This window comes from Gordonia alkanivorans (assembly GCF_004011905.1).
GTDB classification, from domain to species: domain Bacteria; phylum Actinomycetota; class Actinomycetes; order Mycobacteriales; family Mycobacteriaceae; genus Gordonia; species Gordonia alkanivorans.
Window position 1 is genome coordinate 4713527 of record NZ_CP027114.1, and the last position, 57026, is coordinate 4770552.

Below are 57026 nucleotides of genomic sequence, written 5' to 3' on the forward strand. Positions count from 1 at the left end.
GTCGATGTTCAGCAACCGATCCTCGATCGGCGGCCGGTTGCGCGCGAACCCGAATTTGAGTCCCTGCATCAGTGCGTAACCGAGGAGGGTTCCGACGCCGACGTACACGGCGTCGACGCGCCGACCGGCGGCCGCCAGGCCGATCACCGCCAGGACGGTGAGTGTGGTCAGGATCAGGGTGTTGCCGAGAAGCGTGACGAACTCGGCGATCGTGTTCCACGGCTCGGCGCGATTCCGGACGACCCAGTCCCACACGTTCTCGTCGATCGTCGTCGGCGACAGGAACATCGGTCCGACCTTCCTCTCCTCCGGCGTGCCGGCAGCACGGCCGACCCTGACTGCACCGACCCTAACCCGACGCCGCGATCGTTCGACCGACCGACGCCGCGCACCTCGTGCCCTCGCGAAACCCGACGCTCAAGCCGTCTTCAAGTGCGCCACAAGAGGCGAGACCGACAGTGGTCACCGTCAGCCCGAACCCCACACACCAGATGAGGACCCACCCGATGACGACCCACCCCGCCGCCGCCACGTTCCCGATCCAGCTCCGCCTCCCCGGTCAGGCCGCCGCGCCCGACGGGCCGATCGACCCGTTCATGATGTACGTCCTCCACCACGCGTTCCGCCGCGACCTCGCCGACTTCGCCGCGGCCGTGCCCCGCACCAAGCTCGACGACGCCGGTACCTGGCGCGCTCTCGCCGACCGTTGGACGATGTTCGCCACGGCACTTCATCACCATCACAACGGCGAGGACGTCGAGCTGTGGCCGCTGCTCGAGGAGCGCTGCGACGACGCCGAGAAGCGCGTCCTCGAGGCGATGGATGCCGAACACGACCAGATCGACCCGATCCTCGAGGAGTGCCACGCCGGGTTCACGACAATGGCCGCCCACGCCGACGAGCAGACCCGTTCCGAGTTGGTCGACGCACTCGTCCGCGCCCAGCCGATCCTCGGCGATCATCTCGCCCACGAGGAGACCGACGCGATCGCCATCGTGCAGCGCCGGATGACGATGCACGACTGGGAGGAGTTCGAGGCCAAGATGGGCAAGCAGTCGGGCCTGGGCGAGATGCTGAGGATGAGCCCGATGATGGTCAAAGGTCTGTCCGACGCCGACCGCCAGGCGGTGTTCGCCCGCCTCCCCGGCATCCTCAAGCTGCTCATCAAGCTCGGTGGATCGCGCTTCCGCCGGCTCGACAGCCGCGCGTTCTACTACCTGAACCGATGAGCGCGTGCTGGTCGGGCGGTCCCGGCCGCCCGCGGGATCGCTACCTCACCCCGGAGGCGCAGGCTGCGAACAGCGCTTCCGAGCGGAGGGCGCGATCCTGCAGCGGGTCCGGGCCACGCCGAGACGTCACTTCGCGAGCGCGCGCCCGATCACGAGACGCTGGATCTGGTTGGTCCCCTCGAAGATCTGCGTGATCTTGGCCTCGCGCATGTAGCGCTCGACCGGGAAGTCGCGGGTGTAACCGTAGCCGCCGAAGACCTGCACCGCATCGGTGGTGACCTTCATGGCGGCGTCGGTCGCGACGAGCTTCGCGGTCGCCGCGGCCCGCGAGTACTCCATGCCCGCATCACGACGACGCGCCGCGTCGAGGTAGGTGGCGCGCGCCGAGTCGACGGCGGCGGCCATGTCGGCCAGCACGAACGACAAACCCTGATGGTCGATGATCTTGCGGCCGAACGCGGCTCGCTCCTGCGCGTAATCCACCGCCGCATCGAGAGCCGCCTGCGCCAGCCCGGTCGCCACGGCCGCGATGCCGAGCCGCCCGGAGTCCAACGCGGAGAACGCGATCTGCAGGCCCTGTCCCTCGGCACCGAGACGACGATCCTCGTCGATGAAGGCGTTGTCGTACGACGCCCCGGTGGTCGGGACCGCGTGCAGACCCATCTTGTCCTCGGGCTTGCCGAAGGTCAGACCCTCGGTGTCGCGGGCGACGAAGAGGCAGGAGATGCCCTTCGATCCTTCGCCGGTCCGCGCGAAGACGTTGTAGACGTCGGCGATACCGCCGTGGGTGATCCATGCCTTGGAGCCGGTCATGGTGTAACCACCCTCGGTGGGGGTGGCGCGGCACGCGAGCGCCGCGGCGTCGGACCCGGCCTGCGGCTCACTCAGGCTGTAGGCGCCGATCAGCTTGCCGTTCAACAGGTCCGGGAGCCAGCGCTGCTTCTGCTCCTCGGTGCCGAAGTTGAACAGCGGGTGACACGCGAGTCCGTGAACGCTGACCGCGACCGCGACCGACGCCCAGCGTGCGCCGAGCTCTTCGAGCACCTGCAGGTACACCTCGTACGGCTGTCCGCCGCCGTCCCACTCGGTCGGGTACGGCAGGCCGAGGAGGCCGGCCTCACCCAGTTCGGCGAACAGCCCCTCCGGATACTGCCGATCCTTCTCGTGCTGGTCGACGATCGGCTTCATCCGCTTGTCGGCGATGTCGCGGACCAGCGCGATCAGGTCGCGAGCCTCGTCGTTGGGGAGCAGACGGTCAACCGGCATCGGTACCTCCATGTCAGAGAGCTCAGGTAATCAAACTAGTACTCAAGTCCTCTGCACAGTACTATTCCGGGAGCGGTCAGTACAGCCGACGTAGTCGGGAGGAGTCGTATGCCACGCGAGGGGTTCGCGACGCGGCGTCGTGCCGCCCTGTTCGACGCCCTGCTCGAGCTGATCCTGCGCGACGGTTTCGCCCACCTGTCGATCGCCGACATCGCCTCCGAGCTCCGGTGCTCCAAGTCGACGCTCTACACCCTCGCGGCGAGCAAGGAACAGCTGGTCACGGCCACCGTCACCCACTTCTTCCGCACCGCGACCGAGCAGGTCGAAGCGCGGGTCGCGGCGTCGAACAGCCCACGCGAGCGGGTCATCGCATACCTGGTCGCCGTCGGTGAGGCGCTGTCACCGGCGTCGGAGGCGTTCATGCGCGACCTCGACGCCTTCACCCCGACCCGCTCGCTCTACGAACTCAACACCGCCGCCGCCGCGACCCGGGTACAGAAGCTGATCGCCGACGGTGTCGCCGCGGGCGACTTCCGCAACATCGACGCCGCCTTCGCCGCCGACCTCGCCGCCTCGATGATGAGTCGCATCCAACGCCGCGAGGTGTGGGCCGCCACCGGCCTCGACGACGCCGCCGCATACCGCCAGCTCGCGAGCATCCTCACCGCGGGGATCGACGCGGGCCGGCAATAGGTTTCGCTGACCGAAACCTACTGCTGGCTGCCAGATCCGAACGCGCGCTTACCCCATCGCTGCCTGAGGTGTGAGGAGCGTAAGCGACGAGCCTCGAAGGCCTGGTGAGTGGTTGTCGAAAACTCTGATGTCGCAATAGGTATCGCTGATCGATACGAATGGCTACATCTGGTGCGTTGGTGAGTCGCCAGCCCTTCGAGGCTCGTCGCTATCGCTCCTCGCACCTCAGGGAGCAGGAGTTGCGGGCGACATCGGTCCGGCTTCAGGACGTAGGAGCCGCACGCCGCTCGAGATGCGTGACCCCGTCCTCCACCCACCAGCGCACGCGGATGTCTCGCTGGGAATCCGCAGAGCGCAACGAGATCCACAACTCGTCATGCAACCGCACCTGGCCACGCGGTACCTCGACCCCGCGTTCGGCACCGAAACGCACCGCCTCGGGGTGGGCCCAGGTCGCGGCGTCGCCGGGGTCGCGGACGGTCGCGGTGTACTCCTCGGAGCCGAGCGGCAGGTCGAGCAGCGTCGCCAGGACCTCGGCGTCGGCGGGAGTGATCACCGGTCCGGCGAGAACCGCCTCCAGGTCCGGCACGGCCTGCAGCAACCACGGCTGGTCGACGACGACCGCGCGTTCGGTGACGGTGCCGGCGATCGTCCGAACCCGTTCGGGCACCTCGACATCCGCAGGATCGATGACGCCGCGACGGCACGCCGCGACCACGGCGGCGTGCACCATCACCGCGGCACCGGCGGAGATGTCCCGCTCCGGATCTCCGAGGCGAATCAGCAGGAGGTCGGCATCGACGGCGGTGTCGGGTTCCAGGCGTGCGAGCGCACCGACCAGCGCGTCGGCGTACGGATGGTCGAGGGGGTCGATGATCCCGGCGAGGATCTCGTCCGACGGTGCGCGGTACTCCCCCAGCAGCAACCCGTCGACCTCGGCGTGCCGACGCAACCACCAGGAGGTGTACCCGTCCCGGTCGGCGAGCAGCGGCGCGATGTCCTCGTCGGTCGCCATCATGGTCAGCGCCTCGGACCAGGACCGGTCGTCGATCAGGTCGAGATCGCGTACCGCGGTGAGCCTTTCGGGCGCGTCGGGCAGCGTGTCCCACCAGTCCTCCTCATCGGGGAGGTCGTGGTCGGGAGCGACCGGCAGCTCGTCGTCGACCGTGAGGAAACCCCACCCGACGCCCAGCCGCCGCAGTTCGCCTGCGCCACACTCGGAGACGACCTCGTCGTCGACGACGCAGAACGGATGATCGTCGACGAGGACCGAGCGGAGCGGACTGTCGGGAAGCAGGAGCTCATCGGCGGGACGGAGTTCGCCGTCGGTGTCGAGCAGCGGCAGGGTGGCCAGCCACGTCGGTACCGCCGCGTCCGGGTCGGCGCGCAGTACCGCACAGATCTCGGCGGCCAACCCGTCGTCACCGGCGCCCTCGGGGTCGATGTCCTCGATCAGCACCCGCAGCGCCGGGTCGGCCAGCGCATCGGTGACGGAAAGTTCTTGCACGCCCAGACGTTCCAGCAGCGAGTGGCGGGCGTCGGTGTGGACGGTGGGAATCCACCGTATCGGGGTCGCGATGCGATCGCTGACGAAAAGGCCGCGAACCCCGACCGACATCCGGCCGTCCGACCGTGGAATCGGCAGCGCACCCAGTTCCTCGACCTCGCGTCCCGTGGACACGAGCGGCGTGAGCGCCTCGTACAGGTCGTGCCACCAGGACGGTTCATGCTGCAGTCCGCCGAGTCGCTCGGCAAGCGCCGCCAGCCCCAACTCCTCGACCCCCAGCCGACCCATCGTCGGAAGGTGTTGCGCGAGAGAGATGTCGGGATGCACGAGGTCGGCGAAGTGTTCGGCGAGGATCTCGGCCAGGCGATCGGTGAGTCCGATGAGGACGACGGCCCGCGACGGCAACAACGCCTCACCGTCGGCACCCGGCAACCACGCCGTGTCGCGGAGCTGCTCGCGCACCGCCTCGATCAGCCTGACGTCGTCGCGATTTCGCGCGAGGTGCAGTTCCGGGACGAGCTGTAGTCGACGCACCGGGTCGAGGAGGAGCAGCAGGTCGACGTAACCGACTGCGGCGTCGCGGATCTCGGCCCGGGGGTGCAGGTGCCGACGATCCGGGGTGAGCGCGAGGTCGGTGATACACCGGCACGGCAGGCTCAGTTCGATCTCGGTGGGCGTGGGTGCGCGCAGGACATCGTGATCGGGTGTGCGACCACCGTCGGCATCGACGAGCCAGCGTGTACCGCCACGGGTGACCTCCAGCCAGCGCTGCGTCGACGACGCCCCGGCGCCGTCCACGGACACCGTGACGATCGCCGACGAGGCCTCGTCGTCGTCGACCTCCGGCCCGGCGGACCGCTCGGCCTCGATCTTCACACCGTCGACGGTGATCCGTTGCAGTGCAGCAAGTTCGACCACGAGATCGGGAGCCTGGGCGAGCATCGCCTCGATCAGCGGACCGGAAGGCTCACGCAGGCTCAGGACCACCTCGGTGTCGAAACCGTCGGTGTTTGAACCCGCCCCCGCCCCCGGCCTGACCTCCGACGGCCACACGAGCCGCAGGACCGGAACCGTGTCACCCGAAAGCCCGGCGTCCCGAACGGCTTCCACGGTCTGGGCACGGTCGAAGACGATCGATCCGGTGCGCGAACGGACCTCCACACGGTCCGCGACCGTTGCGGTGGCGGTGAATCCGACGCCGAACCGTCCGATCTGACCGCCGGTGGGTGTCTTCGCCGACACCCGCAGCGCGGCGAGCGACCGGACGCCCTCGACAGTCAGCGGCTCACCGGTGTTCGCGACATGCAGCTCGTCACCATCCACCCAGATCGAGAGCTCGCCGGCGACCCCCGCCGCAGCCGCGGCGTCGGCGGCGTTGGCCGCCAGTTCGGTGAGCAGACGGTCGCGGTATCCGACCGTCACCAGATCGGACTCGGCGGCGGCATCCTCGGCGAGACGTGTCGGCGAGGCCACCCAACCGTCGAGCGTCGACGACCGCAGTGCGGCGGTGTCAAACGGGTCCGGGCCGAACGGATCGGCGCTCATGGATGGTGGCGAGTCGTTCAGGAGCGGGCCGGTTCGGCGTCCCGGGTGACCGAGATGACCTCGAGGGCGCCGTCGTCGTAGGCGTCGTACGCGGGTGAGCCCTCACCCTTGGGCGCCTGGACATCGGAGTGCGCACCGCAGCCGTACTCGGCGGAGACCACCCGGCCGTCGGCTGCGTATTCGTTGGTGCAGGCACCGAATCCGGCGCGCAGCGCACCCGCGAGAGGCACGTAGAAACCACAGGTGCAGCACGAGAACGGGGCCGCCTGAGCCATCTCCGACGACGGACCGAAGTCGCCGTCGTACCAGCGCTGCGCGGCGTCGGCGCGACCGTCGTAGCTCAGCAATCGGCGACGGCCGAGGCCGATCTCGCCGGCGATCTGACCGATGTCATCCGGGTCCTCGGACTCGGAGTCGAAGCGGAACTCGTCGCCGGTGTCGATCTGATTGGGCACCAGACGCGGATCGTCGGGCTCGGCGGCCAGCAGGTCACCGGGCGCGAGATCGCCGGAGGAGACGCGCTCGGCCCACGGCACCCACGGAGGCGCAAGGAGCGAACCGTCGCCCGGCAGCAGCACGACCTCACTGAGGGTGATCTCGTCGCTGCCCGGGGAACCGGCCAGCACGACACACCACTGCCAGCCGCGATAGCCTGCGAGCTCGGCGTCGAAGTAATGCGCAGCGGCCCACTCGCCCTCGGCGACGCTGCGCCGATGCGCGCCGGGCTGCTGTCCTTCGTCGACCAGCGCGGCTCGTGCGATGTCGACGGCCGCCAGCAGTCGTCCGCCCTCACTTACGTCAGTCACGCTTCCAGTGTGCAATATCGCCGACGTGTGCCACACAACGACCCGCTTCAAGCGGCACCGGCACGAGATGAGGAACAATCGGGGGCGTGATCCCACGGAGTTCCCGACACGACGATGGGCGCGGGGCCCCCAGGGGTCCGGCGAGCCAGCATTCTCGACCGCCGACAGACGATCGCGGCCGTCGCGCCGCGCAGCACCCCGGGTCGGCCAACTACCCGGCCGACGAGACCCGCCAGATGCGCGGCCGCCGGCCCGCACCCGGCTGGGGACCGCCACCCGGACCGGGTCCCGGCCGCAATGCCTACCTGCCCCCGCCCACCCACAATCCGCATCTGCCGCCGCTCGACGAGCGAGGTCAGCCGCAGTACGACGAGTCGGCGACCCGGGCGATGCCCGCCGACCACGGGCCGCGAACGCCCAAGAAGCTGACCGTGATGCGCGTCGCCGCGATGCGCAGCCGCGAGCTGACGGGCAAGGGCATCGGCAAGATCCACCGGGCCGCGACCGCCGACGGCGCCGACCAGTCCGGCCTCACTGCGCTCACCCTGCCGGTGATCGCGAACTTCGCCGCCGACGCCGCGATGGCCGTCGCGCTGGCCAACACCCTGTTCTTCGCCGCCGCGTCGGGTGAATCCAAGACCAACGTCGCGCTGTATCTGGCGCTGACGATCGCGCCGTTCGCACTCATCGCTCCCCTGATCGGTCCGCTGCTCGACCGACTCCAGCGCGGGCGTCGTATCGCGATGGCCACGACCTTCGGTCTGCGCGTCATCCTGGCGCTGCTGATCATGTCGAACGTCCAGTGGAACGACGCCACCCAGCAACTCGAGTACGACCCGTGGGTGCTCTATCCCTGCGCGCTGGGCCTGCTGGTGCTGTCGAAATCTTTCGGCGTGCTCAAATCGGCGGTCACCCCACGTGTGGTGCCCCCGACCATCGACCTGCCGCGGGTGAACTCCCGCCTGACCACCTTCGGCCTGATCGGCGGCACGATCGTCGGCGGTGCGGTGGCCGCGCTGATCGAGATGCTGCTCGGCAAACTGCTGCCGCTGCATCTGCCGGGAGCCATGGTGTGGCTGGCGATCGTCGCCGCGGCCGGCGCCTACCTGTGCATGCGCATCCCGTCGTGGGTCGAGTCGACCGAGGGTGAGATCCCCACGACCCTGACCTATCACGGCGAACCGGCCCGCTCGGCGATGCCCGAACACGAGCCGACCAGCGCTCGCGAGGGTGCCAAGATGCTCGCCGCGAAGATGCGTCAGCCGCTGGGCCGCACGGTGGTGGCCGGTCTGTGGGGCAACGGCACCATCCGCATCCTGACCGGCTTCCTGACGCTGTTCGTGGCCTTCTACGCCAAGGCCCAGCAGGGCGACGCATCGGACTGGACGCAGCTGCTGCTGCTCGGCGCCGTCGGTGCCGCCGCCGGCGTCGGCAACATGATCGGCAACGGCGTCGGCACCCGGCTGGAGCTGAAGAACCCGCCGGGCATCATCGTCTGGGCCACCGTGGCCTGCTTCGTCGTCGCGGTCCTCGCGGCGATCTTCGGCAACATCCTCTTCGCGGCGGTCGCCGCGCTGGTCGCCTCGGGCGCCAGCGCGATCGGCAAGGTGTGCCTCGACTCGTCGATCCAGGACGACCTGCCCGACGAGTCGCGCGCCTCGGCCTTCGGCCGTTCGGAGACGGTCCTGCAGTTGTCGTGGGTGTTCGGCGCCTCACTCGGGGTGCTGCTGCCCCCGACCCTGTGGATCGGCTTCACCGTCGTCGCCGTGCTGCTCGGGCTGGGCCTGCTCCAGACCGTGATGACGACCCGCGGCACATCGCTGGTGCCGGGTCTGGGCGGTCGACGCCCCGACCACGCCGCACCGACTGTCGCCTTCCGGGCCGCCGGTTCGGACGATTCCGCACGCCGGACCGGACCGGGGTCGGCACCGACCCGGGCGCATTCCCAGCGGCCGACGACCACGCGGATGCCGTCGACGGCACCGTTCCCGAACTCCGGTCACCGGCCACCCGGTGACCGCTCCACCCCCGACGAGACAGGACAACGCCGACCGTGATCAGCAGTGGTGAGAAGAAGGCACTTTCGATCATCGCGATCGTCGTGGTGGCGTTCGTCGCAGTCGTCGGCGTCTCGGTGTTCCTGCTGACCCGCAACTCCACGCACGACGACCGGCCGTACGTGCACATCGCCGTCGGCAAGAACCTCTACACCGTCGAACCGGTGCGGTGGTGCGACCTGATGCTCGACGAGTGCGACCCGCCGCTCGGCACGTCGCAGCGCGAGGCGCCCCGGGTTCCGGTGGCGGTCGGCGACACGGTGATGCTGTCGGTCTCCGGCGACATCGCGAAGGGACCCTGGAACCTCGCGGCCGTCTACTGGACGCCGAAGGGGCTCGTCGAGGACGAGCAGCCCCAGGCGTCGGGTGAGACGTACACGGTCACGCTGAAGACGGCACCCGAATTCGTCCTGCTGGGGGTCACCGTCTACCCGGCGTCGGCCCGGTTGACGCAGAACGACGAGATCATCCCGCGCGGAGTGCTGGCAGCACAGACCGCACCGGAGAATTTCCTGCAGTACCTCGGCTGACGCCGCGGCGTCGAGGTCAGCGCTCGACGACCGGGCTTCAGCTCTCGAGTTCGCGGGCGACCGCGCGCACGACCTCGGAGATCCGCTGCGCGGTCTTGCGGTCGGGGTAGCGCCCCTTGCGCAGGTCCGGCTGCACCTTGCCCTCGAGCAGCGTGATCAGATCGGCGACCATGCCGTGCAGTTCGTCGGGGGTGTGCCGCTTGGTGTCCTTGCGGGCGGCCTCGCGCACGTTCTTGGACACGCTCGGCGCGGGTTCGAGAACCTTGACGCTCAGTGCCTGCGGCCCGCGGCGACCGGCGGCCATGCCGAACTCCACGCGCTGCCCCGGCTTGAGGGCCTCCACCCCTTCGGGCAGGGCGGACGAACGGACGTAGACGTCCTCACCGCTCTCCTGAGCGAGGAAGCCGAAGCCCTTGTCCGCGTCGTACCACTTCACCTTGCCGGTCGGCACTGTGCTCACCCTCATCTGTACGTCGTAGATCTCTTGCGGATCTGCCTGTCACAACAAAAGACGCCGTCACCCATCACACGACCCACGGCGGAAAGTCCGTATGGGCCCAGACGGATGCAAGGCGCCTGCTGCGCCCCATGGTAGCCAACACCCCACCCCGCGGTCACACCATTACCTCAGCCCAACCCGTCACACCCTTGCGCGACGTCGCCCTCCCGGAGAGTGCACTACCGTAGACGGCATGCAGAAGACGACGTCCCCGCGGCTGCTGCAGGTCGCCATGGTGATCTTCGCGATCGGACTCATCGCCCTCGTGGCCTTGTTCGTGACCCCGCTGGTCACCGACGGCGACACGGCACCGACCTTCGTCTACCTGCTGACCATGTGCGCACCCCTGGGTTTTCTCCTCGGCCTGGTGTACGCACTCCGTGCCGGACGCCGAGCCAGGTGAGGACCCCGTGACAGCGACCATCGACACCACCCCAGACCTCGCCCCCGTCTCCGACGCCAAGGCTCTCCGGGCAGCGTTCAGCTGCTTCCCCAGCGGCGTCGTCGCGGTGTGTTGCCTACAGGGTGAGGGAGATTCGACCACGCTGATCGGAATGGCGGCGAGTTCCTTCACCACCGTCTCCCTCGACCCTCCGCTGGTGTCGGTGTGCGTTCAGAACACGTCGACGACGTGGCCGCAGATCCGTACCGCGCCGGCCATCGGGGTCAGCGTCTTCGCCGGCGACCAGACCGACGTCTGCAAACAGCTCGCCGGTCCGTCGGTGCGCCGGTTCGACGGCATCACACCGCTGCGTACCGACGCCGGGGCCGTCTTCGTCCCGGACGCCGCCGCCCATCTGTCGTGCACCATCCACAACGAGATCCAGGCCGGCGACCACACCGTCGTGCTGCTGGAGATCAGCACCCTGCGCGCCGATCCCGGCGTCGAGCCGCTCGTGTTCCACGCCAGCACCTTCCGTGCCCTCGAGGCCCGCAAGAACCCGAACGCCACGTGATCTGCAGGACAGCATGAGCACGGTCGGCCTCGGGATCCCCACGCCACGGCCGTTGACGGCCGGGGCGCCTTCCGACGTGCCCACGCAGGGACCCCTGCGCGACACGTTCGGGCGGGTCGCGAAGGACCTGCGGGTCTCGGTGACCGACCGGTGCAATCTGCGCTGTACCTACTGCATGCCGGCCGAGGGACTCGACTGGATGCCGAACGACGCGGTGCTGAGCGCCGACGAGCTGATCCGTGTGCTGACGGTCGCGGTCCGCGATCTGGGGATCGAACGCATCCGCTTCACCGGCGGGGAGCCCCTGCTTCGCCGCGACCTCGAGCAGGTCATCGGCGCCGTCGCCGCCCTGCCCCGGCGGCCCGAGATCGCGATGACCACCAACGGCCTGGGCCTCACGCGGCGGATCGACGGTCTCGTCACCGCCGGCCTCGACCGCATCAACATCTCCCTCGATACCGTCGACCGCGAACGATTCGCCGAGATCACCCGGCGCGACCGGCTCGACGACGTGCTGGCCGGTCTCGCCGCCGCCACACGCGCGGGCCTCGACCCCGTCAAGGTCAACGCCGTGATCCCCGACCGCGCCGACCTCGACGCCGTCCCCGATCTACTCGCCTACTGCCTGGAACACGGCTACGAGCTGCGGATCATCGAGCAGATGCCGCTCGACGCCGACCACGCCTGGCAACGGACCCGGATGGTGACCGCCGACGAGATCCTCGCGACGCTTCGCACACGGTTCGATCTGCTGCCCGATCCGGCACCGCGCGGCAGCGCCCCGGCGGCCACCTGGATCGTCGACGGCCATCGGACTTCGCGGGGCCCGGCCAAGGTCGGGGTGATCGCCTCGGTCACCCGCCCGTTCTGCGGCGACTGCGACCGCACCCGGCTCACCGCCGACGGATCGCTGCGCAACTGCCTGTTCGCGTCGTCGGAGACCGATCTGCGCGCCGTGCTGCGCACGCTGCCCGACGACGAGATCGACGCCGCCATCGCGGCGCTGTGGCGCACCGACATGTGGCAGAAGGCTCCCGGACACGAGGTGAACGCGGCCGGCTTCGTGCAGCCGACCCGGCCCATGTCCGCCATCGGCGGATAGGCTCTGCCCCGATGAACCTCACCGTCCGCTTCTTCGCCGCGGCTCGCGCCGCCGCCGGCACCGAGGCGCGCGTCGTCGACATCGACCCCGCGACCACCCTCGGCGACCTGGAGTCGACGCTGTCGGCCGGCAACCCCGAACTGGCGAAGGTCCTGAAGCGCTGCTCTTATCTCCGCGACGAAACGACCTTCACCGACCGTTCACAACAGCTCGGCATCTGCTCGACACTCGACGTCCTCCCCCCGTTCGCCGGTGGCTGACACCACAGTCGCCTTGTGACCTTTATCACATCACGGCCCGATAACGAGATGGCCACGGGAGCGCATCCGGCCCGATGAACTGCGGTGACGCCGAATGTTGATCGGGAGACCAGGTTCTGGCGAAAAAATCAGTTGCGTTCAAGCAGGTGAATCGGCCGATCGAACGACGTAATGTACGAAGCGACCTTCCCGAAGGTCACGGTAAGGAAACAGAACATACGTCCCGCCGGCCGCGCCGAGCCTCGCTCCGCCGGAGGGTACGACCGCACGAAATCTAGGAGCGAGGACGGGGGACCCAACCTCATCCCCTGAGACCGGGCACCAAACACGGTGTCCTCGGGGTTAAGTCCCAGGCGCAGAACCATGATTAACAATTCATGGTGACGCACTGGGGCCGAGCAACCTCTCGCTCGAACCCGACAGCTGACTTCGTAGGCGCGTGGAGAGAGGAATTCGATCTATGTCCGGACGTCACCGCAAGCAGACGACCAGCTCGACCACCAAGACCATCACCAAGGTCGCCCTCACCGGCGCCGTCCTCGGTGGCGGAGCCGCCCTCCTGGGCACCGGTACCGCGAACGCCGCAACCGACGCCGAATGGAACAAGGTCGCCCAGTGCGAGTCCGGTGGTAACTGGGCCATCAACACCGGCAACGGCTACCACGGCGGCCTGCAGTTCTCACCGAGCACCTGGAGCGGCCACGGCGGCGGCGAGTTCGCCCCGACCGCCGAGCAGGCCACCCGCGAGGAGCAGATCGTCGTCGCCGAGCGCGTGCTCGCCTCGCAGGGCAAGGGCGCATGGCCCACCTGTGGCGTCGGCCTGTCGGGCCACACCCCGCGCACCGCGCCGAGCGATGTCCCGGCACCGATCGTCAAGAAGCTCCAGGACGGCAACGGCAGCTTCAGCCTCGTCAAGGCTCCTGAGGCCAAGAACACCGACGACGTCGCCAAGCAGGTCACCTCGGTTCTCACCGACGCCGGTGTGAGCCCCGAGGTCAAGAACCTCTGGAACGCCGCCAAGAACAGTGGTGTCTCGCTGAGCCCCGATCAGATCAAGCTGTTCAACGACAACAAGCACCTGCTGCCCAACCCCTGACGAGTAGCAGCCCTACCTGTAGCAGCTCGGACACAATCCGCGGCGCACAGAGGGACCAAGACGAAGGGCCCCGCACGATGACTGATCCGTGCGGGGCCCTTTTCCAATTCTCAGGTGTTTTCCGACAGCCCAACGGCGTCGGAACCCAGAACCTGCAGTAGAGCGAGTGCCTCGGCGTCTGCCGAACCCGCCGGCGCACTGTAGAGAACCAGATGCTGGTCCCGTTCGGCGAGCTCCAGCGAATCGCAGTCGACCGTGATCTTCCCGACGACCGGATGCTGCAGACTCTTCCGGAGCGTCGGCGCGGCCGCGACGTCGTGTTGGTCCCACAGCCGCGCGAACTGTTCGCTGCCCGCCCGGAGGTCCTCGACGAGACCGACGACCGCCGGGTCCGACGGATAGCGGGTCGACGCGAGCCGCAACCTGGCGACGACGTGATGCCGGAACTCCGCGCCGTCGGAGATGCCGTACAGCACTGCCGATGCGCCGTCCCCGAGGAACGCGCGACGCGCGAGATTCCGTCCGTCCGGGCCGAGTTCGGCGAAATCCTCCATGAGCGCGGCGGCCAGGTCGTTCCACGCGAGAACCTCGAAGATCGCCGACATCACGAATCCCGCGGTCTGCGGCATGCGGTCCAGCAGTGCGACGATGCTCGGACGCACATCACGCCGGTGGAGGGCGGTCCGGGGTGGGGCTGTCCCGGCGAGCATGTGCAGGTGATCGGACTCCTCATCGGTGAGCAGCAGCGCACCGGCGATGCCGACGAGTACCTTCGCCGACGGCCGGGGCGCGCGGCCCTGCTCGAGCCGCACGTAGTACTCGGTCGAGATGTGCGCGAGCACCGCGACCTCCTCCCGCCTCAGCCCGGGAGTCCGACGCCGGGTACCGGCCGGAAGACCGACGTCCTCCGGCTGCAAACGCTCACGTCGACTCCGCAGAAACGAGGCGAGTCCGTGCTTGTCCATACTTCGAGTGTGCGTGCAATCGGCCGGCGGAGAGTAGTACAGCCTGTGCCTGAATGAGCTCGGCGGCCGCAGCAACGCTGGGGTCATGATCCACAACACCGACACCCGGTCCACCCCGTCCACCGGCCTGCTCACCGGCAAGGTCATCTTCATCAGCGGCGCCAGCCGCGGGATCGGCGCCGCTGCCGCGCATCTTTTCGCCGATGAAGGCGCCTCGGTCGTGCTCGGTGCACGCGGCGTCGACGCCCTCGATCGAATCGTCGACGACATCCGGCAGACGGGCGGCACCGCTCACGCGGTCGCCCTCGACCTGGCCGACGACGCGAGTGTGCACGCCGCGGTCGCCCGCGCCGGGGAGCTCCACGGCCGCCTCGACGGCGCGTTCAACAACGGCGCCGTCGTCCAGGAGGAACCCGGTCCGCTGCAGAACACCACGGAAACCGACATCGAGCGGCAGTTCACGGTGAACTTCCGCGCGCACTGGATCGCGATGAACGCCCAGGCGGCGCTGATGCGGCGCAACGGCGGCGGCGCGATCGTGAACACCTCGAGCATCGGGGCACGACGCGCCAACCCCGACCTTCCTGCCTACGGCGCGATGAAGCGCGCGCTGAACAGCATCACCGAGACCGCGGCCGTCAGCTGGGCCCGCGACGGTATCCGCGTCAACGGACTCACGCCCGGCGGCACCGCCACCGAGATGATCGACGAGTGGGAGGCGGCCAGCCCGGGCGTCACCCGATGGATCAGCGACACCACCCCGCTCGGCCGGATGGCCGCTCCGCGGGAGATCGCCGAGGTGGCCGCATTCCTGCTCAGCGACCGCGCCTCGTTCGTCACCGGCGCGATCGTGCCCGTCGACGGTGGCGCCGGGGCCTAAGCCGAGTTGATCCACTCCTCGGTGCCGTCGTCGTAGTACTGGTGCTTCCAGACCGGCAGGCGCGCCTTCACCTCGTCGACGAGCCGCGCGCACGTCTCGAAGGCCGCGCGACGATGGTCGGCGGCGACGGCGACCACGAAGGCGACATCACCGATCTCGAGCTCTCCGACGCGATGCGAGACGGCGACCGCGCGGACTCCGTCGACCGCCGACACCTCTTCGACGACCTCGGCGAGCACCTTCGGCGCCGTCGGATGGGCGGAGTAGTCCAGTTCGGCGACGGTCCGGCCGCCGTCGTGATCGCGGACCGCCCCGACGAAACCGACGATCGCGCCGGCCTTGCCGTCCGAGGCGTCGGCGACCATCGCCTCGTGGTCGGCGAGCCCGATGGGCTTATCCGACACCGCGGTGTGTACGACTACGGTCATTCGTCGATCCTGTCTTGTCGCGGTGATCGGGGGACGATCAGTGATCCCCGCCGCGGATCTGATCGAGGGCGTGGTGCACGACGCCGGAGAGGACGCTCAGGCCGTCCCGCACGCCGCCGGTCGAGCCGGGCAGGTTGACCACCAGTGTGGTCCCGGCGACGCCGGCGAGGCCACGCGAGAGCACGGCGGTCGGCACGTTGGGCAGTCCGGCGGAGCGGATGGCGTCGGCCAGGCCGGGGATCTCGACGTCGAGCAGCGGCCGCGTCTCCTCGGGCGTGCGGTCGGTGGGTGACAGACCCGTTCCGCCGGTGGTGAGCACCAGGTCGACGCCGGCGTACACAGCGGCGCGGATCGCGGCGCCCACCGGTGGACCGTCGGCCACCACATCGCGTTCGGCGACGCGGAAACCCTGCTCGGCGAGCCAGTCCTCGATGATCGGGCCGGTGCGGTCGGGATAGACCCCGGTGCTCGCCCGCGTCGAGGCCACGACGATCTGCGCGACGCGTTGCCGCGCGGGGTCGGGCGAGGGGTTCTCAGCCATCGGCCGGGTCGTCCCGCAGCCAATCGCCGGATTTGCCGCCGGTCTTCTCGAGCAGACGGATGCCGTCCATGTGCGCACGCTTGTCCACGGCCTTGACCATGTCGTGCAGCGTCAGCCCGGCGACGGCGACCGCGGTCAGTGCCTCCATCTCGACGCCCGTCTGGCCGGAGGTGGCTACGGTCGCGGTCACGTCGATGGAGTCGGTGCCGATGGTGAAGTCGACCTCCACCGACGACAACGCCAGCTGATGGCACAGCGGGATCAACTCATCGGTGCGCTTGGCCGCCATGATCCCGGCGATGCGGGCGGTCGCCAGCACATCGCCTTTGGGCAGCTTCGACTCACTGAGGAGACCGATCACCTCGGTCGTGGTGTGAAAGGTGCCGCCGGCGATCGCGCGACGCTTCGTCGGCGCCTTGTGCCCGACGTCGACCATGCGCGCCGTGCCGCTGCTGTCGATGTGCGACAGGCGGCCGGCACCTTCCCTCGGAGATACCGACCCGCCGCTGTTGGTTCCGGTGGTCGGCATCGGCGTCAGCGGTTGACGACCGTCTTCGACTGCACGAACGGCAGGTCGTCGACCGGGAGCGGGAACTGGGTGTCACCGAACGGGGACAGCGCACCCGAGATGTGCGTCGCGAGCTCGGAGACCGCGTGGTCGGGATGGTTGCCGTCCTCGTCCTTCGGCCAGCCGTTGTCGACGTAGTGCTTCTTGTCGGCTTTGTCACCACTGTTGTTTGCCACGGGAGCATTGTGCCACGCCATTCGAATGAAAGAGTTGCGGTGTCCGGGCATGGCGGCCGGACCGGGGCTATCGTCGTCGCATCACAGGTCACGCCACCAGGAGGCGCTGATGGCCCACCACCCGGAAGAGGTCGCCGGCTACCGCGTGATCAGCCGCCTGGGCACGGGCGGCATGGGCACGGTCTACCTGGTGGAGAACCCGCAACTCCGACGCCGCGAGGCACTGAAGGTCATCTCGGTCGCCGAGACCGTCGACGAGGAGTTCGTCCGCCGGTTCAGCCGGGAGGCACAGACCGCGGCATCCCTCGACCACCCGAACATCGTCACGATCTATCACTACGGCGTCACCGACGACGACCCGTGGTTCACCATGGCCTACCTCGACGGACGCGACCTGCGGAGCAGCTCGTTCCGGCCGGACGAGATCCTGACGATCGTCGACCGCGTCGCCGACGCCCTCGACTACGCGCACGCCCACGGCGTCGTGCACCGCGACATCAAGCCGGGCAACATCCTCGTCACCCGGCGGGCGATGGACGACGCTCTCGACCGGGTCGTGGTCCTCGACTTCGGGATCGCGAAACTGGCCACCGCCACCACGCTCACCGCACCGTCGTCGTTCGTGGGCACGCTGGTCTACGCCGCGCCGGAGATCCTCGACGGCAAACCGGCCGGTCCGGCGTCAGATCAGTACGCGCTCGCCTGCACCGCCTACGAGCTGTTGTCCGGCACGACGCCGTTCGAGGCCGACACCCAGACCCGGCACATCGTCGCGAAGCTGACGTCACCGCCGGAGCGGATCAGCCGGTACCGGCCCGACCTCGCCGCACTCGATCCCGTCTTCGACCGCGCCCTGGCCCGCGGGCCGCTGGACCGCTACCCCACGTGCACCGACTTCGCCGTGGAACTGCGGCGGGCACTCACCGCGGCCGGCGTCGGCACCGCGGCGACGCAGATCGTCCCACCGCCCTCCGGTACGGAGACCCTGCCACCGGAGACCCAGCAGCGGCGGCCGTATCCCGGTCCGCCGCCGCCTCTGTACGCGCAGGGCCCGCCGCCGGATACCCATCACCTCTCCGCACCGGGCTTCACTCCCCCGCTGCCCGCCCACTCCGCACCCACCCGGGCCGCGACGCCGGGCCGCCGACGCCGCCTGCCGTTGCTCGCCGGCGCGATCGGCGTGGTCGCGCTGCTGGCGGTGGTCGCGGCCGTCGTCCTGCTCACCCGCGGCGACGACAAAGGCGGCGACGGTGGTTCGAGCCCGCAGGCAGCCGCGACCGAGGAGGTGCGACTCAGTGCCGGTCTCGGTGCCACCTGTTCGATCCGGGACGGCACCGCCTGGTGCTGGGGTGACAACCAGGCCGGACAACTCGGCGACGGCACCACGACGAACCGCTGGACACCCACCCGCGTCGCCGACCTCACCGGCGTCACCTCGATCACCACCGGCGGCCCCAACACCTGCGCCATCGCCGAGAGCGTCGCCTACTGCTGGGGCAACAACGACTACGGACAGATCGGCGACGGCACGACGACCAGCCGCTGGAAGCCGGCCCGGGTGGCCGACCTCGCCGACGTCACCGCGATCTCCACCGCGAACTGGGCCACGTGCGCCATCGCTGCCGGAACCGCCTACTGTTGGGGCACAAACGATTTCGATCAGCTGGGCGATGGATCGACGGCCAACCAGTACCGTCCGGTGCGCGTCGCCGGGCTGGCGGACGTGACCTCGATCAGCGTCGGCGTCAACTTCGCGTGTGCGGTCGCCGGCGGCGACGCGTACTGCTGGGGACTCAACGACAACGGGCAGGTCGGTGACGGCACCACCTACAACCAGTCCAAGCCCACCCGCGTGGCCGACCTCGACGCCGCGACCTCGGTGTCGGCGGGCGATCAGGCTGCCTGCGCCGTCGCCGGCGGTAGCGCGTATTGCTGGGGCAACAACGCTTTCGGGCAACTCGGTGACGGCACCAAGGACTCCCGCACCTCCGCGACGCTCGTGTCCGGCGTCGACGACGTGACCGCGATCAGCACCGGAACCGGGCACACCACCTGCGCGATCGCCGGCGGCGTCGGCTGGTGCTGGGGCGCGAACGCCTGGGGGTCGGTCGGAGACGGCACCCTGGAGGATCGCCCGAATCCCACGCGGCTCAACGGGTTGTCCGATGTCACCGCGATCTCGACGGGTGAACGGACGACGTGCGCACTCGCGTCGTCGAACGTCTGGTGCTGGGGCTTCAACGCGACCGGTCAGCTCGGCATCGGCACCACCGACGACAAGCTCACACCCACGCAGATCGGGTACTAGACATGGCCGTCATCGGATCGGCAGTCATCCGGTTGAAGGGTGCCCCGCACCAACGCCGCTTGGGTATCGTCCCAGCGTACGTCCGCCAGGAGTCCGAGTTCTCCCCGTAAGTGATTCTCACCGTAAGAAAGAGGTGTCGCCGTGCCACTGAGTCCGGGCACCCACATCGCCGGCTACCGCGTGATCTCCCAGCTGGGTGCCGGTGGCATGGGCGAGGTGTATCTCGTCGAGAACCTGCAACTCGAACGGCGAGAGGCGTTGAAGGTCATCTCGACCGCCGTCAGCGCCCAGCCCGGGTTCAACCAGCGCTTCACCAACGAGGCGAAGACCACCGCGAAACTCGACCACCGCAGCATCATCACGATCCACCAGTACGGCATCGAGGACGGTTCGCCGTGGTTCTCGATGAGCTACGTGGAGGGCAAGGACCTCACCGAGGAGCGCCTGAAGCCGGCCGAGGTCTCGACGGTCGTCACCCAGGTCGCCGACGCCCTCGACTACGCGCACCGTCATCAGGTGGTGCACCGGGACATCAAGCCCGCCAACATCCTCGTCACCCGCGACCCCGCCTCCGGCACGATCGACCGTGCCCTGGTGCTCGACTTCGGCATCGCGAAACTCGCCGGCTCGGCCAACCTGACCGGCACCCACTCGTTCATCGGGACCGTCGCGTTCTCCGCACCGGAAACCCTCGAAGGTGCGGACGCCACAGCACGTTCCGACCAGTACTCGCTGGCGTGCACAGCCTATGCACTGCTCGCCGGACAACCGCCGTTCGTCGGGCAGTCCGAACCGTCGGTGATGCTCGGCCACATCCAGCGGCCGGTCCCCCACATCGGCCAGTTGCGCGGCGACCTCGCGCACCTCGACCCGGTCTTCCAGCGCGCACTCGCCAAGGACCCGGCGGCCCGCTACCCCGACTGCCGCAGCTTCGCCGCCGCCCTGAAGTCGGCGATCGAATCGCCGTCGGCACAGGGCAACACGATCGCGGCCGCACCGGTTCCCCCACCCACGCTCGTCGGCGGCAGCACCGGCGCACCGTCGGCACCGCAACCGCCGTACGGCCGGCCCTACGGGCAGTACACCCCGCCGCCGCAGCCGACGATGACCGGACCGTCCGGCCCACAGCCGCTGATGAACCACCCCTCGGGGCCCGGCGCGACCGCGAACATCTCCGGGCCGCAGCCGCTTTACAGCTCACAGCCGCACGGCGCGATGCCACACGCGCCGGCCGGCCATCCGGGCGCACCGGGTACACCGCCGAAGAAGAAGCGCACCGGCCTGATCATCGCCGGCGTCCTGGGCGCCGTGCTGATCGTCGTCATCGGTGCGATCGCCGGGCTGGTCCTCCTGAGCAGCACCGCCGACGATCCCGAAAAGGCCACCGTCGCACAGCCGTTGGTCAGCACCAACTTCGGCACCAGCTGCGCGATCGTCAACGAGGCCGTGAACTGCTGGGGCGACAACACGACCGGCCAGCTCGGCGACGGGACGACCACTCCGCACAGTCGTCCGGCCACGGTCGGCGGCGTCACCGACGCGACGTCGGTCTCCGTCGGCGGCTACCTCACCGGTGAGAACAAGTACGTCGGCACGGCGTGCGCGGTCGCCGCCGGCGAGGCGTGGTGCTGGGGCAACAACCACTACGGCGAGGTCGGCAACGGCTCCGACGGCAACACCGTCGAGACCGCGACCAAGGTCGGCACCCTCTCCGACGTCAAGGCGATCACCACCGGCTGGGGCACCAGCTGTGCGGTCGCCGGGACCGACGCCTACTGCTGGGGCAACAACGAATACGGACAGCTGGGCACCGGCGGCACCGAGGCCGTCTCGGTCCCCGCCAAGGTCCCGGGCCTCGGAGTCGTCACCGAGATCACCACCGCCTACGGCACCACCTGCGCGGTGTCCGACGGTTCGGCGTTCTGCTGGGGCAACAACGACAGCGGCCAGATCGGCGACGGCAGCACCACCGAACGGTCGGCGCCGGTGAAGGTCGGCGGGCTGGGCGAGGTCACCGACATCTCCCTCGGCGGTTACCACGAGTCGGCCCCCGACGACGACAACGACCCGAGCACCAACACCAGCACGTACTTCCAGACGGCCTGCGCGATCGCCGGCGGAGACGCGTACTGCTGGGGCGCCAACGCCTACGGCCAGATCGGCAACGGCACCGCCGAACCGCGCAAGACACCCACCAAGGTGAACGACATCTCCAAGGCCTCGGCCATCTCCACCGACTGGGGGACCACCTGTGCGGTCGCCGACGGAAAGGCCTGGTGCTGGGGCGACAACGACCGCAGCCAGCTCGGCTCCAGCGGCGGCTCGGTGAAGATCCCCCGCGAGGTCAGCAGCCTGACCGACGTCACCTCGATCTCGACCGGCAACGGCACGTCGTGCGCGATGGCTTCCGGGTCGGTCTGGTGCTGGGGCTTCAACAACGACGGCCAGATCGGTGACGGCTCGAGCGGCGACTCGGCCAATCGCACGACGCCGACGAAGCTCACCATCTGACACCACCGCGCGATTCTGCGTCGGCTACGACTCCTTCGCGCCGACGAGGGCTTCGGAGATGGTCTCGGCCGCTGCTCGCAGGGCGCCGACCGCCCGCGTACGCAGGTCCTCGTCGAACCGGGCGACCGGCCCCGAGATGCCGACCGCCATGGGCGTCGGCGCACCGGGCACCGCGACGGCCATACCGCAGACCCCGACCTCGTACTCCTGTTCGTCGGTGGCGACACCCTCTGCGCGCACCTGTTCGACGGCCGCGAAGACGCCGGACAGCGAGGTGACGCTCCACTCGGTGGCGGGCGTGAGGCCGGCCTGGGTGACGTGCTTGAGGATTCGCGCGTCGTCGAGTTCGGCGAGGACCGCCTTGCCGACCGCGGTGTTGTGCATCGTCACCCGACGCCCGACCTCGTTGTTGGTGCGCATGCTGTGTGGCGACGGGACCTGCGCCACGTAGATGACCATGTCGCCGTCGAGCACGGCGAGACTCGCGGTTTCACTGAGTTCGGCGACGAGCGAGCCGAGTACGGGCGCGGCCACCGCGCCGAGTTGCCGGTTGGCCACCTCGCCGAGTCGGATGAGGCGCGGGCCCAGCGCATACGACCGGTTCGGCAGTTGCCGGACGTATCCGATGCCCACGAGAGTGCGCAGCAATCGGTGGATGGTCGGTGGCGGCAGCGGCGACTCCGACGACAGATGGCTCAGGGAGCACTCACCACCGGCGCGTCCGATGAGTTCGAGCAGCTCGAAAGCCCGCTCGACCGACTGGACACCACCCGAGTTCCCCGCCATTGCCACCTCCACAGTTCGGCGCAAGATTACGTTCCATGATGTGAACCCACAATCGGAGTCCATGTCCACCTGCGACTGGCGACGTGGACTCATTCAGGTAAACTCCACTCTGCGGAATTATTTTTCCATCAGATCGACGGAGGACTCCTCATGAGCGTGCAGCCCGGCCGCCTCGGTGCGGCCTTCCTGGCCGAGGTCGAGGCAGCCCTCGCCCCGGCGGACGCCCTCCTGTCCGCGAGGTATCCCGGCGACGACGGGAGCCGGCAGCCGGTCCACACCGTCTACGTCCCTGCCGACCGCTATTCCGCGGACCTCGCCCGGTCGTGGGGTCGCACGGCGCTGGATGCCGCCGCCGACCACGGCGGCCTCGACGCGATCGCCCGCGCGACCGTCGCCCGGACCGATTCGACCGCAACCGAACTCGCGACCCTCGTCGAGGCGAAGCTGCGCACCGAGCCCATCGAGGATCTGCGCGTCGACTTCGAGGACGGTTACGGCGTCCGCGCCGACGACGAGGAGGACGCAGCCGCGGCGGCTGCCGTCGCCGCGATCCGCGACTCCGGCGACAGCTCGCCGCCGTTCCTCGGTATCCGCTTCAAGTGCTTCGAGGAAGATGTGCGAGCTCGTGGCCTGCGCACCCTCGACCTGTTCATCTCCGGACTCGCCGACACCGGCGACCTCCCGGCCGGCCTGACGCTGACACTGCCGAAGGTGACCTCGACCGATCAGGTGGCCGCGATGGTCACCGTCGCCCGCGAGCTCGAGCGCGTCCATGGACTGCCGGACGGACGGATCGGGTTCGAGATCCAGGTGGAGACCCCGCAATCGGTGATGGGCATCGACGGTTCGGCGCCGGTCGCGAAGATGATCCACGCCGGCGAGGGTCGAGTGACCGCGCTGCACTACGGAACCTACGACTACTCCGCGTCCCTCGGCATCGCCGCCGCCTACCAGTCGATGGAACATCCGGCCGCCGATCACGCGAAAGCCGTGATGCAGCTGGCCGCAGCCGGCACCGGTGTGCGCCTGTCGGACGGATCGACCAACATCCTCCCGGTCGGCGACCGCGAGGCCGTCGAAGCCGGTTGGGCATTGCACTCGCGACTGGTCCGCCGCCACCTCGAACGCGGTTTCTATCAGGGCTGGGATCTCCACCCCGCCCAGCTGGTCACCCGCTTCCTGGCCACGTACGCCTTCTACCGTGACGGATTCGATTCCGCCGCAGAGCGTCTGCGCAACTACGCCCACCAGATCTCGTCGTCGGTGCTCGACGAACCCGCGACCGCCCGCGCCCTCGCCGGCTTCATCCGCCGCGGTGAGGTGTGCGGCGCGCTGACCGTCGACGAGGTGGAGACCGCAACCGATCTGCCCATCGCGAAGGTGCGTGAACTCGCACTCCACCGGCCGCCAGCACCGAGTAACTGAGCCGAGACCAACAGCCCGACATGACCATTGACCCATCCGTCGAGAAGGACACCCCGATGACCGCGTCGCCGTACTACACCCCCGCGGGCGGACTCCCGCCGCAGACCGATCTGCTCTCCGACCGCGCAGTGGTCACCGAGGCCTACACCGTGATCCCGCGCGGCGTGCTCCGCGACATCGTCACCTCGGTCTTTCCCGAGTGGACCGGCACCCGCGCGTGGGTGCTCAACAGCCCGGTACCCGGTGGCGCGCAGACCTTCTCGCAGTCGATCGTCGAGGTCGCACCGGGCGGCGGATCGGAGGCACCGGAGCCGCAGCCGGCGGTCGAGGGATTCCTCTTCGTCACCGCGGGCACGCTGACCGTCACCGTCGACGGCGTGGAACACACACTGACAGAGGGCGGGTTCGCCTTCCTGCCCGCGGGCACCGCGTGGTCGGCGCACAACCGCAGCGACGCCACCACGACCTTCCACTGGATCCGCAAGCGCTATCAGCCGATCGCGGGCCACACCCCGGCCCCGAAGTTCGGCAACGAGCGCGACATCGAACCCTCCCCGATGCAAGACACCGATGCGTGGAGCACCACCCGGATGCTCGACCCGCAGGATCTCGCGTACGACATGCACGTCAACGTCGTCACCTTCAAGCCCGGCGGCTCGATTCCCTTCGCCGAGACCCACGTGATGGAGCACGGCCTGTACGTCCTCGAGGGCAAGGCCGTCTACCGGCTCAACGAGGACTGGGTCGAGGTCCAGGCCGGCGACTACATGTCGCTGCGCGCCTTCTGCCCGCAGGCCTGCTACGCCGGCGGGCCGTCGAACTTCCGGTACCTGCTCTACAAGGACGTGAATCGGCAGATCGTCCTCTGAGTCGGGCGATTGAAGAACAATGAGGCGCCCCGGTGTGGGTCGACGGCCAGATCGTCGCGGTGGGCGAGGTCACGGTAGTCGCGCTCGGTGTCGAGGGCCTGGCGAGCGTGTTCCCGGGGTCGTTCACGACGTTCTCCCCTTCGTCCAGGTATGCAGCGCCACAGTCAGTCAGGTGCGATATGCGTGGGCACGGTGGTCGATTCTGACGACGACGATGGTGTGGTTCGGGTCGTCGATGCGCAGCAGGACCCGGTAGTCACCGCGGCGGGCGCTGTGGAGGCCTCCGAGGTCGTCGCGCAGCGGTTTGCTGAGCCGGTGCGGGTTCTCGGCGAGGGGTCCGGAGATGAACTCGATGACGGCGTGGACGATCCGGGATGGAAGGCGTTGAAGGTCGCGGCGAGCTGGGGATGCGACCTCGACCCGGTAGGGGGCGGGCGAGTCTGTCGGAGCGTCGTTCATTTCGGCGGCAGGCCGTGTTCGGCGCGCAGGTCGTCGATGGAGACGGTGTGGCCGGCGGCGTACTCGGCGTCGGCGGTGGCGACGTCGTCGCGGAGACCGGCACGTGAGAGCCAGTAGATCGTCTCGTGCAACGATTCGAGGTCGTCGGCCGACATCAGCACCGCGGCGGGTTTGCCGTGCTTGGTGATCGTGATGATGTCGTGCGTGGTCTCGGCGCTGTCGATGAGCGCGGAGAGCTTGTCCTTGGCCTCGCCGAGTGGCACTGTAGTCATGGTTACAGTGTAGCCGCGATACTGGCCTTCCACTAGCCAGACTTTTAGCCGGGCGGTGCGGCGTGTGGCTGGCGGCGAGCGGCGGCCGCCGCGCCCACCTGTGACAACAACAGTTCGCGGCGCATCGGTCCGAACTCATGCGCATGAGGGATCTCACCGACGAACCCCACTTCGTGGTCGTCAGGATCGGCGGTTTGGACCGACACCGTTATCGAGCTCCCGTAGAGGATGTCGAGAGCGTTGGATCGTCTCGCGCAGCGATTCGAGGTCGTCGGCCGACATCAGCACCGCGGCCGGTTTGCCGTGCTTGCTGATCGTGATGATGTCGTGGGTGGTCTCGGCGCTGTCGATGAGCGCTGTGAACTTGTCCTTGGCTTCGCCGAGTGGCTGTGTCGTCATGGCTACAGATGGCTTGTCTCGAGAGACAACGACAGCGCCCCGGTGTCAGGTCACCGGCGCGCTGTCGTGTTCAGATGTCCGTCAGATCTTGAACGGCCACCCCGTGACCTTCTTCTCCCGCGGCGTCGCGTAGGTCCTGACCTTCGACGTCGAGAGTCCCATCCGGACAAGCCCTTCGGCGATCGTGACGGCCGAACGCACACCGTCGACGATCGGGACGCCGGTCGCGGCGCGGACCTGCTCCTCGAGCTCGGCCATGCCGCCGCAGCCGAGGCAGATCACCTCGGCCTTGTCGTCGGCGACCGCCAGCCGCGACTGTTCGACGATCGCCTCGACCGCCCGCACGGGATCCGACTCGAGTTCCAGCACACCGAGTCCCGACGCCCGGACCGACGCACATCGCGCATCGAGGCCGGCGAGCTTGAGCCTGTCCTCGATCAGCGGGACCGTGCGGTCCAGCGTCGTCACGACCGAGAACCGGTGTCCCAGATACATCGCCGTCGACGCCGCGGCCTCGGTGATGTCGACGACCGGGACCTCGAGGAGTTCTTGCAGACCTTCCCGACCGTGTTCGCCGTACCCGGCCTGGATGACGGCGTCGTACGGTTCGGGGTAGGCGAGGATCGCGTCCATCACCGCGATCGCCGCGAGATAGGACTCGAAGTTGCCCTCGCACGAGTCGGCGCCGAATCGCGGTGTGGTGCCGACGATCTCAGTACCCGGTGAAGCGACCGAACGAGCCGAGGCGGCGATCGCCTCGGTCATCGACTCGGTCGTGTTGACGTTGGCGACGAGAATGCGCATCGGGATCTACCTCCTGGCGATCAGTGGGTGCTGGCGACGGAGATCGGCTCGCCCGACACCTCGGCGAACGGTCCGCGACGGTCGGCGACCAGCAGGTAGACGACCGCGCCGAGACCGGCACCGATGAACCAGGAGAACTCCGAGACCACTTCGAAGGCCGGAACGAAAGCCATCACCAGGGCGAAGGCTGCCGTCGGGACGAGCGCGACGATGGCCCGCAGGTTCACGCCGTTCCGGTAATGGTAGGCGGCGTCGGGCGCTTCGGAGAACAACGCGGGCACGTCGATCCGCGAACGGCGGACGAGCCAGTAGTCGGCCATGACGATGCCGAACAGCGGTCCGAGCAGCGCACCCAGCCCGCCGAGGAAGTAGTTGATCACCGCAGGCGAGTTGTAGAGATTCCACGGCAGGATGACCAGTCCGATGATGGCGGTCACGAGCGCCGCGCGGCGGAAGTCCAGGTAGCGCGGGAACAGGTTGGACAGTGCGTAGATCGGCGCGACGAAGTTGGCCATCAGGTTCACCGCGACCGTGAGGATCAGCAGCGCCAGGCAGGCCAGCACCAGCAGGAAGGTGTTGGGCACGGTCTGGACGATGTCCGACGGCGACTCGATGACCCGGCCGTCGATCCGGAACTGCGCGCCGGCCAGCACGACCACGATGCCGCCGAAGAGCAGCATGTTGAGCGGGATGCCCCAGAAGTTGCCGCGCACGATGGCTTTTCGCGATTCCGCGTTGCGGGTGAAGTCACAGAAGTTCAGGACGAAGGTGCCGTAGATGGCGACCCACAGGCTCGCGCCGCCGATGATCTGCAGCCACATGTCCACGCCGGTCAGCGAGTCGGGAGTGGTCCACGCGATGGTCCAGTCCGCGTTGCTGAGCATCCAGATGGCCAGCGCCACCATCGTGAACAGGATGACCGGGCCGGCGAAGGCCTCGTACCGACGGATCATCTCCATGCCGTAGCTGACGATGATCACCTGGATGACCCACAGCGAGACGAAGGAGATCCAGCCCAGGGTCGAGAGGCCGAGGAAGCGGTTGGCGTCCAGGTCCTCCGCGCCGGGGAACAGCGCGACCAGCATGATCCGGAGGACGACCGACGCGAGGTAGGTCTGGATGCCGAACCACGCGATCGCCACGCCACCGCGGATGAGGGCGGGGATCTGCGCGCCGCGGATGCCGAACGAGATGCGACTCATCACCGGGAACGGGACACCCGTCTTCTCGCCCATGAAGCCGGACAGGTTGAGCAGCAGGAAGAGGAAGACACCGCCGAGCACCAGCGCCGTCAGGATCTGCCAGCCGCCCAACCCGAGGGCGAAGAGTCCGATGGCGAAGGCGTAGTTGCCCAGGCTGTGGACGTCGTTGGCCCACAGCGTGAAGATGTTGTAGCTCTTCCAGCGACGACCTTCGCGGCTCGTGGGCGCCAGGTCGTCGTTGTACAGCTTGGGACTCAATCCGGCCGGGACGGTTCCGGTCACGCCGTGGCTCTCCTCGCCGGCGGACACGCCGGTCGTGGACGTCATCGGCGTCGCCTCGTCACGTTGGATCGTGGGCGGTTCAGTGCTCATCTCTGCACTTTCGTCGGACGGTCATCGATGACCGCGCTCCTACACTCGTAGAACTTCCGTGATGTGGAATCAGGGTTCCGCGTTGGTGAAGGTTAGCGCCCGCGTGCGGGGCGTTGTCAATAGCATCGCTCAGCGCTACTCGCGAGTCACGTTTCCGAAATCGCGACGCGACATTCCACGATGAGGAATCTGCTGGGTTAGTCTCTGGAACGAACCCAGGACACGGCGATCAGCAAGGAGTCCCGCCCCATGACCTCAGACACCGGTGCCCCGTCCCCTACCTCCGACGATGCCGCGGATGCGCCCGCTGCACCGTTCGACCTGGTCGTGCGTGGTGAAAAGACCCTGACGACCGCGGGCATCGTGGCGCGGGAGATCGGCATCCGCGACGGCCGGGTCGTCGCCATCGAGCCGCTCGGCAGCGGGCTCGTCGGCAACGAGGTCATCGAGCTGGCCGACGACCAGGTGATGATCCCCGGCCTGGTGGATACGCACGTGCACGTCAACGAGCCCGGCCGCACCGAGTGGGAGGGCTTCGACTCGGCCACCCGCGCGGCGGCCGCCGGCGGCGTCACCACGCTCATCGACATGCCGCTGAACTCGATCCCGCCCACCGTGAACGTCGACGCCCTGGCCGAGAAGCGCGCCGCCGCACAGGGCAAGACCCACATCGACGTCGGCTTCTGGGGCGGTGCCATCCCCGGCAACTCCGACGACCTGCGCGGCCTGCACGACGCGGGCGTGTTCGGCTTCAAGTGCTTCCTGCTGCATTCGGGCGTCGACGAGTTCCCGCACCTCACAGCCGACGAGATGGAAGCCGACATGGCCAAGCTCGCCGAGTTCGACTCGCTGATGATCGTCCACGCCGAGGACTCCCGCGCCATCGACCACGCGCCGTCCCCCGAAGGCGACGAGTACGCCCGCTTCCTCGCCTCGCGTCCGCGGGGCGCCGAGAACCTGGCGATCGCCGAGGTCATCGAGCGCGCACGCTGGACCGGCGTTCGCGCCCACGTGCTGCACCTGTCGTCGTCGGACGCCCTGCCGATGCTCGCCAGCGCGAAGAACGACGGCGTGAAGATCACGGTCGAGACCTGCCCGCACTACCTCACCCTGCTGGCCGAAGAGGTGCCCAACGGCGCGACCGCTTTCAAGTGCTGTCCGCCCATCCGTGAGGCCGGCAACCGGGAATTGCTGTGGGAGGGACTGCTCGACGGCACGATCGACTGCATCGTGTCCGACCACTCGCCGTCGACCGTCGACCTCAAGGACCCCGAGAACGGCGACTTCGGCGTCGCGTGGGGCGGTGTCGCCTCGTTGCAGCTCGGGCTGTCGCTCATCTGGTCGGAGGCCAAGAAGCGCGGCATCGGTCTCCCGCAGGTGATGGAGTGGATGGCGTCGAAGTCCGCCGATCTCGCCGGCCTGCCGACCAAGGGTCGCATCGCCCTCGGCTGCGACGCCGACTTCGCGATCTTCGAGCCGGAATCCGCACAGATCGTCGACGTCAACCGGCTGCACCACAAGAACCCGGTCAGCCCGTACGACGGCCGCGCGCTCGCCGGCGTGGTCAAGGGGACCTGGGTTCGCGGTCAGAAGGTGGACTTCGAGACCCCGCGTGGACGGATGCTGCGCCGCGGCGACGTCTGAGGGCTGCTGCACCGGAGGTGGCGATTCCACACCGACCGGTAGAGTCGATCGAATGAGTTCGGATGACCAGCACACCGGCCTGGCCGATGAGTTGGCGACGCGTTCCGACGACGAGCTCACCGAGCTGCTGATCGAACGCCCCGACCTCGCCTCCCCCACCCCGCAGGGCACGCGTGTGCTGGCGCAGCGTGCGCTGTCCGCGGCGTCGTTGGCGCTGGCCGGTGAGGATCTCGACGTCTTGGCGGTCGCCGTCCTCGAGCAGGCGATCGCCCTGGGCAGCCGCAAGGCCACGAAGACCAAGCGCCCGTCGGAAACCATGATCGTCAAGTCGTTGTCCGGGCGCGCCGCGGCCAAGGACGTCCGCGCCCGCATCGACCTCCTTCGACGCCGCGCGATCCTGTGGGGCGACAAGACCTCGCTCTGCGCGGGCGAGCACGTCGACTCCGCGATGCCCTGGCGGTCACCACATCTCACCGGACCGCTCGCGGGCCGGAGCGGCGAGGAGATCGCCGCGATGGTCGCCGACCTCGACGAGCGGCCGAAAGAACTCCTGGAGACCCTCGCCCGCGGTCCGGCGCTGGGCCGCAGCCGCGACGCCGATCCCGACGCCGACCCGAGCACACCCGTCGCGCAACTGATCTCGTCGGGCCTGCTGGCCCGCGTCGACAATCAGACCGTCGAACTCCCGCCGATGGTCGGCGCGGTGATCCGCGACGAACCCGCTTGGCGCACCGACGATCTCACTCCCCCACCGCTGAACGAGGCCGGCCTCAAGCCGCGTTTCCCGGCGAAGGCGGTCGACGCCGCGGCGGGCGGCGAGGCACTCGAACTCATCCGTCACCTCACCTCGCTGATCAACATCCTCGGCGCCACCCCCGCGACGGTTCTGCGGTCGGGGGCGCTCGGTGTCCGCGAACTCCGGCGCCTGTCGAAGCTCTCCGGCATCGAGACGCAGCGCGTCGCATTCCTGATCGAGCTCGCCGGCTACCTGCGGATCATCGACGCCGGGTTCCCGGAACCGCCGCCGCCCAACGACTCCGGCGAACAATCCTTCGCGCCGACCTCCACCGCGGACACCTGGCTGCACCAGCCACGTGAGCGTCAATGGTTGTCCCTCGCCGACGCCTGGCTGCACATGCCCCGACGCGCCTGGCAGGTCGGCGACCCCGACCGCGACGGCAACGCGATGGCCACCCTGTCCGCCGATCTCCACGACGCATACGCGCCGATCCAGCGGCAACTCATCCTGTCGACTCTGGCCCACGCCGACCCCGCGGTCGCGGTGACGCCCGACGCCGTGCTGGCGAACCTGCACTGGCACCGCCCCCGCCAGATCCGACGCTTCAGCAAACGCCTCGTCGCCGAAACCCTGCGTGAGGCACGCGAGATCGGGCTCGTCGCACACGATGCGCTGACCACCGTCGGCCGGGCATACACCGTCGATCCGCCGGCCGATGCCGATCCCGCCGACGCCGACGCAGCGGTGCTGGCGGCGATGCGCGCCGTGCTGCCCGAACCGGTGGACCACTTCCTCACCCAGGCCGACCTGACCCTCACCGTGCCGGGTCCGATGACGCCCGAACTCGCGGAGCAGGTCGAACTCGTCGCCGACCTCGAATCCGGCGGCGCCGCATCGGTGTACCGGATCACCCCGGAGAGCGTTCGACGCGCCCTCGACGCCGGACGCAGCAGCAACGAGCTGTTGTCGATGTTCACCACGCACTCGAGAACTCCGGTGCCGCAGTCACTCTCGTATCTCATCGAGGACGTCGCCCGAAGACACGGGCAACTCCGCGTCGGCGTCGCGTCGGCGTTCATCCGCTGCGAGGACCCGACGGTCCTGGCCGCGGTGCTGCGCAGCCCGGCCGCCGAGCCGCTCGCACTGCGGGCACTCGCCCCGACCGTGGCGATCTCACCGTCCGAGGTACGCGAGGTCATCGACCAGTTGCGTGCCGCGGGTTTCGCTCCGGCAGGCGAGGATTCGACAGGCGCCGTCGTCGACCTCCGCGAACGCGGCAGCCGCGTCACCGTGTCGCGGGCCCGCCGCCAGGCCCAGCCGCGTCGCAGCGCGCCGTCGGAGGAACAACTCCGGTCGGTGGTCGGCCGCATCCGTTCGACCGACCGCGCCGCCGCGGCCACCCCGGTTCGCAGCACCTCGGCGTCGACGCCGGTGCGCGCCACCGGCAGCGGCGAGTCGGCCACCGCACTCATCCAGCTCGCACTGCGCGCCAAGCGCCGGCTTCGCGTCGGCTATGTCGACGCCCAGGGATCGGCCAGCCGCCACGTCGTGACCCCGAAGGTCCTCGGCGCCGGTCAGCTCGTCGCCGTCGAAGAGGGCAGCGACACCGAGCAGCGATTCTCGCTCCACCGCCTGACCAGCGTCGAACTGCTCGACGCCTAGCCTCCGAGGGCCGATCCTCACCCGCTGCCCACCCAACCACCGGTCGACTTCAACCCGACCTGCAGACTTCGATCGACGTCTGCCGGTCGAGTTGAGGTTCGGCAGTCGGGATCCCCACCGCAATGACACGACCTGTGACATCCGTCTCACAATCTTGGTAGGCTCGCGGATACTCAGCGCCGAGGAAAGCTGGCCCGTCATGACCGCTGTACGCCGCCTCACCGACGCCTCCGCCGGGGTACCGGACACCTACCAGCACGATCTCGTACATCGGATCAAGCCACCGTCACGACGCCGCCGCGTGAAACGTCCGGTCGACCTCGTCACCGTCATCGGTCCGACGCTCTCCGTCGCGAACGTGATCATGCAGCTGTCCAACCCTAAGGTCGGGTACGGCGTGCACGAGAGCCGCGTTCCACAGGGCAACGCCATCAAGCGCCCGGTCAAGCGGGCCCGCACCACCGGTACGTACCTGGCCGTCGCGCTGGTGGGCAGCGACTCCGACAAGGAGTACATCCACAACTGCGTCGGCCGTGTGCACGACCAGGTGTATTCGACCGGGACCAGCCCGGTTCGCTACAGCGCCAACGACTCGCGCCTGCAGCTGTGGGTGGCGGTGTGCCTGCTCAAGTACTTCATCGACCAGTACGAGCTGATCTACGGACCGCTCTCCGCCGCCGAACGGCACATGGTCCTCACCGAGGCGCATCCGCTCGGCACTGCGCTCAACGTGCCCTGGGACAAGTGGCCGGCCACCTACGACGAGCTCCTCGTCTACTGGAACAGCCAGCTGGCCGAACTCCGGATCGACGAGCCGGTGCGGCAGGAACTGCAGAGCCTCGCCGACCTCTCGTTCCTCGAGTTCCGCGCCGGCGTCGTCGGCACCATCGCCCACAAGACCCTCGGTGGTTTCCTAACCTATGCCATCAACGCCGGGCTCCCACCGGAGTTCCGGTCGATGATGGGCTGGACGTGGACCGAGGACGACGCCCGTCGCTACCAGGCACTTCTCTCCGCACTGCGCGTCGTCGACCCGGTCGTGGCGCCGGTATTGCGCGGCATCTTCCGGCTGAACATCGTCGACCTGCGGGTGCGCCGCCGGCTCGGCATCCCCGTGTTCTGACCCACAAAGAGGCCCGTCGCTGACAATCACCGCTCCTATCTGGACAATGGAGCGGGTGACCGATGGACCCCTGATCGTGCAATCCGACAAGACGCTGCTGCTCGAGGTCGACCACCCCGACGCGCAGGCGGCTCGTCAGGCGATCGCACCTTTCGCCGAACTCGAACGTGCCCCCGAGCACGTCCACACCTACCGGGTCACCCCGCTCGCGCTGTGGAACGCCCGCGCCGCCGGTCACGACGCCGAACAGGTCGTCGACGCGCTGGTCACCTTCTCGCGCTACGCCGTCCCGCAGCCACTGCTGATGGACGTCGTCGACACGATGGGGCGCTTCGGCCGGCTGCAGCTGGTCAAGCATCCCGCGCACGGACTGACCCTCGTCAGCCTCGACCGTGCCGTGCTGCTCGAGGTCATGCGGCACAAGAAGGTCGCGCCGATGCTCGGCGCGCAGATCGACGACGACACGGTCATCGTGCATCCGTCCGAGCGCGGACGCCTCAAACAGGTCCTGCTGAAGGTCGGCTGGCCGGCCGAGGACCTCGCCGGGTACGTCGACGGCGAGGCGCACCACATCGAACTGGACCAGGACGACTGGCACCTGCGCGACTACCAGGAGATGGCGGCCGACTCGTTCTGGGCCGGCGGCTCCGGTGTCGTCGTGCTGCCGTGTGGTGCGGGTAAGACGATGGTCGGCGCGGCCGCGATGGCCAAGGCCGGTGCCACCACCCTCATCCTGGTGACCAACACCGTCGCCGGCCGGCAGTGGAAGCGCGAGCTCATCGCGCGGACCACGCTGACCGAGGAGGAGATCGGCGAGTACTCCGGCGAGCGCAAGGAGATCCGTCCGGTCACCATCGCGACCTATCAGGTGATGACGCGAAAGTCGAAGGGCGAGTATCGGAATCTCGACCTCTTCGACTCCCGCGACTGGGGTCTGATCATCTACGACGAGGTGCACCTGTTGCCCGCACCGGTCTTCCGGATGACCGCCGACCTGCAGTCGCGCCGACGCCTCGGCCTCACCGCAACGCTCGTTCGTGAGGACGGCCGCGAGGGTGACGTCTTCTCCCTCATCGGCCCCAAGCGCTACGACGCCCCGTGGAAGGACATCGAAGCGCAGGGCTGGATCGCACCGGCCGAGTGCATCGAGGTGCGCGTGACCCTCACCGACGAGGAGCGTCTGCAGTACGCGGTCGCCGAGCCGGAGGAGAAGTACAAGCTCTGCTCCACCGCGCACACCAAGGTCAACGTCGTGAAGGCGATCCTGAACAAGCACAAGGGTCAGCAGACGCTGGTCATCGGCGCCTACATCGACCAGCTCGAAGAGCTCGGCCGCGAACTCGACTGCCCGGTCATCCAGGGGTCGACGAAGAACAAGGAGCGCGAGATCCTGTTCGACCGCTTCCGTTCCGGCGAGTTGCAGACCCTCGTCGTGTCGAAGGTCGCCAACTTCTCCATCGACCTGCCCGAGGCGTCCGTCGCCGTCCAGGTGTCGGGCACGTTCGGCTCGCGCCAAGAGGAGGCCCAGCGTCTCGGTCGCCTGCTGCGACCGAAACACGATGGCGGACAAGCACACTTCTACTCGGTGGTCTCTCGCGACACCCTCGACGCCGACTACGCCGCCCACCGGCAGCGCTTCCTCGCCGAACAGGGCTACGCCTACCGCATCACCGACGCCGACGACCTCCTCGGCCCGACCATCGGGGACACCACCCCGGCGGACTAGCGGGGTTCCCCCTCCCTGACCTGCTGAAACACGCCCCTGGGAACCACCCTGCACAGGCGGGCCGGTGACATGGTGTCGCCGGGTCGCCTGCGCAGGGCGGATCCTGGGGGCGCTTTTCGGTGGCCCCTCACACCTCCATCAAGCAGTACCCGATCGACTCGGGCTGGAAGAACGTCCAGCGGGCCTCGCCGGCAGCGCAGGTGACGGTCGACGCGCCTCGCCTGGTCACCTGCGCGAGCACCGTCCGCAACGCGGGTGCACTCGTGCACGGGACCTCGCGATAATCGGCCAGCGATCCGTCCTCATTCGGGATCAGGTAGCAGAGTCCTTCGTAGAAGTTCGGGGTGAGGCACAGCTTCCGGGTGCTGTTCGGGAAGGTCAGCGTCGAATTCTGTTCGCTGGCACAGGGAGTCGCGGTGGCGATGATCGACGCGGTGTAGAAGTTCATGCCCGACGAGTCGCAGTCCACCTCCGATGCCAGCACCGTCGCCGACGACCCGGCCTGCATGGCGATGGTGACGCACTCGCCGACCTGAACGTCGTCGGGACCCGTGACCGACAGCGGCGTCGTGTCGGTGGTGCGCGCCGCGGGGCTCTGGCTCGGAGTGGTCGCGGTGGTCACCACCGGCGCCGAAGCGGTCGTCGACGTCCCGGCGGCTTCCGGTGCGGACGACACCTTGGTCGCCACGTAGACGACGCCGGCGACGATCGCGAGCACGAGGACCAGCGCCAGCGCACCGAGCGCGATCAGCACCCCCGACCCCTTCTTCTCGGGCGGCGGCGGGTAGCCGGGTTGCGACGAATAGCCCTGGTAGCCGCCGGGATACGTGCCCGGCGGTGGTTGCCCGGGCGGAGTGCCCTGCGTACCCGGTGGAGAGGCGGCGTACGACGGCTGCCCCGCATACGGCGGGTGCGATGGCCGCGCGGGTGGGGGTGGCTGCTGAATGCCCGGCTGCCGATAGGGAGCGCCCGGCGGTGGTGGTGCCGGTTCGCGGGTGGTCAGTGCATTCTCGAGTGCGACGCCGAACTCCCGGCACGACGGGTAGCGACGCTCGGGCTCCTTGGCCAACCCGCGACTGAACACCGCGTCGGCGGCGGGTGAGATCCCGGGACGCAGGCTCGACAGTCGCGGGGGCATCGACTGCAGGTGGTGGGCGATGATCGACGCCGTGCTCGCGCCCTGGAACGGCGGCCGGCCGGTGAGGAGTTCGAAGACGGTGGCGGCGAGCGCGTACTGGTCGGCGCGGGCGTCGACCGCGTCGCCCAGCAGTTGCTCCGGCGCCGCGTACGCCACGGTGCCGAGGAAGACGTTCGTCGACGTCAGGTGGCTGACGTCCTGCTCGGACTTGGCGATCCCGAAGTCCGCGAGCAACACTCGCGGTTCCGGACCGTCGAGGCCCTGCAGCAAGATGTTCGCGGGTTTGACGTCGCGGTGCAGCAGACCGGTCGCGTGGGCACGGTCGAGGGCGGCGCCGACGGACCGGACGATGGCGATCACGATCTGGGGATCGAGGCCCTGCGGGGTCTTCCGCAGCAGTTTGAGGGCGTCGATACCGTCGATGAACTCCATCGCGATCCACAGATGACCGTCGTACTCACCGGAGTTGAAGATCGTGACGATCGACGGATGCACGACGCTCGACGCATGTTCGGCCTCTTTGACGAAGCGCTGCCGGTACATCGGGTCGCGGCTGAGTTCTGCGGGAAGGACCTTCAGCGCCTCGTTGCGCGGCAGATGCGGGTGCCGGGCCAAGTAGATCTCGCCCATACCGCCTCGACCGATGAGTCGGATGATCGTGTAACCGGCGAAGTGCTCGCCGGGATTCCGCGGCATCGCCCCTCCTCATCCTCCTCGGGCAGGTTCGCTCAGTCTGCACCGCCAGATCGTGCGCGGCGACCACAATGCGTCCCGACGTCACGCAACGCCCACCACCCCGGGCCGCCGGCTTCAGACGGCGACGGCGTCAGGCACCCGAGAGCGACGCCAGGCAGAACACGCGCGGTTCGGGCTTGTCATAGGTGGCCTTGACCTGGCCTTCGGCGCATTCGAGGGAGCCGTCGCCGTCCGTCTCGACGCGATAGATCACCGCTTCCGAGCCTGCATCGGCGTTGCAGTCGACCTCCTTGAAGTCGACCAGCGAGCCACCTGCCGACTGCGGGATCTCGTAGCACTGGCCCTCCACGAAGTTCGGCATCAAACAGAGGCGATCGGAGGTGTCCGGGAAGGTCAGGTAGTTCTCGAACTCGCCGCACTCGCCGGGCACGACCTGCGACGCGATGAAGGTCATCCCGTCGGCGTCACACTCCGCCTTCGTCGCCTCGACGTTCGACTTGTCTCCGTCGGTCGATCTGACCTGCACACATTGCCCGATCGCCACATCCGTGGGCTTGGAGACGTTGTTGGTCACGCGGTCGACCGAGGAACACGCGCCCACGAGGAACAGCGCGGCACACGCCACGATCGCAATGACGGTACGTCCCGCACGACCATGCTGGTGACCCACTACCGGCGCTGCCATGCGAGGGATCGTACGCTGCAGCGACGTTGCAAAGCGCGGAAATCGGGCAGGTCGGATCGAGTCCCGATTCTGCGCCCCGGCCGATGTGCCACCCTGGACGCATGTCATTCGAGAGCAGGACCGCAACCCGCTTGCGGCCGTTCATGACCACGATCTTCGCCGAGATGTCGGCCCTCGCCGTCGAGCACGGCGCCATCAATCTGGGGCAGGGCTTCCCCGACACCGACGGGCCGGAGTCGATGCTCGAGGCCGCCCGCCGCGCCATCACCGACGGCCACAACCAGTATCCGCCCGGGATCGGCGTCCCGGAGCTGCGGCATGCGGTCGCGCGCCATCAGCGCGAGCAGTACGGCCTCGACTACGACCCCGACCGCGAGGTGCTGATCACCGTCGGGGCCACCGAGGCGATTGCCGGCGCCGTCGTCGGGCTCATCGAACCGGGCGACGAGGTCATCATGATCGAGCCCTACTACGACGCCTACGCGGCGACCGCGGCAATGGCCGTAGGTGTTCGACGCGTCGTGCCACTCATCCCCGACGGCGACGGTTTCCGCCTGGACCGCGAACGCCTCGCGGATGCCTTCGGACCGAAAAGCGCGGTGTTCATGCTGAATACACCGCACAACCCGACCGGGACCGTGCTCTCCGACGACGATCTCGCCGAGATCGCGCGACTCTGCATCGAATTCGACGTGATCGTGGTGGCCGACGAGGTGTACGAACACCTGGTGTTCGACGGCCGCATCCACACGCCGATCGCGACACTGCCCGGAATGAAGGAGCGGACGCTCCGGATCTCGAGCGCCGCCAAGACATTCAACTGCACCGGCTGGAAGGTCGGCTGGATCAGCGGACCACCCGAGCTGATCGCCGCGACGAAAACGGCCAAGCAGTACATGTCCTACGTCGGGTCCGGGCCGTTCCAGCCGGCCGTTGCGCACGCCCTCGACAACGAACTCGGTTGGGTCCGGGCGTCGGCCGCCGCGCTGCAGAGCAAGCGCGACATGATCACCGCCGCCCTCCTCGACGCCGGTTTCGACGTCCATCGCAGCGAGGCAACGTATTTCGTTTGCGCCGACCCACGCCCCCTCGGTGTCGACAACGGCATCGAGTTCTGTCGGTCCCTACCGGAACGGATCGGCGTCGCCGCGGTCCCGGTCAGCGTGTTCGCCGACGACCGCGAGCCCTGGCACCACCTCGTCCGCTTCGCCTTCGCCAAACGCGACGACGTCATCGCCGACGCCGCGGAGCGGTTGCGCAAGCTGTGAAGCCTGCTCCTCTGGTAGAGAGCCCCCACTGCTCCTTGAGTAGCGAGCTTGCGAGCGTATCGAAAGGGAGCGACACGGCCCCCGCTCCCTGAGGTGCGAGGAGCGCAAGCGACGAGCCTCGAAGCGCCGGTGAGACACCGTCGCCCACCCAACCACCGGTCGACGTCAACCCGACCCGCAGACTTCGATCGACGTCTGCCGGTCGAGTTGAGGTTCGGCAGTCGGGGCTCCGGACGTCCCAGCTCACCGCAACGCGGGCACCACGTGCTCCTCGAACAACTCGAGGTCCTCGCGGTCGTGGGCGATGTTCGGGAAGTAGAAGATCCCGTAGGTCATACCGGCTGCCCTGAGCCCACGAAGGTTGTCCGCGACCTGCTCCGGGGTCCCGACCGCAGGCATCCCGCGAAACGCGCCCATGCTGCCCGACGCCGCTTCCGGCCCGACGATCTTCGCCATCCCCGCCTCGAGGTCGGCGAGCTTACGCTCGACGTCGGCATCGGTCTCACCGAGTATGACGTTGTAGTTCGACGACCGGACGATCGAATCGAAGTCGCGTCCGAGGTCGGCGCAATGCTGTTGCAGCACCGACGATTTGTGGGCGAATCCTTCGGGAGTGCCGTCGAAGTTGGTGTAATCGGCATACTGCGCCGCGATCCGCAGCGTCTTCTTCTCACCACCGCCGGCGATCCACAGCGGCAGCTTCCCGGCGGTCGGTTGCGGCTGACAGATCGCGTCGTTGACGGTGTAGTGCTTGCCGTCGAGGGTGGCGCGGCCGGTTTCCCACGCCTGCTTCATGATCTGCACGCCCTCGTCGAGCCGGGCGAGACGCTCACCGGCCGAAGGGAATCCATATCCGTAGGCGCGCCATTCGTGTTCGTACCAGCCGCCGCCGATGCCCATCTGCACGCGTCCACCGGAGATCAGGTCCGCGGTGGCGGCGACCTTCGCCAGGTACATCGGGTTGCGGTAGCTCATCGCGGTGCACATCTGTCCGATGTCGACGCGACTCGTGGTCGCGGCCAGCGCGGAAACGAGCGTCCACGCCTCATGCGTGGCCTCGTCGGTCGGCAGCGGGACGGTGTGGAAGTGGTCGTAGACCCAGACCGAGTCCCAGCCGGCGGATTCAGCACGGTTCGCCACCGACGACATCACCTCCCACTGGTTCGCCGGGTCGATGCCCACGAGATCAAGCCGCCAGCCCTGGGGAATGAAGAGTCCGAATCGCATGAGGTCGAACTTACTCCGACACCGACCCGTCCGAAGGGACGGACAGAACGACTACGGCGGCATCTTGTCGATGGTGAGTCGCACGAATCCGAGCGCTTTCTCGCACAGCAGATTCACCCCCGGGCCGTCGCGAAGTAGATCGCGCATGGTCGTGACGACGACCGCAGAACCGGACTGAACAAACGCGTCACACGAGCCGCGCTCGACACTTACCACCACCGTCCTACCCGAGATCACGACATCGTCGAGCCACTCGTTGTACTCGGTGGATTGCAGCTGCTTGTAGTCCTTCAGGTTGTCGACGCCCATACCCGTGAGATTCCCGACGAACTGACTCAGCGACGGACGAAGAATCTCATCTCCTTCGAGGAGGTCCCATTGGCAGCCCCTCGCGGTTTGGTGGTTGGATGCCGCGACATCCTCGACTGTCGCTGGGTCCAATCCGAAGGCCCTCACCTGCGCATAGTCCACGGCAGTGCACGGTTCATAGGTGGTTCCGTCATTGTTGCGACTCCACCGATCAGGGAACTCGGTGTCGAAAGGCAGCCGCTTCCCGGCATCATCGGTCTGACGGATCGGCTCGGTTGCCGCGGACGAGGAGACCGAGGCGACGGCCTCGGGTTGCGCACTCGGTACGCCCTCGACATCACAGGCCACCATCGTCACGCCGAGGACGGCGACCACCGGGATCAATGCCAGCTTCCAGAACCGGCGCCCGACACCGACTCCGCGGTTGACCCCTACGACCCGACGGCATCTCACGAGTTCCAGAGGCTACTCGACAGAGCGCGCCCGGTCGCTCTGCAATCCCAAGCCTCATTTACAAGCAGTCCGGACTGTTTGTGTGTTACGCTCACCACTGTGACCGAGCCCACCAGCACCCCGCGACGGCGTACCCAGGCCGAGCGCACCGCGGCGACCCGCACCCGGGTCCTCGACGCCGCGGTCGAAGCACTGGTCGAGGTCGGCTATGCGGCCACCACCACCCAGGAGGTCAACCGGCGTGCGGGCGTCTCCCGCGGCGCGCTGCTGCACCACTTCCCCACCCGGGAATCCCTCGTCGTCGCGGCCGTCGGGCACCTCGTCGACCGCCGCCTCGAAGAAGTCCTGTCTCGCCCGCGCACCGGCGACGAGGGACTCGAGGTCCTGATCGAGTCGTTCAGCGGACCGCTGTTCGACGCCGCACTCGAACTCTGGGTGGCCGCACGCTGCGACGTCGAGCTGCGCACCGCGCTGATCCCGCTCGAACAGCGGGTGTCCGACGCCCTGGCCGTGGGTTGCGCCGAACTGTTCGGCGACCGCTACACCCCGGCCGAACTCGAACTCTCCATCGAACTCGCACGCGGCCTCGCGGTGTCGCGCATCCTGCGATCCCCCGACGCCGACCGCGAATACCTCGACCGACTTCTGCCCATCTGGAAGGACCTGTTGAACCATGGCTGACATCAGTTCGCTGCCCGAACACATCGACGTTCTCGTCGTCGGCGTCGGATTCGGCGGCCTCGCCGCACTTCACCGGCTGCGCAAGGACCATCCCGGCCTGACGACCCTCGCGATCGAGCGCGCCGAGGGCGCCGGCGGGGTCTGGCGCGAGAACGACTACCCGGGTGCGGCCTGCGACGTCCCGACCTCGCTCTACTCGCTGTCCTTCGCCCCGAACCCGGACTGGTCGCACACCTACGGTCGACGCCACGAGATCCACAACTACCTGCGTTCCGTCGCCGCCGATTACGACGATCAGATCCGCTACAACTGCGCCCTGACCGCCGCCCGTTGGGACGGTGCCGCGCAGGAGTGGGTCGTCGACACGACGCAGGGTCAGATCCGGACCCGCTTCCTCGTCGCCGCGCCGGGCGCACTGTCCGAGCCGGGCCTGCCCGAGGTTCCGGGTGCCGACGAGTTCACCGGCACGATGTTCCACTCCGCCAAGTGGGATCACACCCACGACCTGCGCGGACGCAAGGTCGCCATCGTCGGCACCGGGGCGTCGGCGATCCAGATCGTGCCCGAGATCGTCGACACCGTCGAACATCTCACCGTCTTCCAGCGCACCCCCGCCTGGGTGGTGCCACGCCTCGACCGCAACATCGGCCCGATGGAACGCGCCCTCTACAAGCGCGTTCCCGGAGTCCACCGCCTGGTCCGCAAGATGGTGTGGGCCTACCGCGAGGCCTACGTGCTGATGATGGCACGCAACCCCAAGCTGCTGCCGATCGCGAAAACCCTTGCCCTGGCACAGCTGCGGGTCCAGGTCCGCGACCGCGCCCTGCGCAAGCGCCTCACCCCCGAGTACACCATCGGGTGCAAGCGGATGCTGTTGACCAACAAGTGGTTCCCCGCCCTGCAGCGCGACAACGCCACCGTGACCGGCGCCATCACCCGCCTCACCGCGAACGGCGCCGTCGACGATCAGGGTCGTGAGCACGAGGTCGACACCGTCGTCTTCGCCACCGGGTTCACCCCCACCCAGCCGCCCATCGCGAAGGCCCTCACCGGTCGCGACGGACGTACCCTGTCCGAGGCCTGGCAGGGATCGCCGCGCGCCTACCGCGGTGTCGAGGTCCACGGCTTCCCGAATCTGTTCTTCCTGTACGGCCCCAACACCAACCTGGGCCACAGCTCGATCGTGCTGATGCTCGAGCCGCAGGCGTACTACATGTCGAAGACGATCGCCGAGGTCATCGGCTCCGGACACTCGACGTTCGAGGTCACCCAGGCCGCCCAGGACGCCTACAACGCCGACCTCGACCCCGAACTGGAACGCACCGTGTGGAATTCGGGCGGCTGCTCGAGCTGGTACCTCGACTCCACCGGCCGCAACTCGGTGATGTGGCCCAAGTTCACCAGCGACTTCCGCCGCCAGATGGCGTCCTTCGTGGCCGCCGACCACCGCTTCGACGACGCCGTCCCGGCCGTCGCCGACACCGTCGAGACCACCGCCACCGACACCGATCCCGAAAGGACCCTCGCCCAGTGACCAGGACCGCGCGCACTGACGCCGACCACTACGACGCCATCGTCATCGGTTCCGGTTTCGGCGGCTCGGTGGCCGCCCTCCGGTTGACCGAGAAAGGATACCGAGTCGCGGTCGTCGAGTCGGGCCGTCGTTTCGCCGACGCCGACCTGCCCAAGACCAGTTGGCGCCTCAAGGATTACGTGTGGGCGCCGGCGCTGGGCATGTTCGGTGTGCAGCGCATGCACCTGCTGCGCGACGTGCTGGTCATGGCCGGCGCGGGTGTCGGCGGCGGGTCGCTGAACTACGCGAACACGCTCTATCGACCGCTCCCCGCTTTCTTCGACGACCCGCACTGGGGCAAGATCACCGACTGGGCCGCCGAACTCGACCCCTACTACGACCAGGCATCGCGCATGCTCGGCGTGACCACCTATCCCAAGGTCACGCCCGCCGACCGCGTGATGCGCAAGGTCGCCGAGGACATGGGCGCCGGCGACACCTTCGTCCACACCCCCGTCGGCGTCTTCTTCGGCGAGCCCGGCAAGACCGTCGAGGACCCGTTCTTCGGGGGTGCCGGACCCGCCCGCACGGGTTGCACCGACTGCGGCGCCTGCATGACCGGCTGCCCGGTCGGCGCGAAGAACACCCTGGTCAAGAACTATCTGTATCTCGCCGAACAGGCCGGTGCCACCGTCATCCCGCTGACGACCGTCGACACCGTCCGTCCGCGCGCCGAGGGCGGGTACACCGTCGGCGCGCATCGGACCGGTCGACGCTGGTCACGTCGTGGCCGCCGCTCGTTCACCGCCGACCACGTGGTGTTCGCCGCCGGCACCTACGGCACCAACAAGCTTCTGCTGGACATGCAGCAGAGCGGAACTCTTCCCGGGCTGTCGTCACGCCTGGGCAAGGTGGTCCGCACCAATTCCGAGGCCGTCCTGGCCGCGACGGCCACCGACCTGAAGGTCGACTACACCGAGGGGGTGGCGATCACCTCGTCGTTCCATCCCAACGAGCACACCCATATCGAGCCGGTGCGATACGGCAAGGGCAGCAACCTGATCGGTCTGTTGCAGGCGATGCTCATCGACGGTGACAGTCGCCTGCCCCGACCGCTGGCGGCACTCGTGGAGATGATCCGGCACCCGCTGGTCACCCTGCGCGGGCTCTCGGTTCGACGCTGGTCGGAACGGACGATCATCGCCCTGGTGATGCAGACCGCCGACAACTCCCTCGAATTGTTCTCCCGCCGTGGCCGTTTCGGTCCGATGCTGCGCAGTAGGCAGGGTGCCGGCGATCCCCCGCCGACCTGGATCCCGGTCGGCCACGACGCCGTCCGCAAGATGGCCGACGAGATCGACGGCGACGCCGGCGGTTCCATCGTCGACTGGCTGAACATCCCGATGACCGCCCACTTCCTGGGCGGTTGCTCGATCGGCCGGTCCGCCGCGGACGGCGTCGTCGACCCGTATCACCGCGTGTTCAACCACCCCGGCCTGCACATCGTCGACGGTTCGACGGTGTCGGCGAACCTGGGCGTGAACCCGTCGCTGACGATCACCGCTCAGGCCGAACGCGCACTCGCGATGTGGCCGAATGCCGGTGAGGCCGACCCCCGTCCGGAGCTCGGTGCGTCGTACCAGCCGATCGCCCCGGTGCCGCCGGTCCACCCGACGGTGCCCGAATACGCACCCGCCGCGCTGAGATTGCCGATCACGCCGATCTCCAACGCCGGCTGAGGTTCTCGTAGAAGTTGTGGGCGTATGACGTCCACAACTTCTACAAAGCCCAGTAAGTCACCACACCCCCGGCGGCCGCAGCTGGATGCTGATCCGGGCGCCGACGCCGCGCACCTTGGGAACCGCGTGTTCCCAGGTGCGTTGGCAGCTGCCACCCATGACCAGCAGGTCACCGGTCGACAGCGTGAACTTCAACGACTTCCCGCCGCCCCGCGGCCGCAGCATCAGCGGTCGCGGGGCGCCGAGGGAGATGATCGCGACCATCGTGTCGTGCGTCGACGCCCGCCCGATGCGGTCCCCGTGCCATGCCACTGAATCGTTGCCGTCGCGGTAGAGGCTGATCCCGGCGGTCGCGAATCCTTCGGGCAACTCCTCGCGGTAATGCCGCGACAGCGATGACCGCATCTCGGTGATCAACGCATCCGGAAACGGGTCGTCCTTCTGGTAGATCGACACGAGCCGCGGGACGTCGACGACGCGGTCGTACATCTGACGCCGCTCGGCCCGCCACGGGACGTCGCGTCGAAGCCGATCGAAGAGTTCGTCCGGCCCGCTGATCCAGCCTGGGCACAGGTCCACCCACGCGCCGTCGGTGAGCGGACGCCGCGTCGTCGAGGTCGACAGGTCCGACAGCGCCGGCTCCGCGGCCATCTCGGCGAACAACGATCCCTGGATGCCGATGGACATACACCCCACCGTACACCCGAATCGAACGCCTGTTCGATGGACGGCATGTCCGTGCCGTTCGCGCCCACCCTTCGAACGTGAGCGGAAACGGATCGAGAGAGCGGGTAAGGACCTACGGGACCCCCGTCCGCGCACGAGGCGTCCCTCACATTTTCGAGCAATGCCCGCTCCATCGTCGAAGCAGCTCAAGAAGCCCCTGGCCCGGCGCGGAAGGGACGAAGCGCACATTCGGCTCACCACGAAAGGGCCGCGATGTGAGGTGGCCCACAGCACGGTCGCCGGGTCGATGCTTTAATCAATTCGTTATAAATCGTTACAAGGGGGAACTCGATGAAGCGCACCGGTATCGCCGGTCTGTTTGCTGCCGCCGCCATGCTGATCCCGATCGCGCCGGCGACCGCCGATCCGGTCGGCGATCTGTTCGGTAGCGCCAGCGGCAGCCTCGACTCCGGAAGTTCCGCGTTCGGGTCGTCGGGCGACAAGGTCACCCACTACGGCAAGCTCGGCCGCGCGGGCGCACGCAACGGCGTGAAGTCCATCAACGTCTGGGTCTACAACCCGAAGGGCGCCCGGGAGATCACTCCGGGAACCTTCGGCAAGAACTCGCGACTCGGCGTGCGCTGGAACTCCATCATCGACGCCGGCCCCATCGTCGACGGCAACGAGTGCCGCATGGAGGTCCGCCTCGCCGGACCGAAGGTGCCCAAGGAAGCCGCGCTGTACAAGACGCAGGACTGCACCGCGGTGAAGTCCTACTTCTTCAAGGGCGGCGGCAACTTCACCATCCGCGTCACCGACCTGGTCTCCGGCGCGTCGAACAGCATCGCGTTCTCGGTCCAGTAGTCAACGCGAACCGCAGACACGAAGTGCGGGATGGATGCCGGTTTCCGGCACTCATCCCGCACTTTCGTCGTCAGGCGGTCAGCTCCCTGACACGTCGAACTTCTCCCCGGTCAGCTTCTCCGACTCCGCCCAGAGCGCCGCACGGAAGTCGGCGTCGTCGGCCGCCTTCTTGTACTTGTTCCGTCCGGGCGCGCCGTGCAGCCCGAAGAATTTCGTCGGTCCGTAGTAGGTGCCGGACGGCAGACCCGACATCGTCGCGGCGTACAGCTGCGGCAGCGCCCCGTCGGCAGCCGACTGCGCGATGGGCAGCTTGTTCGACAGCTTCGCCAGGACATCCATGAAGTTCTCGCTCCGACCCTGCAATTCCGTTGCGGCATAACCGGGATGGGCGATGAACGACTCCTTCGACGACCCGGCCTCCGCCAACCGCTTGGCGAGTTCGAGGCCGAACATGAGGTTGGCCATCTTGGAGTCCCCGTAGGCCTGCCAGCGGCGATAGCGGCGCTTCTCCCAGTTGAGGTCGTCGAGCGCGATGTTCCCGATCTGGTGCACGCCCGACGACACGGTGACGACGCGGTCGGTGATCTTCGGCAGCAGCAACGCGGTGAGCGCGAAGTGGCCGAGATGGTTGGTGCCGATCTGCATCTCGAAGCCGTCGGCGGTGCGTCGCAGCGGTACGGCCATCAGTCCGGCGTTGTTGATGAGGACGTCGGCGCCGGTGAAACTCGACGCGAACGAGCGAACCGACGCGAGATCCGCGAGGTCGAGTTGGGCAACGGTCGCGTTGGGTCCCAGTTTCGACGCCACGGCGTCGGCCTTGGCGGTGTTGCGGCACGCCAGGATGACGTTGGCGCCGACACCGACGAGCGCTTTCGCCGTCTCGGCACCGAGGCCGCTGTTCGCGCCGGTCACCACGAAGGTGCGACCCGTCTGATCCGGAATGTTCGCTGACGTCCAACCGTTCATCGCAGCCCCCAGGGATGGTGTGTCGGTCCGGCGTCCTCGCCGCGCCCCTGCGGCCCACGCTATTGACGACCCCGGACGGCGTCAACGATTCGTCTCGGGCAGCCGACTTCGGTGGCGCGGTCCTCAGCCGCCGAAGAACGTCGTGAGCCGCAGCGGACCGGCGCCGACGATGCGTCGAGCCGGGCGTAGCAGTTCGGCGATCAGGTTGCGCGACGACCCGAGCCGTTCGACGAGGTCGGACGGGGCGAAGAACTCGGTGGGCGCCGACCGGCCGCGCATGATGCGGCTGCCGAGGAGTTCCCATTCGTCGGCCTCGGCGCCGGCGGAGTCGATCGCGGCGCCGCTGGCGAGGGCGGGGACGCGACCGGTCTTGGCCATGTCGGACAGTCGGGCGCATTCGTTGACCGGGTCGCCGATGACGGTGTACTCGTAGCGCCGTTCGGCGCCGATGTTGCCGGCGAAGACCTCACCGAAGGAGACGCCGATCCCCCACCGGATGTCGAGGCTCTTGGCGAGCCGGTCGGCGAGGTCGCGGGCGGCGGCGAGCGCGTGTCCGGCCGGGTCGTCGAGTTCGACGGGCGCCCCGAAGACGGCCAGCGCGGCGTCGCCCTCGAACTTGTTGACGAAGCCGGAATGCTGGTCGACGACGTCGAAGACGATGCTGAAGAACGCGTTGAGGAGTTCGGCGACGTCGTCGGGACTCCGGTCCTGGGACAGTCGCGTGGAGCCGACGATGTCGACGAACAGCACACCCACCTCGGTGTTGGTGCCGTGCATGCCGACGCCGTCGGAGAGGGCGAGGTCGGCGACGGTGTCGCCGACGTGCCGGGCGAAGATCTCACGCATGCGGTCACGTTCGGCGAGTCCTTGCACCATCACGTTGAAACCGTGTTGCAGCACACCGAGTTCCGACGAGTCATAGACGGGGACGCGGGCGTTGAAGTCGCCGTGGTCGACGCGGTGGACGGCACGACGCATCTCGGTCAGCGGATCGGTGATGGCCTGCCCGACCAGGACGATCACGCGTGCGCCGGCGGCGAGTCCGACGACGGTGAGAATGACGGTGGTCCAATCGACCGCGCCGTAGACGTCGGGCAGCATCCCGGTGAAACGACCGGCGTTCACGGTCAGCAGGCCGATCATCGGCACCGCCGAACTCACCGCCCACACCGCGAGCAGGCGGATGCGGACGCCGTTCATCACGTGGTTGGCCGGGAAGTCCTCGAGGACCACGATCGCCAGCGGGCGGGCGGCGCGTTCGACGAACAGATAGGTCAGACACGCGCTCGACAGACCGGCCAGCGTGAACGCCACCGCGACACCGGCGACGGTCGCGACGCTCAAGTCGTCGGCGACGAAGACGTAGAACAACGCCGCGCTGCACCAGGCGCCCACGGTGACGAGGAGCTCGAAGGCGGGCAGGCGTTGCACGGCCCGTCGGCGGGCATGGTCGGCGGGTCGGCAGCTGACGAACCAGTCCAGCTGGGGACGGAAGACGAGCAGGCCGAGCAGCAGATTCACCAGAATGCCGGTGACGATCGCGCCGACGACGGCCGGGAAGTTGGGGGCGCCGAGGGTCTCGGCGAAGGTGAGCTGGCCACCGTTGAACGCGAGCTGCACGAGCAGGAAGGTCTCGACACCGACCAGCGCGTTGCTGGCGACGACAGCGGTCATCGCCGTGACGGTCGCGTGGCGGGCGATCCGGTTCCGCATGTCCGGGCCGACCCGAGCCCACGCCCTCGGGCTCGGCACCGTGGGCAGGCCCCACAGCATCCCGGCGGTGCGGCGTCTCAATCGCATCCACGGCACGACACGGCGGGTGCGACGCCTGCGTCCCATGGGCCTCTCCTGCCTGAAGGCGATACCCGCAGACTACCGAACCGGTTGTTACCGAGGACACGTCGAAAGTCCCTGTACCGGCGGCACCGCTCTCTGCATCAGGAGCGGCGTCGGAAGAACACGACCGGCGCGTGGTCCGATCGAGCGAACTCCGCCCCACAACTCCGTTTCCACACCGCCTCTGAGCTGGGCCGATGTTTCAATAGCTCGTCCGGATCGGAAGGAGCGCCCACATGCGTCGGTTCGCCGTCGTCCTCATCGCTGTCGCCTTGTCGGTGTCGGCGTGTTCGCTGTTCTCATCGCCCGACGACGACACCTCACCACGTCTCGAGTCCGGGCCGGTGACGGAACAGACCGTCGATGTCGCGCCCGACACCACGACCGAGGTCGCGGTCTCCGACAACTGGGCCATCTCGATCCCCCCGGGCGCAGCAACGCCGGGTTCGTCGTTCACCGTCCGGCCGGCCGAACAGTCGACTGCTGCCGGCAAGTCGGTGACCCCCGTCGCGGGCGCCGATCTGACGCTGTCGTCGGGGCAGCCGGTGGCCCCGCTGACCTTCCGGTACGAGTTGGACGAACCGCTGCCGGAGGGCACCGACCTGTATCTCGTCGGGAAGGAGGCCGATGCGCCGGGTTCGGCAGCTCCCGCCACCCCGATCGCTGCTGCGATCGATGGCGACCGCCGGGTCGCCACCGCCCAGGTGCCGCATCTGAGCACCTGGGAGTGGTTGGCGGTGGAGGCCAATCATTTCGTGACGTCGACGCTGGGATTGCGGGGCGGCGCACCACAATGCCCGACGCAGCCACGACCCGGATGGTTGGACGAAGCGGTGTTCCTCGACAGCAAGGAAGCGCCGATGCGCGTCTGCACAGGCGCTGATCCTGCGGACAAGAACATCGCGGTGGTGAAGATCCGTAACAACCGCGGGATCGCCATGATCGTCACCGCTCCGGTGACTCCGCGGTGGGCGCACCTCGATGTGTTCTCCGGTCAGCCGACGAATGTGGCTGCGGAGATCGAGAGCGCCACCATCTCGATGCTGGGAGTTCCGACGAGCGTTCGGTCCAGGACGTGGGTTCTGCCACCCGGCGGCGGCGTCGACATCGGTTTCACCGCGAGTTCACTACCTGTGATATCGAAGATCACCGCAACCGCGACCGTGTCCACGGTCCTCTACGGCGTCCTCTGGACTCAGCTCGGAGACCTGGTCGACGACCCGTTGACCCTGAGCGCGATGGAACTCGGCTTCATGGCCGCCTGTTTCGGCCAAGCGGTGGACTCGGGCCTCGCCGGAATGTCGGACTCGCAGGTCAGGGCCGCGGCGACCAGCATGACAGCGGTCGGCATGTGCTTGGCGCAGAAGGCGCCCGATGTGGTCGGGGAGATCGCCGGACATCTGTCGGAGCAGGCGTTCGAACAAATGCAGAACCGCAAGATCGCCGAGAAGGTGGGCCGAACCTACGCTCGCTACCTGCCGCTGCTCAACACGGTGACCACCGGACTCGTTGTCGCCGATGCGGTAGCGAGCGTCAACCTCGGTGCCGGGGCATGGGAGATCAGCCTGTTCAAGAAGATCGATCCGGAGTATTCGCTGAACGCCGCGTGCGGCCGCATCGACGATCGTCGCACAGTCGATCACCCTTCGCTGGGCACGGTCACCATCGGGTTGCGGCGCGGGGAGAACAGTCTTGCCGGAGAGGGGTGCATCGTCGCGGTGGACTCCAAGGGCAAACGGCTTCTCGTGCAGACCGTTTCGGTGTACGGCAACGCACTCGACTTCGCCGACCCCGCCACGGATACGACCGAGAACGTTTTCATCACGTACAACCCGGGCCGGTACGACGGCGTGATCACGCTTGTCCCCACTGCCACCGGGTATGCAGACATCGGTTGGGAGAAGGGCGGGTTGGCGTACCAGAGCACAACGCACGCCTACTACTTCGCCGAGGTCGTGGGTCCTGGTAGCGACGGCCGCTATGCGATAAAGACCTTCGACAACAACTGCGAACCGGACTGCGCCGGCGGCACTGTCACCACCAAGATCCTTCGCTGGAACGGCCAGCGCTACGTCTAGGAGCGCACACCAGACCGGCACCCACGCGGGGGGATGCGCGGGTACCGGTCGGTGAACCGTCCGGACTCTGGGGTGTCGAGTCCGGTCGGGGCGTTTGCGGGAGATCAGGCCTGCAGAGCCTCGATCTCGAGCGTGATGGTGATCTTGTCGCCGACGACGACGCCGCCACCCTCGAGCGGCATCTCGATGTCGATGCCGAAGTCCTTGCGGTTGATGACGGTCTTGGCGTCGAATCCGGCGACCGCGCCCTGGCCCATGCCCGGGTTGGTGCCGTTGTACTCGAGCTCGAGGCTGACCGGCTTGGTGACGCCCTTGAGGGTGAAGTCGCCGTCGAGGACGTAGTCGTCACCGTTCTGGCGGACGCCGGTGGAGACGAAGGTGGCCTTGGGGAACTGCTCGGCGTCGAAGAAGTCGGCCGACTTGATGTGGCCGTCGCGCTGCTCGTTCTTGGTGTTGATGGAGGTCACGTCGATCTCGGCCTGCACGGCGGGCGTGCCGTCCTCGGTAACCGTGATGGTGCCGGAGAAGTTGTCGAAGGTGCCGCGCACCTTGCTGACCATGAGGTGCTTGACGGAGAAGCCGACGGCCGAGTGAACGGTGTCGATGGTCCAGGTGCCGGCGGGGATCGGTGCCTTGACGGTGGTGGCTGCGGTCATGATTGCGTCCTTCCAGACGAGGTCGAGGTGGTCTCGGATTCTCGTGGGTCTTCGCGACCCATCGATACTGTAAACGGACCGCGGTCCGGATTCATTCCCCGGAAAGGACTTTCCCGTGTGATCCGCACCACAGACCCCGATGGGCCCCCGGGTGGAGGACCCCACCCCACCGACCTGTGGAGTTCACCGGGACCGGCCTTTCGGTCAGCCTCGCCCGATGATGAGCGCGGCCACCACGAAGGCGATCACGACGAGCGAGATCGCACAGCCCAGCAACACCTGCTTGCGCGTGGACATCGGCGCGTAAGGATCTTTGCACTCGTAGCGGTACACGATCGCAGCCGGTTCGATCGCCGGCTGCCGCGGCGTCGACGCCGGGGCCGCAGCCCGATGAGGTGAGCGACCTCCGGCCGACGAATCCGCCGCCGACTCCGACGAATTGGCATTGTTCACACCGGTAATCATGCCCAACCGGCGAGTGACCTGCCGGACAAATCAGTGTCATTTGTTCGATGGAAATCCATGTCGCAGAGCATATCTGAGAACATCGAAGTTTAGATGGGACGATCGTACAGGTCGGTCAAACGACCCGAATCGTGCCTATTTCCAGGCGAAGACGGGCTGCTCGAACTCGTCGACCCGGGTGTGGCGATCCCGCAGTACGACCTCGGCGAACTGGTAGATCACCGCCGCTGTCGGCGCATGCACCAGCGAGTCGACGATGGGCAGCTGGATCACCGGACGTTCCGACTGCGGGATCGTCAGGAACCGCGGCGCCACCGCCAGCTCCTCGAAGGTCACGAAGAACAGCTGCGACACCTCGGCCGGATTCGGGGTCGGTTCCTGAAAGTCCTCCGCCCAGCAGACGATCGGGGTGATCACGAAGCCCGACCGGGTCGGATAGTCGTCGAGCGTCCCCAGCACCGAACGGGGAGACAGTTGCACACCGAGCTCTTCGTCGAGCTCCCGCAGCCCCGCGGTGATGTGGTCCTCGCCCGGATCGAGCCGACCACCGGGAAGGGCGAATTGCGCCGCGTGGCGTCGCATGGTGGGTGGTCGTTTGCACAACCAGATGCCCTGTCGTCCGTCCTTCTCCGCCACCGCCAGCACGACGGCCGCGGCCGCCGCTCCGGGAACGTCGACCGTCCGGTGCTCGAACCGTTCGACGCGTTCGGCCGCCACTGCCCGCTCAAGGTGAGTCACACCCTCAGTTGATCATGTCTGCCGTTCGACGCCGTGACGGCCTGGCCGAGGTGGTAGCTGACCACGCTCAGCGCGAACAGCCCGATCGCGAGGTTCAGCAGAGCCCCGAAACCTTCCATCGCGAAGTCAACGAGGGCGTTGCTGAGGAGGAACACCAGCGAAGCGATGCGCAGTGTCCGCAGCGGCCACAGCCCGGCGGTCCCCCGCCGGCGGGCGAGCATGGCGGGCATCGCCAGTGCCAGCGTCGCGATCGCGCTCAGGAACAGGATCCAGGTGGCGATGCGGTTGTCGGCGAGCTCGATGTAGATGTCGAGGTCGTCGAAACGGTCCTTGGTGAACACGAAGCTGAGTGCTCCGACGACGACACCGGCGGCCGAGGCCACCACGAGGAACCATCCCACGATCGGCACCCAGCGCGGGCTGCGCAGGAAGTCCGGGATGAGGCGCACGGCCCGGTCCCGCAGGATCATCAGCCGGTCGGGGGTGTCCTTGCTCGATTCCAGCAGGGCCCGCACATTCGCGATGGTGTCGGCGTCGAAGCCGTTGTGGGCGGCGGCCGCGAGGCACTCCTCGGCCAACCGTCGACGACGCTCCGGCAGCCCGTGTGCGACACCCTCGGCGGCGATCGACGCCGCGTTCGCGAGCGCCTCGGCACCCGTGGGCGGGTTGAGGTCCCGGACGATGCGACTGGCCAGCAGCACCAGGACCACGAGGATGTACATGATCTCGGGCGCCGGGCCGTAGAAGTAGTCGTTGTCGCGGGTGACGAACTTGCCGACCTCGTCGAGGAACAGCCCGAACCCGATGCCGCCCACCACCACGGCGCTCACCCGCGCGGTGGCGCCGAGGAACAGCCAGCCGGTGACGAGCGCGACCATCATGAGCGCACCGCCCCACAGGGCGTGGGCGATGTGGAGGGTGCCGCCCCCGACCTGGGGGTAGCCGGTCAGTTGCAGGTACAGCCGGGTGATGAGGATCGTGGCGATCGCGATGATGAGGAACCACTCGACGGCCGCGGTCCCGTAGGTGCTCCGGACGATCACCGAGGTGGCGCGATTTCTCATGGGGAGAGTATTACGGGTCGACGACCCTCTACCGCGGCAATCACCGCGAGCGGCACGAAACAGCCGACACCGCACCGCGATGAGCCGACCCTCTCGGGGGCTCGTCGTGGTGCGGGTCGTCGATCTCTCAGGCCTCGAACAGGTCCGGGTCGGGGTCGCGCCCGCCGGCCGGGCTGCCGATGCCCCGGACACCGACACCGGTGTCCCCAGAGGCAGTCACGACCGAGTCAGGAAGCGCCTCGTCGTCCGATACCACGTGCCCGACCCGACGATTCGGCCGACCGGATCGACTCGGGCGTCACCGGCGACGGCCGCGAATCCGCTGTGGGCGTGCCGATCTCGTCCGCCGACCGCGCACGGCGGCGCGGGTGGTCGGCAACCACAGCACGCACCGCAGTTCTCCGGGGGACTCCCCCGGCGGGAACCGCGCGCCCTCCGCATGCGTCTCAGTGTGGACAGACCGCCCACCCACGACGGGTAAGGAGGGATCCCCATCCCCGCAGACCTGACCCCCAGCCGGCCCCGATGAGCGTCACCAAGTACCGGACGGCCGCGGGAGCACCGCGCTGGCGGGTGACCTGGCGGCTGCCCGACGGGCGCAGCCGCAGCAAGGTGTTCGGCACGCTGCGCGAGGCCCGGGCCTTCGAGGCCGAGGCGATCACCGCGCGCACCCGGGGCGTGGTGATCGACCCGCGGCGCGGCGACGCGGTCACCGTCGCGTCGGTCTATGCGTCGTGGCTGGCCACCCGCCAGGATGTGACGCCCAAATCCCGGCGCGGCTTCGAGGACAACTGGCGGCTGCACGTGCAACCGGAGTTCGGGGCGTGGCCGGTGACCAAGGTCGACCGCGAGTCCATCCAGACGTGGGTGAACGCGATGGACTGCTCGCCGCGGACCAAACGCTGGCGGCACTCGCTGCTGCGGATGATCCTGGCCCACGCCGTCGCCGACGGTCTGCTGCTGACGAACCCGGCCGAGCGCACGGTGTTCCCGCCGCTGGATCTGGCCGAGCACCTCTACCTCACCCACGCCGAGGTCGACGAGCTGGCCAGACGCTGCGGCCCGCAGGGCGACATCGTGCGCATCCTCGCCTACACGGGGCTGCGCTGGGGTGAGCTGACCGGACTGAACGTCGCCGACGTGGACCTGGCGCGCCGGCGGATCTCGGTCCGCCGCTCGATGACCCAGGTCGGCGGCACGCTGATGACCGGAAAACCCAAGAGCCGGGCCGGGATTCGCACGGTGCCGCTCCCCCGGTCGCTGGTCGCGGTGCTGGCGGCCCGCGTCGAGGGCCGGGCCCGCACCGCGCCCGCGGTCACCTCACCCAAAGGGGCGCGGCTGAGCCGGGAGAACTGGGTGCGCGCGGTGCGGTGGCGGGAGCAGGTCACCGCGCTGGGCTATCCGACGCTGCGGGTGCACGATCTGCGTCACACCTATGCGAGTCTGGCCCGCGCCGCCGGCGCGGATCTGCGGCTGCTGCAGGTGGCGATGGGGCATGCGTCGATCACGGTGACCGCCCACACCTAAGCGGACCTGTTCGACGGGGAGCTCGACGCAGTGGCCGCGGCACTCGATGCGCGCCTCACCGGGATCGACTAGACCCGGCAGAGTCGGGATCGAACCGACGACCTTCCGCTGTTCCGAGGACGCGGATCGTCCTCGCCGAACACGAAGCTGCAAACGGCGAACTATCCGCGGGCTGCCACGACCTTCTTGGCTGCCTCGAGCAGGGGCTCCGCCGCGCGGCCCATCTTCGTCAACTCCGCGGCGGTGAGGTCCTGATGTGTGTAGGCCGCTTTGTTCTTCCGGTTCAGGAGGGTGTTGAGGTGCCGTTCGGATCCGCTGTCTGCCCGCTTGAGCAGGGCGACGGCCTCGCTGTGGTTACCGGTGTTGGAGTGCACGCCGAGCCGCGCGCAGCAGATGACGTCCGAGGCTGCGATACCCGCATCCACGTAGAGGTCCCCGGCAGCGTTGGGCATCTCCCGTCCGAGATGGTCGGCGGCATCGAGAAACTCGGTCGCCTTGGACATGCGCCCGGCGGCGACCGCGGCGTCACATTTGCGCTGCCCCGCCATCACGAGCTCCTCGCCGGGCGCAGTTGCGCGGTGAACCAGGCCCGTGTCCCCGCAACGGTGAGGCCCTGGGTCGACACGTCGCCGAGCAGCGGCTCGCCGGCGGCGACCGCGGCGCGCAACTCGTCCTCGGTGTACTCGACGATCCGGCCGTCGTTGCCGGTCCACGCGGTGATCAGTCGAGCGAGTCCGGTGACCCGCTGGTCCCACGCGTCGTCCTCGGAATCGGTTGCGCGCACCAGGAACACGTCGATGTCGCTGTCGGGCCTCATCCGCCCCGTCGCCGCCGACCCGAACACCGCGGCGTACCGCAGTGCGGTCTCCCACTCGGTGAAGTGCTCTTCGAGGCGCTGCAGGAAGGTGGAGTTCAGCCGGGAGAGCGCCATGATCGGCGGGGCCGCGAGATGCTCGGTGTTGAGGCGGTAGGTGTGCGTCCGACCTACTTCATCGTGCAGCACCACGCCCTGTGCACTGAGCCGGTTGAGGACCTTGCGGATGCCTTCCCCT

General features: G+C 68.3%; 52 protein-coding genes, 2 pseudogenes and 1 riboswitch (2 of these 55 running past the window's edge). Of the genes and pseudogenes, 25 read left to right on the forward strand and 29 right to left on the reverse strand.

Features of this window, described 5'->3' with window-relative positions; genetic code table 11:
• Positions 1-288 carry the start of a phosphatase PAP2 family protein gene (locus tag C5O27_RS21390; RefSeq protein ID WP_127963607.1) on the reverse strand. 294 nt of this gene lie to the left of the window's left edge, so 288 of the gene's 582 nt are visible here — the first part of the coding sequence; the start codon lies at positions 286-288; its stop codon lies off the left edge, out of view.
• A gap of 218 nt (positions 289-506) precedes the next feature.
• Here C5O27_RS21390 and C5O27_RS21395 point away from each other — a divergent pair, with 218 nt between their 5' ends.
• Positions 507-1229, forward strand: coding sequence for a hemerythrin domain-containing protein (locus C5O27_RS21395; protein ID WP_127963608.1), 723 nt, complete (start codon positions 507-509; stop codon positions 1227-1229).
• Positions 1230-1355: 126 nt separating this feature from the next.
• Here the strand turns inward: C5O27_RS21395 and C5O27_RS21400 are convergent, their stop codons facing one another.
• Positions 1356-2495 (reverse strand): acyl-CoA dehydrogenase family protein, encoded by a 1140-nt coding sequence (locus C5O27_RS21400; RefSeq protein ID WP_127963609.1) that lies wholly within the window; start codon positions 2493-2495, stop codon positions 1356-1358.
• Positions 2496-2603: 108 nt separating this feature from the next.
• On the opposite strand from C5O27_RS21400, the gene C5O27_RS21405 reads away from it, so the two are divergent.
• Complete coding sequence (locus tag C5O27_RS21405) at positions 2604-3188, forward strand: TetR/AcrR family transcriptional regulator (protein WP_006360652.1); 585 nt, start codon at positions 2604-2606, stop codon at positions 3186-3188.
• A gap of 262 nt (positions 3189-3450) precedes the next feature.
• Here the strand turns inward: C5O27_RS21405 and C5O27_RS21410 are convergent, their stop codons facing one another.
• Complete coding sequence (locus C5O27_RS21410) at positions 3451-6240, reverse strand: sacsin N-terminal ATP-binding-like domain-containing protein (protein WP_127963610.1); 2790 nt, start codon at positions 6238-6240, stop codon at positions 3451-3453.
• Positions 6241-6257: 17 nt separating this feature from the next.
• On the reverse strand, positions 6258-7046 hold the full coding sequence (locus tag C5O27_RS21415; RefSeq protein WP_127963611.1) for a DUF3027 domain-containing protein: 789 nt from the start codon (positions 7044-7046) through the stop codon (positions 6258-6260).
• Between the two features lie 86 nt (positions 7047-7132).
• Here C5O27_RS21415 and C5O27_RS21420 point away from each other — a divergent pair, with 86 nt between their 5' ends.
• Together C5O27_RS21420 and C5O27_RS21425 are read left to right on the forward strand one after the other, a co-directional pair.
• On the forward strand, positions 7133-9103 hold the full coding sequence (locus C5O27_RS21420; protein ID WP_127963612.1) for an MFS transporter: 1971 nt from the start codon (positions 7133-7135) through the stop codon (positions 9101-9103).
• Complete coding sequence (locus tag C5O27_RS21425) at positions 9100-9633, forward strand: DUF2771 family protein (protein ID WP_006360648.1); 534 nt, start codon at positions 9100-9102, stop codon at positions 9631-9633. The genes C5O27_RS21420 and C5O27_RS21425 overlap by 4 nt, the downstream gene beginning before the upstream one ends.
• Positions 9634-9670: 37 nt before the next feature.
• Here C5O27_RS21425 and C5O27_RS21430 read toward each other — a convergent pair whose 3' ends face one another.
• The gene (locus C5O27_RS21430; protein ID WP_006360647.1) at positions 9671-10084 is read right to left on the reverse strand and encodes a cold-shock protein; all 414 of its coding nucleotides are present in this window, start codon (positions 10082-10084) and stop codon (positions 9671-9673) included.
• A 241-nt stretch (positions 10085-10325) separates the two neighbouring features.
• Here C5O27_RS21430 and C5O27_RS21435 point away from each other — a divergent pair, with 241 nt between their 5' ends.
• From C5O27_RS21435 to C5O27_RS21455, 5 genes are all read left to right on the forward strand, one after another.
• Positions 10326-10535, forward strand: a complete 210-nt coding sequence (locus tag C5O27_RS21435) for a hypothetical protein (RefSeq protein WP_006360646.1) — start codon at positions 10326-10328, stop codon at positions 10533-10535.
• Between the two features lie 7 nt (positions 10536-10542).
• Positions 10543-11088 carry a flavin reductase family protein gene (locus C5O27_RS21440; protein ID WP_127963613.1) on the forward strand — a complete coding sequence of 182 codons (546 nt, stop codon included), beginning with the start codon at positions 10543-10545 and terminating at the stop codon, positions 11086-11088.
• A 13-nt stretch (positions 11089-11101) separates the two neighbouring features.
• Positions 11102-12190 (forward strand): GTP 3',8-cyclase MoaA, encoded by a 1089-nt coding sequence (gene moaA, locus C5O27_RS21445; RefSeq protein WP_127963614.1) that lies wholly within the window; start codon positions 11102-11104, stop codon positions 12188-12190.
• Between the two features lie 11 nt (positions 12191-12201).
• The gene (locus C5O27_RS21450; protein ID WP_127963615.1) at positions 12202-12450 is read left to right on the forward strand and encodes a MoaD/ThiS family protein; all 249 of its coding nucleotides are present in this window, start codon (positions 12202-12204) and stop codon (positions 12448-12450) included.
• Positions 12451-12704: 254 nt separating this feature from the next.
• A riboswitch (cyclic di-AMP (ydaO/yuaA leader) is annotated at positions 12705-12904 on the forward strand.
• A gap of 6 nt (positions 12905-12910) precedes the next feature.
• Complete coding sequence (locus C5O27_RS21455) at positions 12911-13546, forward strand: transglycosylase family protein (protein WP_127963616.1); 636 nt, start codon at positions 12911-12913, stop codon at positions 13544-13546.
• Between the two features lie 110 nt (positions 13547-13656).
• Here C5O27_RS21455 and C5O27_RS21460 read toward each other — a convergent pair whose 3' ends face one another.
• Positions 13657-14511: a helix-turn-helix domain-containing protein gene (locus tag C5O27_RS21460; RefSeq protein ID WP_127963617.1), complete on the reverse strand. Its 855-nt coding sequence runs from the start codon at positions 14509-14511 to the stop codon at positions 13657-13659.
• A gap of 85 nt (positions 14512-14596) precedes the next feature.
• Between C5O27_RS21460 and C5O27_RS21465 the strand changes: the two genes are divergently transcribed.
• Positions 14597-15391, forward strand: coding sequence for an SDR family NAD(P)-dependent oxidoreductase (locus C5O27_RS21465; protein WP_127963618.1), 795 nt, complete (start codon positions 14597-14599; stop codon positions 15389-15391).
• On the opposite strand, the gene C5O27_RS21470 is transcribed toward C5O27_RS21465, so the two are convergent.
• Genes C5O27_RS21470 through C5O27_RS21485 form a run of 4 tightly spaced genes read right to left on the reverse strand, consistent with a single transcriptional unit; the run spans position 15388 to position 17125 of the window.
• Complete coding sequence (locus C5O27_RS21470) at positions 15388-15819, reverse strand: molybdenum cofactor biosynthesis protein MoaE (RefSeq protein WP_006360639.1); 432 nt, start codon at positions 15817-15819, stop codon at positions 15388-15390. The two genes, C5O27_RS21465 and C5O27_RS21470, sit on opposite strands and share 4 nt — an antisense overlap.
• 37 nt (positions 15820-15856) lie before the next feature.
• Positions 15857-16360 carry a MogA/MoaB family molybdenum cofactor biosynthesis protein gene (locus C5O27_RS21475; RefSeq protein WP_127963619.1) on the reverse strand — a complete coding sequence of 168 codons (504 nt, stop codon included), beginning with the start codon at positions 16358-16360 and terminating at the stop codon, positions 15857-15859.
• Entirely contained in the window at positions 16353-16889 is a 537-nt protein-coding gene (gene moaC / locus C5O27_RS21480; protein ID WP_006360637.1) for a cyclic pyranopterin monophosphate synthase MoaC, read from the reverse strand. The genes C5O27_RS21475 and moaC overlap by 8 nt, the downstream gene beginning before the upstream one ends.
• A gap of 5 nt (positions 16890-16894) precedes the next feature.
• Complete coding sequence (locus C5O27_RS21485; RefSeq protein WP_006360636.1) at positions 16895-17125, reverse strand: hypothetical protein; 231 nt, start codon at positions 17123-17125, stop codon at positions 16895-16897.
• A gap of 88 nt (positions 17126-17213) precedes the next feature.
• Here C5O27_RS21485 and C5O27_RS21490 point away from each other — a divergent pair, with 88 nt between their 5' ends.
• Positions 17214-19412 (forward strand): RCC1 domain-containing protein, encoded by a 2199-nt coding sequence (locus C5O27_RS21490; RefSeq protein ID WP_127963620.1) that lies wholly within the window; start codon positions 17214-17216, stop codon positions 19410-19412.
• Positions 19413-19553: 141 nt separating this feature from the next.
• Positions 19554-21923 carry a protein kinase domain-containing protein gene (locus C5O27_RS21495; RefSeq protein WP_127963621.1) on the forward strand — a complete coding sequence of 790 codons (2370 nt, stop codon included), beginning with the start codon at positions 19554-19556 and terminating at the stop codon, positions 21921-21923.
• Positions 21924-21947: 24 nt separating this feature from the next.
• Here C5O27_RS21495 and C5O27_RS21500 read toward each other — a convergent pair whose 3' ends face one another.
• On the reverse strand, positions 21948-22709 hold the full coding sequence (locus C5O27_RS21500) for an IclR family transcriptional regulator (RefSeq protein WP_127963622.1): 762 nt from the start codon (positions 22707-22709) through the stop codon (positions 21948-21950).
• A gap of 150 nt (positions 22710-22859) precedes the next feature.
• On the opposite strand from C5O27_RS21500, the gene C5O27_RS21505 reads away from it, so the two are divergent.
• Positions 22860-24134 (forward strand): DUF6986 family protein, encoded by a 1275-nt coding sequence (locus tag C5O27_RS21505; protein WP_127963623.1) that lies wholly within the window; start codon positions 22860-22862, stop codon positions 24132-24134.
• Between the two features lie 56 nt (positions 24135-24190).
• Positions 24191-25003, forward strand: a complete 813-nt coding sequence (locus C5O27_RS21510) for a bifunctional allantoicase/(S)-ureidoglycine aminohydrolase (RefSeq protein WP_127963917.1) — start codon at positions 24191-24193, stop codon at positions 25001-25003.
• Positions 25004-25171: 168 nt separating this feature from the next.
• On the opposite strand, the gene C5O27_RS21515 is transcribed toward C5O27_RS21510, so the two are convergent.
• The 5 genes and pseudogenes from C5O27_RS21515 to C5O27_RS21535 all read right to left on the reverse strand — a co-directional run bounded on the left by C5O27_RS21515 (position 25172) and on the right by C5O27_RS21535 (position 28511).
• Positions 25172-25462 carry a type II toxin-antitoxin system RelE family toxin gene (locus tag C5O27_RS21515; protein ID WP_006360630.1) on the reverse strand — a complete coding sequence of 97 codons (291 nt, stop codon included), beginning with the start codon at positions 25460-25462 and terminating at the stop codon, positions 25172-25174.
• Positions 25459-25734, reverse strand: coding sequence for a type II toxin-antitoxin system Phd/YefM family antitoxin (locus C5O27_RS21520; RefSeq protein WP_035753144.1), 276 nt, complete (start codon positions 25732-25734; stop codon positions 25459-25461). The genes C5O27_RS21515 and C5O27_RS21520 overlap by 4 nt, the downstream gene beginning before the upstream one ends.
• Positions 25735-25962: 228 nt before the next feature.
• Positions 25963-26133 (reverse strand): annotated as a pseudogene (locus C5O27_RS21525) (type II toxin-antitoxin system Phd/YefM family antitoxin); the annotation flags it as partial.
• Between the two features lie 81 nt (positions 26134-26214).
• Positions 26215-26937: an aspartate/glutamate racemase family protein gene (locus C5O27_RS21530; protein WP_127963625.1), complete on the reverse strand. Its 723-nt coding sequence runs from the start codon at positions 26935-26937 to the stop codon at positions 26215-26217.
• 20 nt (positions 26938-26957) lie between these two features.
• On the reverse strand, positions 26958-28511 hold the full coding sequence (locus tag C5O27_RS21535; protein ID WP_208651398.1) for an NCS1 family nucleobase:cation symporter-1: 1554 nt from the start codon (positions 28509-28511) through the stop codon (positions 26958-26960).
• Positions 28512-28760: 249 nt separating this feature from the next.
• Here C5O27_RS21535 and allB point away from each other — a divergent pair, with 249 nt between their 5' ends.
• The 4 genes from allB to C5O27_RS21555 all read left to right on the forward strand — a co-directional run bounded on the left by allB (position 28761) and on the right by C5O27_RS21555 (position 35405).
• On the forward strand, positions 28761-30155 hold the full coding sequence (gene allB, locus C5O27_RS21540) for an allantoinase AllB (protein WP_127963626.1): 1395 nt from the start codon (positions 28761-28763) through the stop codon (positions 30153-30155).
• Between the two features lie 52 nt (positions 30156-30207).
• Positions 30208-32556: a helicase-associated domain-containing protein gene (locus C5O27_RS21545; protein WP_127963627.1), complete on the forward strand. Its 2349-nt coding sequence runs from the start codon at positions 30208-30210 to the stop codon at positions 32554-32556.
• 199 nt (positions 32557-32755) lie between these two features.
• Complete coding sequence (locus C5O27_RS21550; protein WP_127963628.1) at positions 32756-33679, forward strand: oxygenase MpaB family protein; 924 nt, start codon at positions 32756-32758, stop codon at positions 33677-33679.
• Positions 33680-33734: 55 nt separating this feature from the next.
• Positions 33735-35405, forward strand: coding sequence for a DNA repair helicase XPB (locus C5O27_RS21555; RefSeq protein ID WP_338155879.1), 1671 nt, complete (start codon positions 33735-33737; stop codon positions 35403-35405).
• 127 nt (positions 35406-35532) lie between these two features.
• Here the strand turns inward: C5O27_RS21555 and C5O27_RS21560 are convergent, their stop codons facing one another.
• Both C5O27_RS21560 and C5O27_RS21565 read right to left on the reverse strand, forming a co-directional pair.
• On the reverse strand, positions 35533-37239 hold the full coding sequence (locus C5O27_RS21560; protein ID WP_127963629.1) for a serine/threonine-protein kinase: 1707 nt from the start codon (positions 37237-37239) through the stop codon (positions 35533-35535).
• 130 nt (positions 37240-37369) lie between these two features.
• Positions 37370-37924 (reverse strand): hypothetical protein, encoded by a 555-nt coding sequence (locus C5O27_RS21565; RefSeq protein WP_006360620.1) that lies wholly within the window; start codon positions 37922-37924, stop codon positions 37370-37372.
• 101 nt (positions 37925-38025) lie between these two features.
• On the opposite strand from C5O27_RS21565, the gene C5O27_RS21570 reads away from it, so the two are divergent.
• Positions 38026-39192 (forward strand): pyridoxal phosphate-dependent aminotransferase, encoded by a 1167-nt coding sequence (locus C5O27_RS21570; protein WP_035753159.1) that lies wholly within the window; start codon positions 38026-38028, stop codon positions 39190-39192.
• A 243-nt stretch (positions 39193-39435) separates the two neighbouring features.
• Here C5O27_RS21570 and C5O27_RS21575 read toward each other — a convergent pair whose 3' ends face one another.
• Together C5O27_RS21575 and C5O27_RS21580 are read right to left on the reverse strand one after the other, a co-directional pair.
• Positions 39436-40419, reverse strand: a complete 984-nt coding sequence (locus C5O27_RS21575) for an LLM class F420-dependent oxidoreductase (RefSeq protein ID WP_035753161.1) — start codon at positions 40417-40419, stop codon at positions 39436-39438.
• Between the two features lie 51 nt (positions 40420-40470).
• Entirely contained in the window at positions 40471-41079 is a 609-nt protein-coding gene (locus C5O27_RS21580; RefSeq protein WP_040004375.1) for a DUF3558 family protein, read from the reverse strand.
• 201 nt (positions 41080-41280) lie between these two features.
• Here C5O27_RS21580 and C5O27_RS21585 point away from each other — a divergent pair, with 201 nt between their 5' ends.
• From C5O27_RS21585 to C5O27_RS21595, 3 genes are read left to right on the forward strand one after another with little or no spacing between them, the layout of a single operon-like run.
• A complete protein-coding gene (locus C5O27_RS21585) occupies positions 41281-41862 on the forward strand; it encodes a TetR/AcrR family transcriptional regulator (protein WP_035753163.1) in 582 nt (193 codons plus the stop codon).
• Positions 41855-43396: a flavin-containing monooxygenase gene (locus tag C5O27_RS21590; protein ID WP_127963630.1), complete on the forward strand. Its 1542-nt coding sequence runs from the start codon at positions 41855-41857 to the stop codon at positions 43394-43396. Before C5O27_RS21585 ends, C5O27_RS21590 begins: the two co-directional genes overlap by 8 nt.
• Positions 43393-45114, forward strand: a complete 1722-nt coding sequence (locus C5O27_RS21595) for a GMC oxidoreductase (RefSeq protein ID WP_127963631.1) — start codon at positions 43393-43395, stop codon at positions 45112-45114. Before C5O27_RS21590 ends, C5O27_RS21595 begins: the two co-directional genes overlap by 4 nt.
• A gap of 57 nt (positions 45115-45171) precedes the next feature.
• Here C5O27_RS21595 and C5O27_RS21600 read toward each other — a convergent pair whose 3' ends face one another.
• Entirely contained in the window at positions 45172-45801 is a 630-nt protein-coding gene (locus C5O27_RS21600; protein ID WP_127963632.1) for an alpha-ketoglutarate-dependent dioxygenase AlkB, read from the reverse strand.
• A gap of 330 nt (positions 45802-46131) precedes the next feature.
• On the opposite strand from C5O27_RS21600, the gene C5O27_RS21605 reads away from it, so the two are divergent.
• Entirely contained in the window at positions 46132-46644 is a 513-nt protein-coding gene (locus C5O27_RS21605) for a hypothetical protein (RefSeq protein ID WP_006360612.1), read from the forward strand.
• 78 nt (positions 46645-46722) lie between these two features.
• Here C5O27_RS21605 and C5O27_RS21610 read toward each other — a convergent pair whose 3' ends face one another.
• Together C5O27_RS21610 and C5O27_RS21615 are read right to left on the reverse strand one after the other, a co-directional pair.
• On the reverse strand, positions 46723-47610 hold the full coding sequence (locus tag C5O27_RS21610; protein ID WP_127963633.1) for an oxidoreductase: 888 nt from the start codon (positions 47608-47610) through the stop codon (positions 46723-46725).
• Between the two features lie 123 nt (positions 47611-47733).
• Positions 47734-49449, reverse strand: a complete 1716-nt coding sequence (locus C5O27_RS21615; RefSeq protein WP_127963634.1) for an adenylate/guanylate cyclase domain-containing protein — start codon at positions 49447-49449, stop codon at positions 47734-47736.
• A 233-nt stretch (positions 49450-49682) separates the two neighbouring features.
• Between C5O27_RS21615 and C5O27_RS21620 the strand changes: the two genes are divergently transcribed.
• A complete protein-coding gene (locus tag C5O27_RS21620) occupies positions 49683-51524 on the forward strand; it encodes a hypothetical protein (RefSeq protein WP_006360609.1) in 1842 nt (613 codons plus the stop codon).
• Between the two features lie 104 nt (positions 51525-51628).
• Here C5O27_RS21620 and C5O27_RS21625 read toward each other — a convergent pair whose 3' ends face one another.
• The 4 genes from C5O27_RS21625 to C5O27_RS21640 form a co-directional block, all read right to left on the reverse strand.
• Entirely contained in the window at positions 51629-52180 is a 552-nt protein-coding gene (locus C5O27_RS21625; RefSeq protein ID WP_127963635.1) for a YceI family protein, read from the reverse strand.
• A 204-nt stretch (positions 52181-52384) separates the two neighbouring features.
• On the reverse strand, positions 52385-52633 hold the full coding sequence (locus C5O27_RS21630) for a hypothetical protein (RefSeq protein ID WP_244216553.1): 249 nt from the start codon (positions 52631-52633) through the stop codon (positions 52385-52387).
• A gap of 147 nt (positions 52634-52780) precedes the next feature.
• On the reverse strand, positions 52781-53383 hold the full coding sequence (locus C5O27_RS21635; RefSeq protein WP_040004372.1) for an NUDIX hydrolase: 603 nt from the start codon (positions 53381-53383) through the stop codon (positions 52781-52783).
• Positions 53380-54426 carry a hypothetical protein gene (locus C5O27_RS21640; RefSeq protein ID WP_127963922.1) on the reverse strand — a complete coding sequence of 349 codons (1047 nt, stop codon included), beginning with the start codon at positions 54424-54426 and terminating at the stop codon, positions 53380-53382. The genes C5O27_RS21635 and C5O27_RS21640 overlap by 4 nt, the downstream gene beginning before the upstream one ends.
• Before the next feature lie 546 nt (positions 54427-54972).
• On the opposite strand from C5O27_RS21640, the pseudogene C5O27_RS21650 reads away from it, so the two are divergent.
• Positions 54973-56046, forward strand: a pseudogene (locus tag C5O27_RS21650) (tyrosine-type recombinase/integrase).
• A gap of 89 nt (positions 56047-56135) precedes the next feature.
• Here the strand turns inward: C5O27_RS21650 and C5O27_RS21655 are convergent.
• Both C5O27_RS21655 and C5O27_RS21660 read right to left on the reverse strand, forming a co-directional pair.
• Positions 56136-56522 (reverse strand): hypothetical protein, encoded by a 387-nt coding sequence (locus tag C5O27_RS21655; RefSeq protein ID WP_127963637.1) that lies wholly within the window; start codon positions 56520-56522, stop codon positions 56136-56138.
• Positions 56522-57026, reverse strand: partial view of a nucleotidyltransferase domain-containing protein gene (locus C5O27_RS21660; protein ID WP_006357356.1) — the 3' portion only. Its footprint extends 125 nt past the window's final position; only the last 505 of its 630 coding nucleotides appear in the window; its start codon lies off the right edge, out of view — the gene reads right to left on this strand; the stop codon is at positions 56522-56524. The genes C5O27_RS21655 and C5O27_RS21660 overlap by 1 nt, the downstream gene beginning before the upstream one ends.

Excerpts from the sequence above, each read along its gene's own strand:
- C5O27_RS21395 (WP_127963608.1), top strand. The coding sequence starts at position 507 with ATGACGACCCACCCCGCCGCCGCCACGTTCCCGATCCAGCTCCGCCTC.
- C5O27_RS21400 (WP_127963609.1), bottom strand. The coding sequence starts at position 2,495 with ATGCCGGTTGACCGTCTGCTCCCCAACGACGAGGCTCGCGACCTGATC.
- C5O27_RS21405 (WP_006360652.1), top strand. The coding sequence starts at position 2,604 with ATGCCACGCGAGGGGTTCGCGACGCGGCGTCGTGCCGCCCTGTTCGAC.
- C5O27_RS21410 (WP_127963610.1), bottom strand. The coding sequence starts at position 6,240 with ATGAGCGCCGATCCGTTCGGCCCGGACCCGTTTGACACCGCCGCACTG.
- C5O27_RS21435 (WP_006360646.1), top strand. The coding sequence starts at position 10,326 with ATGCAGAAGACGACGTCCCCGCGGCTGCTGCAGGTCGCCATGGTGATC.
- moaA (WP_127963614.1), top strand. The coding sequence starts at position 11,102 with ATGAGCACGGTCGGCCTCGGGATCCCCACGCCACGGCCGTTGACGGCC.
- C5O27_RS21450 (WP_127963615.1), top strand. The coding sequence starts at position 12,202 with ATGAACCTCACCGTCCGCTTCTTCGCCGCGGCTCGCGCCGCCGCCGGC.
- C5O27_RS21455 (WP_127963616.1), top strand. The coding sequence starts at position 12,911 with ATGTCCGGACGTCACCGCAAGCAGACGACCAGCTCGACCACCAAGACC.
- C5O27_RS21460 (WP_127963617.1), bottom strand. The coding sequence starts at position 14,511 with ATGGACAAGCACGGACTCGCCTCGTTTCTGCGGAGTCGACGTGAGCGT.
- C5O27_RS21465 (WP_127963618.1), top strand. The coding sequence starts at position 14,597 with ATGATCCACAACACCGACACCCGGTCCACCCCGTCCACCGGCCTGCTC.
- C5O27_RS21470 (WP_006360639.1), bottom strand. The coding sequence starts at position 15,819 with ATGACCGTAGTCGTACACACCGCGGTGTCGGATAAGCCCATCGGGCTC.
- C5O27_RS21475 (WP_127963619.1), bottom strand. The coding sequence starts at position 16,360 with ATGGCTGAGAACCCCTCGCCCGACCCCGCGCGGCAACGCGTCGCGCAG.
- moaC (WP_006360637.1), bottom strand. The coding sequence starts at position 16,889 with ATGCCGACCACCGGAACCAACAGCGGCGGGTCGGTATCTCCGAGGGAA.
- C5O27_RS21485 (WP_006360636.1), bottom strand. The coding sequence starts at position 17,125 with ATGGCGTGGCACAATGCTCCCGTGGCAAACAACAGTGGTGACAAAGCC.
- C5O27_RS21490 (WP_127963620.1), top strand. The coding sequence starts at position 17,214 with ATGGCCCACCACCCGGAAGAGGTCGCCGGCTACCGCGTGATCAGCCGC.
- C5O27_RS21500 (WP_127963622.1), bottom strand. The coding sequence starts at position 22,709 with ATGGCGGGGAACTCGGGTGGTGTCCAGTCGGTCGAGCGGGCTTTCGAG.
- C5O27_RS21505 (WP_127963623.1), top strand. The coding sequence starts at position 22,860 with ATGAGCGTGCAGCCCGGCCGCCTCGGTGCGGCCTTCCTGGCCGAGGTC.
- C5O27_RS21510 (WP_127963917.1), top strand. The coding sequence starts at position 24,191 with ATGACCGCGTCGCCGTACTACACCCCCGCGGGCGGACTCCCGCCGCAG.
- C5O27_RS21515 (WP_006360630.1), bottom strand. The coding sequence starts at position 25,462 with ATGAACGACGCTCCGACAGACTCGCCCGCCCCCTACCGGGTCGAGGTC.
- C5O27_RS21520 (WP_035753144.1), bottom strand. The coding sequence starts at position 25,734 with ATGACTACAGTGCCACTCGGCGAGGCCAAGGACAAGCTCTCCGCGCTC.
- C5O27_RS21530 (WP_127963625.1), bottom strand. The coding sequence starts at position 26,937 with ATGCGCATTCTCGTCGCCAACGTCAACACGACCGAGTCGATGACCGAG.
- C5O27_RS21535 (WP_208651398.1), bottom strand. The coding sequence starts at position 28,511 with ATGAGCACTGAACCGCCCACGATCCAACGTGACGAGGCGACGCCGATG.
- allB (WP_127963626.1), top strand. The coding sequence starts at position 28,761 with ATGACCTCAGACACCGGTGCCCCGTCCCCTACCTCCGACGATGCCGCG.
- C5O27_RS21545 (WP_127963627.1), top strand. The coding sequence starts at position 30,208 with ATGAGTTCGGATGACCAGCACACCGGCCTGGCCGATGAGTTGGCGACG.
- C5O27_RS21550 (WP_127963628.1), top strand. The coding sequence starts at position 32,756 with ATGACCGCTGTACGCCGCCTCACCGACGCCTCCGCCGGGGTACCGGAC.
- C5O27_RS21560 (WP_127963629.1), bottom strand. The coding sequence starts at position 37,239 with ATGCCGCGGAATCCCGGCGAGCACTTCGCCGGTTACACGATCATCCGA.
- C5O27_RS21565 (WP_006360620.1), bottom strand. The coding sequence starts at position 37,924 with ATGGCAGCGCCGGTAGTGGGTCACCAGCATGGTCGTGCGGGACGTACC.
- C5O27_RS21570 (WP_035753159.1), top strand. The coding sequence starts at position 38,026 with ATGTCATTCGAGAGCAGGACCGCAACCCGCTTGCGGCCGTTCATGACC.
- C5O27_RS21575 (WP_035753161.1), bottom strand. The coding sequence starts at position 40,419 with ATGCGATTCGGACTCTTCATTCCCCAGGGCTGGCGGCTTGATCTCGTG.
- C5O27_RS21580 (WP_040004375.1), bottom strand. The coding sequence starts at position 41,079 with ATGGTGGCCTGTGATGTCGAGGGCGTACCGAGTGCGCAACCCGAGGCC.
- C5O27_RS21590 (WP_127963630.1), top strand. The coding sequence starts at position 41,855 with ATGGCTGACATCAGTTCGCTGCCCGAACACATCGACGTTCTCGTCGTC.
- C5O27_RS21600 (WP_127963632.1), bottom strand. The coding sequence starts at position 45,801 with ATGTCCATCGGCATCCAGGGATCGTTGTTCGCCGAGATGGCCGCGGAG.
- C5O27_RS21605 (WP_006360612.1), top strand. The coding sequence starts at position 46,132 with ATGAAGCGCACCGGTATCGCCGGTCTGTTTGCTGCCGCCGCCATGCTG.
- C5O27_RS21610 (WP_127963633.1), bottom strand. The coding sequence starts at position 47,610 with ATGAACGGTTGGACGTCAGCGAACATTCCGGATCAGACGGGTCGCACC.
- C5O27_RS21615 (WP_127963634.1), bottom strand. The coding sequence starts at position 49,449 with ATGGGACGCAGGCGTCGCACCCGCCGTGTCGTGCCGTGGATGCGATTG.
- C5O27_RS21620 (WP_006360609.1), top strand. The coding sequence starts at position 49,683 with ATGCGTCGGTTCGCCGTCGTCCTCATCGCTGTCGCCTTGTCGGTGTCG.
- C5O27_RS21625 (WP_127963635.1), bottom strand. The coding sequence starts at position 52,180 with ATGACCGCAGCCACCACCGTCAAGGCACCGATCCCCGCCGGCACCTGG.
- C5O27_RS21655 (WP_127963637.1), bottom strand. The coding sequence starts at position 56,522 with ATGGCGGGGCAGCGCAAATGTGACGCCGCGGTCGCCGCCGGGCGCATG.